Annotated in this window: 47 protein-coding genes and 1 riboswitch (1 of these 48 running past the window's edge); of the genes, 31 read left to right on the top strand and 16 right to left on the bottom strand. The window is 69.8% G+C overall.

From position 1 onward, the window contains the following. The 6 genes from IPV10_RS05825 to IPV10_RS05800 form a co-directional block, all read left to right on the top strand. A protein-coding gene (locus tag IPV10_RS05825) for a branched-chain amino acid transaminase (RefSeq protein WP_207481406.1) crosses the window boundary here: on the top strand, positions 1-632 show its 3' portion. 340 nt of this gene lie to the left of the window's left edge; 632 of the gene's 972 nt are visible here — the last part of the coding sequence; the start codon falls outside the window, past its left edge; it ends in the stop codon at positions 630-632. Continuing rightward, positions 632-1537: an acetamidase/formamidase family protein gene (locus IPV10_RS05820; RefSeq protein WP_207481404.1), complete on the top strand. Its 906-nt coding sequence runs from the start codon at positions 632-634 to the stop codon at positions 1535-1537. The genes IPV10_RS05825 and IPV10_RS05820 overlap by 1 nt, the downstream gene beginning before the upstream one ends. Position 1538: 1 nt before the next feature. Next, positions 1539-2963, top strand: a complete 1425-nt coding sequence (locus IPV10_RS05815; RefSeq protein WP_207481401.1) for a dihydroorotase family protein — start codon at positions 1539-1541, stop codon at positions 2961-2963. 12 nt (positions 2964-2975) lie between these two features. Beyond that, entirely contained in the window at positions 2976-4469 is a 1494-nt protein-coding gene (locus IPV10_RS05810) for an MFS transporter (protein ID WP_207481392.1), read from the top strand. 40 nt (positions 4470-4509) lie between these two features. Next, entirely contained in the window at positions 4510-5313 is an 804-nt protein-coding gene (locus tag IPV10_RS05805) for a class II glutamine amidotransferase (RefSeq protein ID WP_207481390.1), read from the top strand. A 139-nt stretch (positions 5314-5452) separates the two neighbouring features. Beyond that, the gene (locus IPV10_RS05800) at positions 5453-7192 is read left to right on the top strand and encodes a thiamine pyrophosphate-binding protein (protein WP_207481388.1); all 1740 of its coding nucleotides are present in this window, start codon (positions 5453-5455) and stop codon (positions 7190-7192) included. A 105-nt stretch (positions 7193-7297) separates the two neighbouring features. On the opposite strand, the gene IPV10_RS05795 is transcribed toward IPV10_RS05800, so the two are convergent. After that, a complete protein-coding gene (locus tag IPV10_RS05795; RefSeq protein WP_207481386.1) occupies positions 7298-7687 on the bottom strand; it encodes a VOC family protein in 390 nt (129 codons plus the stop codon). Positions 7688-7862: 175 nt separating this feature from the next. Then, entirely contained in the window at positions 7863-9728 is a 1866-nt protein-coding gene (locus IPV10_RS05790) for an FAD-dependent monooxygenase (RefSeq protein WP_207481384.1), read from the bottom strand. 208 nt (positions 9729-9936) lie between these two features. Between IPV10_RS05790 and IPV10_RS05785 the strand changes: the two genes are divergently transcribed. Beyond that, positions 9937-10641, top strand: a complete 705-nt coding sequence (locus tag IPV10_RS05785; RefSeq protein WP_207481382.1) for an IclR family transcriptional regulator — start codon at positions 9937-9939, stop codon at positions 10639-10641. 75 nt (positions 10642-10716) lie between these two features. Here IPV10_RS05785 and IPV10_RS05780 read toward each other — a convergent pair whose 3' ends face one another. Further along, positions 10717-12096, bottom strand: coding sequence for an MFS transporter (locus IPV10_RS05780; RefSeq protein WP_207481380.1), 1380 nt, complete (start codon positions 12094-12096; stop codon positions 10717-10719). Positions 12097-12239: 143 nt separating this feature from the next. Here IPV10_RS05780 and IPV10_RS05775 point away from each other — a divergent pair, with 143 nt between their 5' ends. The 8 genes from IPV10_RS05775 to IPV10_RS05740 are packed head-to-tail and all read left to right on the top strand — an operon-like array spanning position 12240 to position 20744. Next, a complete protein-coding gene (locus IPV10_RS05775; RefSeq protein WP_207481378.1) occupies positions 12240-13718 on the top strand; it encodes a fumarylacetoacetate hydrolase family protein in 1479 nt (492 codons plus the stop codon). Continuing rightward, entirely contained in the window at positions 13670-14398 is a 729-nt protein-coding gene (locus tag IPV10_RS05770; RefSeq protein WP_207481376.1) for a GntR family transcriptional regulator, read from the top strand. Before IPV10_RS05775 ends, IPV10_RS05770 begins: the two co-directional genes overlap by 49 nt. Continuing rightward, the gene (gene hpaE, locus IPV10_RS05765) at positions 14398-15936 is read left to right on the top strand and encodes a 5-carboxymethyl-2-hydroxymuconate semialdehyde dehydrogenase (protein ID WP_207481374.1); all 1539 of its coding nucleotides are present in this window, start codon (positions 14398-14400) and stop codon (positions 15934-15936) included. The genes IPV10_RS05770 and hpaE overlap by 1 nt, the downstream gene beginning before the upstream one ends. A gap of 27 nt (positions 15937-15963) precedes the next feature. After that, positions 15964-17130, top strand: coding sequence for a 3,4-dihydroxyphenylacetate 2,3-dioxygenase (hpaD, locus tag IPV10_RS05760; RefSeq protein ID WP_207481372.1), 1167 nt, complete (start codon positions 15964-15966; stop codon positions 17128-17130). Continuing rightward, entirely contained in the window at positions 17127-17915 is a 789-nt protein-coding gene (locus tag IPV10_RS05755) for a 2-keto-4-pentenoate hydratase (protein WP_207481370.1), read from the top strand. Before hpaD ends, IPV10_RS05755 begins: the two co-directional genes overlap by 4 nt. Next, positions 17900-18703 (top strand): HpcH/HpaI aldolase/citrate lyase family protein, encoded by an 804-nt coding sequence (locus IPV10_RS05750; protein ID WP_207481360.1) that lies wholly within the window; start codon positions 17900-17902, stop codon positions 18701-18703. Before IPV10_RS05755 ends, IPV10_RS05750 begins: the two co-directional genes overlap by 16 nt. A gap of 51 nt (positions 18704-18754) precedes the next feature. Then, complete coding sequence (locus tag IPV10_RS05745; protein WP_207481358.1) at positions 18755-19999, top strand: MFS transporter; 1245 nt, start codon at positions 18755-18757, stop codon at positions 19997-19999. A 22-nt stretch (positions 20000-20021) separates the two neighbouring features. Then, positions 20022-20744, top strand: coding sequence for a DUF6882 domain-containing protein (locus IPV10_RS05740; protein ID WP_207481355.1), 723 nt, complete (start codon positions 20022-20024; stop codon positions 20742-20744). Positions 20745-20775: 31 nt separating this feature from the next. Here the strand turns inward: IPV10_RS05740 and IPV10_RS05735 are convergent, their stop codons facing one another. Further along, positions 20776-21252, bottom strand: coding sequence for a DUF4188 domain-containing protein (locus IPV10_RS05735; protein ID WP_207481353.1), 477 nt, complete (start codon positions 21250-21252; stop codon positions 20776-20778). A 65-nt stretch (positions 21253-21317) separates the two neighbouring features. Between IPV10_RS05735 and IPV10_RS05730 the strand changes: the two genes are divergently transcribed. Continuing rightward, complete coding sequence (locus IPV10_RS05730) at positions 21318-21881, top strand: TetR/AcrR family transcriptional regulator (RefSeq protein ID WP_242684691.1); 564 nt, start codon at positions 21318-21320, stop codon at positions 21879-21881. A gap of 35 nt (positions 21882-21916) precedes the next feature. Then, a complete protein-coding gene (locus IPV10_RS05725; RefSeq protein WP_207481351.1) occupies positions 21917-22474 on the top strand; it encodes a hypothetical protein in 558 nt (185 codons plus the stop codon). A 95-nt stretch (positions 22475-22569) separates the two neighbouring features. Here IPV10_RS05725 and IPV10_RS05720 read toward each other — a convergent pair whose 3' ends face one another. Together IPV10_RS05720 and glyA are read right to left on the bottom strand one after the other, a co-directional pair. Then, the gene (locus tag IPV10_RS05720) at positions 22570-23448 is read right to left on the bottom strand and encodes a bifunctional methylenetetrahydrofolate dehydrogenase/methenyltetrahydrofolate cyclohydrolase (RefSeq protein ID WP_207481349.1); all 879 of its coding nucleotides are present in this window, start codon (positions 23446-23448) and stop codon (positions 22570-22572) included. Positions 23449-23602: 154 nt separating this feature from the next. Then, a complete protein-coding gene (gene glyA, locus IPV10_RS05715; RefSeq protein WP_207481347.1) occupies positions 23603-24877 on the bottom strand; it encodes a serine hydroxymethyltransferase in 1275 nt (424 codons plus the stop codon). A gap of 39 nt (positions 24878-24916) precedes the next feature. Next, positions 24917-25001, bottom strand: a riboswitch (ZMP/ZTP riboswitch). Between the two features lie 52 nt (positions 25002-25053). Here glyA and IPV10_RS05710 point away from each other — a divergent pair. From IPV10_RS05710 to IPV10_RS05685, 6 genes are all read left to right on the top strand, one after another. Beyond that, entirely contained in the window at positions 25054-26589 is a 1536-nt protein-coding gene (locus IPV10_RS05710) for a family 20 glycosylhydrolase (protein ID WP_207481345.1), read from the top strand. Beyond that, complete coding sequence (locus tag IPV10_RS05705; RefSeq protein ID WP_207481343.1) at positions 26586-27749, top strand: N-acetylglucosamine-6-phosphate deacetylase; 1164 nt, start codon at positions 26586-26588, stop codon at positions 27747-27749. Before IPV10_RS05710 ends, IPV10_RS05705 begins: the two co-directional genes overlap by 4 nt. A gap of 418 nt (positions 27750-28167) precedes the next feature. After that, the gene (locus tag IPV10_RS05700) at positions 28168-29892 is read left to right on the top strand and encodes a sigma-70 family RNA polymerase sigma factor (RefSeq protein ID WP_207481341.1); all 1725 of its coding nucleotides are present in this window, start codon (positions 28168-28170) and stop codon (positions 29890-29892) included. Positions 29893-29960: 68 nt separating this feature from the next. Further along, the gene (locus tag IPV10_RS05695) at positions 29961-30332 is read left to right on the top strand and encodes a YrdB family protein (protein WP_207481339.1); all 372 of its coding nucleotides are present in this window, start codon (positions 29961-29963) and stop codon (positions 30330-30332) included. Then, positions 30329-31690 (top strand): FAD-binding oxidoreductase, encoded by a 1362-nt coding sequence (locus tag IPV10_RS05690; RefSeq protein WP_207481337.1) that lies wholly within the window; start codon positions 30329-30331, stop codon positions 31688-31690. Before IPV10_RS05695 ends, IPV10_RS05690 begins: the two co-directional genes overlap by 4 nt. Then, the gene (locus IPV10_RS05685; RefSeq protein ID WP_207481335.1) at positions 31683-32099 is read left to right on the top strand and encodes an NUDIX domain-containing protein; all 417 of its coding nucleotides are present in this window, start codon (positions 31683-31685) and stop codon (positions 32097-32099) included. Before IPV10_RS05690 ends, IPV10_RS05685 begins: the two co-directional genes overlap by 8 nt. Positions 32100-32136: 37 nt before the next feature. Here IPV10_RS05685 and nagB read toward each other — a convergent pair whose 3' ends face one another. Genes nagB through IPV10_RS05670 form a run of 3 tightly spaced genes read right to left on the bottom strand, consistent with a single transcriptional unit; the run spans position 32137 to position 35096 of the window. Further along, positions 32137-32916 (bottom strand): glucosamine-6-phosphate deaminase, encoded by a 780-nt coding sequence (gene nagB / locus IPV10_RS05680; protein ID WP_207481333.1) that lies wholly within the window; start codon positions 32914-32916, stop codon positions 32137-32139. Continuing rightward, positions 32909-33868, bottom strand: a complete 960-nt coding sequence (locus tag IPV10_RS05675; RefSeq protein WP_242684690.1) for an ROK family protein — start codon at positions 33866-33868, stop codon at positions 32909-32911. Before IPV10_RS05675 ends, nagB begins: the two co-directional genes overlap by 8 nt. A gap of 40 nt (positions 33869-33908) precedes the next feature. Continuing rightward, a complete protein-coding gene (locus IPV10_RS05670; protein ID WP_207481331.1) occupies positions 33909-35096 on the bottom strand; it encodes an ROK family protein in 1188 nt (395 codons plus the stop codon). 174 nt (positions 35097-35270) lie between these two features. Here IPV10_RS05670 and IPV10_RS05665 point away from each other — a divergent pair, with 174 nt between their 5' ends. Continuing rightward, a complete protein-coding gene (locus tag IPV10_RS05665) occupies positions 35271-36788 on the top strand; it encodes a L,D-transpeptidase family protein (RefSeq protein ID WP_307861072.1) in 1518 nt (505 codons plus the stop codon). A gap of 69 nt (positions 36789-36857) precedes the next feature. Here IPV10_RS05665 and IPV10_RS05660 read toward each other — a convergent pair whose 3' ends face one another. Next, entirely contained in the window at positions 36858-39077 is a 2220-nt protein-coding gene (locus tag IPV10_RS05660) for an NADP-dependent isocitrate dehydrogenase (protein ID WP_207481327.1), read from the bottom strand. 129 nt (positions 39078-39206) lie between these two features. Here IPV10_RS05660 and IPV10_RS05655 point away from each other — a divergent pair, with 129 nt between their 5' ends. The 5 genes from IPV10_RS05655 (at position 39207) to yicI (ending at position 45383) form a co-directional block, all read left to right on the top strand. Next, the gene (locus IPV10_RS05655; RefSeq protein ID WP_207481325.1) at positions 39207-39665 is read left to right on the top strand and encodes a GNAT family N-acetyltransferase; all 459 of its coding nucleotides are present in this window, start codon (positions 39207-39209) and stop codon (positions 39663-39665) included. A 271-nt stretch (positions 39666-39936) separates the two neighbouring features. Continuing rightward, positions 39937-41241, top strand: a complete 1305-nt coding sequence (locus IPV10_RS05650) for an ABC transporter substrate-binding protein (protein WP_207481323.1) — start codon at positions 39937-39939, stop codon at positions 41239-41241. A gap of 58 nt (positions 41242-41299) precedes the next feature. Further along, positions 41300-42262: a carbohydrate ABC transporter permease gene (locus tag IPV10_RS05645; protein WP_207481321.1), complete on the top strand. Its 963-nt coding sequence runs from the start codon at positions 41300-41302 to the stop codon at positions 42260-42262. Next, positions 42262-43149, top strand: coding sequence for a carbohydrate ABC transporter permease (locus tag IPV10_RS05640; RefSeq protein WP_207481319.1), 888 nt, complete (start codon positions 42262-42264; stop codon positions 43147-43149). The genes IPV10_RS05645 and IPV10_RS05640 overlap by 1 nt, the downstream gene beginning before the upstream one ends. Next, the gene (yicI, locus tag IPV10_RS05635) at positions 43149-45383 is read left to right on the top strand and encodes an alpha-xylosidase (protein WP_207481317.1); all 2235 of its coding nucleotides are present in this window, start codon (positions 43149-43151) and stop codon (positions 45381-45383) included. The genes IPV10_RS05640 and yicI overlap by 1 nt, the downstream gene beginning before the upstream one ends. Positions 45384-45437: 54 nt before the next feature. Here the strand turns inward: yicI and IPV10_RS05630 are convergent, their stop codons facing one another. Together IPV10_RS05630 and IPV10_RS05625 are read right to left on the bottom strand one after the other, a co-directional pair. Next, on the bottom strand, positions 45438-46241 hold the full coding sequence (locus tag IPV10_RS05630; protein ID WP_207481309.1) for a hypothetical protein: 804 nt from the start codon (positions 46239-46241) through the stop codon (positions 45438-45440). A gap of 89 nt (positions 46242-46330) precedes the next feature. After that, the gene (locus IPV10_RS05625; protein WP_207481307.1) at positions 46331-47518 is read right to left on the bottom strand and encodes an ROK family transcriptional regulator; all 1188 of its coding nucleotides are present in this window, start codon (positions 47516-47518) and stop codon (positions 46331-46333) included. Positions 47519-47637: 119 nt separating this feature from the next. On the opposite strand from IPV10_RS05625, the gene xylA reads away from it, so the two are divergent. Beyond that, positions 47638-48825: a xylose isomerase gene (gene xylA / locus IPV10_RS05620; RefSeq protein ID WP_207481305.1), complete on the top strand. Its 1188-nt coding sequence runs from the start codon at positions 47638-47640 to the stop codon at positions 48823-48825. Positions 48826-48832: 7 nt separating this feature from the next. After that, positions 48833-50125 (top strand): xylulokinase, encoded by a 1293-nt coding sequence (gene xylB / locus IPV10_RS05615; RefSeq protein WP_207481303.1) that lies wholly within the window; start codon positions 48833-48835, stop codon positions 50123-50125. Positions 50126-50177: 52 nt separating this feature from the next. Here xylB and IPV10_RS05610 read toward each other — a convergent pair whose 3' ends face one another. From IPV10_RS05610 to IPV10_RS05595, 4 genes are all read right to left on the bottom strand, one after another. Further along, complete coding sequence (locus IPV10_RS05610; RefSeq protein WP_207481301.1) at positions 50178-51992, bottom strand: ABC transporter ATP-binding protein; 1815 nt, start codon at positions 51990-51992, stop codon at positions 50178-50180. Continuing rightward, positions 51989-53944: an ABC transporter ATP-binding protein gene (locus tag IPV10_RS05605; RefSeq protein WP_242684689.1), complete on the bottom strand. Its 1956-nt coding sequence runs from the start codon at positions 53942-53944 to the stop codon at positions 51989-51991. The genes IPV10_RS05610 and IPV10_RS05605 overlap by 4 nt, the downstream gene beginning before the upstream one ends. Positions 53945-54277: 333 nt before the next feature. Continuing rightward, the gene (locus tag IPV10_RS05600) at positions 54278-54775 is read right to left on the bottom strand and encodes a methylated-DNA--[protein]-cysteine S-methyltransferase (protein WP_207481299.1); all 498 of its coding nucleotides are present in this window, start codon (positions 54773-54775) and stop codon (positions 54278-54280) included. After that, positions 54772-56259 carry a DNA-3-methyladenine glycosylase 2 family protein gene (locus IPV10_RS05595; protein WP_207481297.1) on the bottom strand — a complete coding sequence of 496 codons (1488 nt, stop codon included), beginning with the start codon at positions 56257-56259 and terminating at the stop codon, positions 54772-54774. The genes IPV10_RS05600 and IPV10_RS05595 overlap by 4 nt, the downstream gene beginning before the upstream one ends. Positions 56260-56813: the final 554 nt, after the last annotated feature.

Below are 56813 nucleotides of genomic sequence, written 5' to 3'. Positions count from 1 at the left end.
AGGTGTTCGTCGACTCCCCAGACGGCAAGCCGGACGACACGGGGCCCGCCACCGTCTACATGGCGGCGATCCCGATGGGAAACTACTTCGGCGCCACTGGGCTCGACGTGCAGATCAGCAGCTGGGCCCGCCTTTCGGACCGCGCGATGCCGCCGCGGATCAAGTCGATCGCGAACTACCAGAACGGGCGGCTGGCGCTCCTCGAGGCGCGGCGCAACGGGTACGGCGCAGCGCTCCTCCTCACCGAGAGCGGGCACGTCGCCGAGGGTGCCGGCTACAACGTCTTCATGGTGCGCCAGGGGCGTCTGTGCACGCCACCGTCGACCGAGAGCATTCTCGAGGGCATCACCCGTGACAGCGTGCTGCAGCTCGCAGCGACCGAACTCGGGCTCGACGTCGACCTCCGGCCCATCGATCGCACCGAGCTCTATTCGGCCGACGAGATCTTCGTCTGCGGCAGCGCGGCCGAGGTGAACCATGTCACCTCTGTGGATCGGACGCCGATCGGCGACGGCAGCGCCGCCGGTCCGATCACCTCGCAGCTCCAGGACCTGTACCAGCAGGCCGTCCGCGGCCGAATCGAGAAGTACCGCGACTGGGTGATCCCCGTGTACGGCGCCGCGACGCGCTGATGGACGTCGAGTCTCCTGCGCACGTCGGGTTCCTCCACGCTCGCGCCGAGTTCGATCCGGACGCGCCGTCCGTGCTGCAGGTCGAGCAGGGCGAGCTGTTCCGCGTCGAGGCGCGGAGCCTGCTCACCGGTGGCGCGTTCGAACGCACCGAGGACTACTCCGCACTCAGCATCCCGGTCACCGGACCCATCGATATCTCCGGTGTCGTTCCCGGAGACCTCGTGCGGATCGATGTGCACGAGATCCACCTCGCCGATCGTGGCGCAATGGTGACGATGCCCGGACGCGGCGGATTCGGGTCGCCGCTGCGGATGGACGGCCACATCGTGCCAGTGCGAGACGGATTCGCCCATTTCGACGATGAAGTGCTGATCCCCATCCGGCCGATGATCGGCAAGATCGGCTTCGCCCCCGCGGACGCCAGCCCGAGCTCCTCGACCGTGGGGCGGTACGGCGGCAACATGGACTGTCGCGACATCATCGCCGGGTCATCGCTGTTCATCACGGCCCAGCTCGAAGGAGGACGCCTGTACGTCGGCGACCTGCATGCTGTCCAAGGCGACGGGGAGTGCTCACTCACCGCGGTCGAGATGGAAGGGGCTGTGGAGCTCTCCTGTCGCGTCGTCCGCCCTGCCCCCGTGCGCGGCCCAGTGGTTTTCGCGGAGGATCGCATGATCGTGCTCGGCGACGGCGCCGATCTCGACGAGGCGGCGACCGTCGCACTCGACGAGACGATGGCGATCCTGCAGGCAGACCGCGGTTGGACGCGCGAGCGAACGGCGATGTTCCTGTCCGCCGCCGCCGATGTCTCCGTCGCCCAGCTGGTCAACGCCCGGCGCAGCGTCAAGGTCACCCTCCCCTCCCGCTATCTGCGCACCACACCCTTCGAACGGAAAGAGGATTGAGATGTACGACCTCCTCATCACCGGCGGACTCGTCGTCACGCCGGCCGGCGCCGAACGCCTCGACATCGCGATCGCAGACGGACGCATCGCAGCTCTGGCCCTCGCCGGCACCACCCCTCCCGACTCGGCCGCGCGCGTCATCGACGTGGCCGGCAAGCTCGTGGTTCCTGGCGGCGTGGACCCGCACGTCCACACGAACTCGGTGCTGCCCACCGCCGCGGACAGCGGCATCATGTGCTTCGGCGCCGACCGCGTCAGCGAGGGCGCCATCCATGGCGGTACGACCACGCTCGTCGACTTCGCGCACTGGCAGCCGGGCGACGACCTCGAGGATTCATTCCGCCGTAAGGCTGCCGAATGGAACGGCCAGACATACACGGACTTCGCTCTGCACGGCACCTTCAAGGAGCCGGAGATCCCGTTCGGCGTGCTCGAGCAGATCCCGGATGCCGTGCGCAACGGGCACGGCAGCTGGAAGGTGTGGATGACCAACACCACGCCGACCCGGCCGTATCAGAAGACGGACCTCGGGAACATGTGGGGCATCATGGAGCAGACGGCCGCCGCAGGTGCCATGCTCGCCGTGCACGCCGAGGACGACGACATCGTCATGTACTCCTACCGGCGCCTGAAGCACCAGGGCACCATCGGCATCGAGCACATGCATCATGCGCACAATGTGCTCTCCGAGCGGCTGTCGTTCCAGCGCGCGATCACGCTGGCCAGGCACGTCGGCGCCGCGATCTACCTGATGCACGTGAGTGCGAACGACGGCATCGACGCGATCCGCCAGGCGCGCGGGGAAGGCGCTCCGATCTACGGGGAGATCCTCCCCCACTACGCGTACTTCTCAGCCGAGAACTACCGCGAGCCGCACGGCGCGATCTACCACACCTACCCGTCGCTCAAAGACGCCGACGACCGCGACCGGATGTGGCCGGCACTGATCGACGGCACGCTCAGCACGCTCGCCACCGACGGCGTGTGCACCGATTTCGACGTGAAGACCCGCGGCAACACGATCTACGACGCAACCGGCGGTCACGCCGGCGTGGAGATGCGGATGGCTGTCGCCTACACGGAGGGCGTCGTCGACCGGGGTCTCGACCTCACGCGCTTCGTCGACCTCACCTCGGCCAACGCCGCGAAGATCCTCGGTCTGTACCCCCGCAAGGGCGCGATCGCCGTCGGCAGCGATGCGGATCTCGCCGTGCTCGACACGAACGTCGACCGCCGGGTCACGGCCGCTGACCTGCATGAGGCGGACTACACGCCGTGGGAGGGCTATCGCACCAGGGCATGGAACACCATGACCCTGCTACGCGGGCGCGTGATGGTCGATGACCGCAACCTCCTCCTCGGACCGATCGGCGAGCTTCAGCAGCAGCGGGTTTCCTCCGACGTGCTCAATCGCCCGGCCTGCTGAGCACTGCGCCCGATGAACGAGGGGGCGTCGTCCGGATCCGTGCGGATCCTCGTCGCCTGCCTGATGGCGTCGATGCTCGTCGTCTCGTTCAACCAGACTGTGCTGAACACGGCGCTTCCGACGGTGATCGCGGAGCTCGGCGGGCTGGATCGCATCGGCTGGATCGTGGCCGCCTTCGTGCTCACGGCGACGCTGAGCATGCCACTGGCCGGCGCCCTCGCCGACGTGATCGACCGGAAGGCGCTCCTCCTCGGTGCGAGCACCGTGTTCGGGATCGGCACGCTCCTCGGTGCGCTTTCCTGGAACCTCGACGTCCTGATCATCGCCCGGCTGGTGCAGGGTATCGGCGGCGGCGCGGTGATGGTGCTCACGCAGACGATCATGGCCGCGACCGTGCCGCCAAGGGAGCGCGCGAAGTACGCGGGCGCGTTCGGATCCGTCTGGGCTGTGGCCACGACGAGCGGCGTTCTGATCGGCGGCTGGCTCACCGACGGCCCCGGCTGGCGATGGGTGTTCTGGGGCACTCTGCCGCTGCTGCTCGGCGCGATGGCGCTGTGCGGCCGTCACATCACGCGCACTCCGCGCAGTGAGTCCCCGATCAGCCCCGACATCGCCGGCATGCTGCTGCTGTGCATCGCCACCACCGCATTGGTGACCGCGACCTCCGGCACGCTGAGCCCCGAATGGTCCTGGTTCATCGCCGCGACGGGCATCGCGGCGGCCCTCGCCCTCTTCTTCGCCGAGCGCCGCGCAGACCAGCCCGTGCTTCCCGGCATCCTCTTCCGAAGTCGGACGTTCATGCTGGCGACGCTGGCCGGGACGCTCTCCAGCGGGGTGTCATCGTTCGTCGTGCTCGCCTACCTGCCCTCGTTCGCGCAGATGGTGCTGGGCCTCTCTGCGTTCCACGCGGGCCTGCTCCTGCTGCCGATGATCGCCACCACCGTGCTCGCGTCGACGCTCACGGGCTTCGCCGTTTCCCGCACCGGCCGGTACATCCTCATCCCTGCGGTCGGCGCAGGTGCCGTCGGTGTCGGGCTGGTGCTGCTGGGCACCCTCGACCGGCATGCGGATGCACTGCATCTGTCGCTGTACGCGGCGCTGCTGGGTGCCGGGGTCGGCACCAATGTGCTGCTGCTGACGCTTCTCGCGCAGAATGCGATCCCCGTGCGTCACATCGGCGTCGCCACGGCCGCCAACAACTTCTTCCGCCAGGCGGGTGCGACGATGGGCATCTCGCTGGTCGGGGTCGCCTTCGCCGCTCGGCTGCACCACTCGATGATGTCGGCGCTGCGCTCCCATGCGGTCGAGGCACCCACGGGGCTCAGCGTCGCCGCGATCTCCCCGGAGCGCCTCGCGACGCTCGAGCCGTCACTCCGTCTGGCGATCGCCGAGGCCTACGCGGACTCGCTCCCGCCGCTCTTCCTCCTCCTCGCGCCGTTCGCCTTCGCCGCGATGGTGATGATCCTCGCCCTCGACCGGCGGCCCCTCGCGGAGTCGCACCGTTGAGCGGGCGCGCCGATCCGGAATGAGGTACAAACGAAGAACCATGTGCCGCCTGTTCGCGTTCGTCTCTCCCGCCTCCTCCACGGTGCGGCGCGAACTGGGCGACCCCGGGATGGAGAGCCTGGTCTCCCTCGCGCGCCTGCACGGCGACGGATGGGGCTGGGCTGGCGTCGAGCACGCCGGCGACTCCCCCGTCGTGCACAAGTCCGCACGATCGGCCGTGACCGACCCGGGCTTCGAGGCCGCGATGACGACCCCAGCCCACTCGGCCATGGTGCACCTGCGCTGGGCGACGTCCGGGATCCCGATCGCAGACCACAACGCGCATCCGTTCCAGCGCGGCGATCTGGCCTTCGAGCACAACGGCGCGCTGAAGCCGATCGCGCAGCTTCGGGCCCTGCTGTCACCCGAGGCCCTCGCCGGCATGGAGGGCGAGACCGACAGCGAGATGTACTTCACCCTGATCCGCGAGCAACTCGCCCTCGGGCTGCCGCTGCACGAAGCCACGGTGCAGGTCGTCCGGCGGCTGCGCGAGGTCTTCCCGCTCGCGAGCCTGAACGCCATCCTGCTCGATCGCGAGCAGATGATCGTCGTCCGGGCGAGCGCGCACAGCATCCTCTCCGATCGCAGTCTCGACGAGATCGCGCTGCACGCCCATCTTCCCGACGAGCACAATGAGGACTATTTCGCTCTGCGCTGGAAGCGGCAGCCGGACGGCACGATCGTGATCGGCTCGACCGGCGTCGCCGAGTTCGACTGGGAGCCGCTGCCGCCCGAATCGGTGACTGCCATCCGCCTCGGCGATCGCACCGGCTCGACCATCGCGCTGCACCCCGAGCACGGCTAGAATCGACCTGTCCGGTCCACGTGAGGCCGGTGCCTGAAAAAGAGGCACGAAGCACCCGCGGCGTTCTGTTGCACAGACGCGAGGGCGAGACACATACGGAATCAGCATTCACTCCGTCCCTGTCTCGAAAGGCTTTCGCATGCCCACCGTCTCCGCCCACGTCGCCCTCGCCCTGGCCCAGCACATCGATGCCGTCTTCGGCGTGATGGGCAATGGCAACGCCTACTTCCTCGACGCGATCGAGAAGCAGACGGATGCTGTCTTCACCGCTGTCCGCCACGAGCAGGGCGCGGTGGTCGCCGCCGACGCGCACTTCCGCGCGTCCGGACGCATCGCCGCCGGAACGTCGACCTACGGCGCCGGCTTCACCAACACGATCACGGCGCTCGCGGAGGCCGTGCAGGCGCACGTGCCGCTCGTGCTCGTGGTGGGCGACGAGCCCACGTCGGGCCCCCGCCCGTGGGACGTCGACCAGATCGCGCTCGCCTCGGCCGTCGGCGCGCGCACGTACACGGTGGGACGGACGGATGCCGCGGCCACGACCGTCATCGCGATCGAGCACGCCCTCACCTACCGGGTACCCGTGGTCCTCGCGATCCCGTACGACGTCGCCGCGCTCGAGGCCGGCGACGTGCCTTCCGCCCCGGAGCCGAGGATCCCCGCTCCCCTCGCACCGAAAGGCGAGTTCGCCGACGGGATGCTCGACGAGATCGCGCAGGCGCTGCGCACCGCCGATCGCCCGTTCCTGCTCGCCGGCCGCGGCGCCTGGCTCGCCGGCGCCGGTGCCGCGCTCGGCGAGCTGGCCGATCTGACCGGGGCGCTGACCGCATCCTCCGCACTCGGCCGCGGCGTCTTCCCCGACTCTCACCACGACTTGGGCGTCACCGGCGGATTCGGGGCCGATGGCGCGATGGACCTCATCCACACCGCCGACGTCGCCGTCGTCTTCGGCGCCTCCCTCAACCAGTTCACGATGCGGTTCGGCGAGCTGTTCGCACCGGGAACCCGCGTCTTCCAGATCGACACCGCGCCTACGGCCACGCACCCGCACGTCGGCGGTTTCGTGCGCGCCGACGCCCGGATCGCGGCCGAGACGCTCGTCTCGCGTGTGTCCGGGTCCTCTGCTTCCGAGCACAGCTTCGGATCCGGGACCGGACACGCCGCGGCGGAGACGGATGCCGTCGGCCTGTCGGACGCGGCATCCGAAGCTGTGCCCGCACCGAGATGGCGCGAGACCGTCGACGTCGCCGCCGCGCGCGCGTACGCCGCGGGCGACGACCTCGCCCCCGACGGCCGCCTCGACCCCCGCTCGGCGGCGCGGCGCATCGCCGAGCTGCTGCCGGAGGACCGCGTCGTCGTCTCAGACGGCGGGCACTTCATCGGCTGGGCGAACATGTACTGGCCGGTCGCCGCTCCGGATCGAATGATGATGGTCGGCACCGCGTTCCAGTCCATCGGCCAGGGCTGGCCGAGCGTCGTCGGCGCCGCCCTCGCACGCCGCGAGTCGACGGTCGTGCTCACCTCGGGTGACGGCGGCGGGCTCATGGCGATCGCCGACCTCGAGTCGGCGGTCCGCGCCGCCGGCGGCCGCGGCGTCGCGGTGATCTGGAACGATGCGGCCTATGGCGCCGAGGTGAACCTCTACGGGCTGAAGGGCCTGGCCGAGGGGCCGATGCGCATCCCCGAGGTCGACTTCGCCGCGTTCGGCGCCGCGGTGGGCGCGGAGGGCGTCGTCGTGCGAACGCTCGCCGACCTCGACCGCCTCGCGGCATGGGCGCAGGAGGATGCCGCGACGCGCCGCTTCCTGCTGCTCGACCTGCGCATCTCCGGAGACGTCATCGCCCCGTACCAGCAGGAGATCATCCGCGTGAACTCCTGACGCAGCCCATCGGGTGACCTCTGCCGCAGTCCGAGACGCGGCGAACAGCCCGAGATCCGGATCGGGGACGTCCTATCATCCGGATCTCGGGCGCCTGCCCTGAGTTCAGGAGGCGGCGTTCTGCGCGCTGTAGTCAGGCAGCTCCTGCAGCGTCCACGTGTTCCCGTCGGGGTCGTCGAACCATACGAAGCGGCCCCAGCCGAGGTCCTCGACACCCTTCGCCGGCACGCCGAGTCCCTCCAGATGCGCCTTCGCCTCGTCGGCGTCCGGAACCACCACCTGGATCGTCTTCTGCTGTCCCGGCTCGAGCGGGATATCCAGACCCGTGCCGAACGCGATCGAGCAGGCCGACCCCGGGGGCGTCATCTGAACGAAGCGAAGGCCGTCGACGGGCCGCTGGTCGTGGTCGGCGTTGAAGCCGATCTTCTCGTAGAAGTCCTTCGCCCGGTCCACATCGCTGACCGGCACGAAGATGAGCTCGATCTTCCAAGTCATCGCACACACCCTCCGTGGCGAGGCACGGTACCCCGTCCGCGACCCACCGTATGCGTAGCCACCGACACCGCACCAGTGGTTCCCCCCGAGCCTTCGAATCGCTCAAATGACCCTTTCCAGGTCCGGAAAGGGGTCATTTGAGCGATTCGAACAGCGGGAGACGGGGGGCAGACGGTCAGGATGCCGGGAGGAAGGCTCCCTCGAGGAAGCCGGCGAGCTCATCGACGCCATCCAGCGGCAGGATCGCGGCGACGTACTGGTCGGGGCGCACCACGATCACGACGCCGTCGCGGGACAGCTCGCGCGCCTCGAAGATGTCGACGTCCGTCCACTTCGACGGCCCGGCCGCGTACATCTTCTCCCAGTCGGTGAGCGCGAGCGGCCCGTTCTTCGGCTGGAACAGCTCGGGCGCCGTGGTGACCTCGAGCGCCTCGTACGGCTGCTGGTAGACGGCCTTCACGTCGAAGACGGCGTCGGCGTCGGCATCCGCCGGGGTGAACCGGGCGAACACCGAGGAGGCCTGCGCGGCCCACGTCTCGAGACCGGATCCGTCGCGGTCGCCGAACGCGTAGACGCGCCAGCGTCCGTCGGCCCTGGCGTGATGCCCGAGGTGGATCGCGTTGCCGTCGCCGACCCTGACGACCTCGGCCGACTTGAACCGCTTCCCGAGCGGGAAGCCCGCGGCGAGCGCCTGATGAGCGTCGGACCCCGTGATCATCGACGAGGTGTACTGCGTCATGAAGCCGGACGGGAACTCGGCTGTGGCGAGGTAGTAGGTGGCCAGCTCGTTGGGGTCGGTGATCTCGCCCGGCTTGCGGGCCATCAGCGACGACCATTCGCGGTCGAAGTCGATCAGCTGCTGGGCGACCGGACGTCGCTCGGCCCCGTAGGTGGCCAGCAGCGTTTCGGGAGAGCGCCCGGTGAGCACGGCGCCGAGCTTCCAGCCGAGGTTGAAGCCGTCCTGCATCGACACGTTCATGCCCTGGCCAGCCTTGGCGCTGTGCGTGTGGCAGGCGTCGCCGGTGAGGAACACGTGCGGCGTGCGGCCCGATCCGTCGATGACGTCGTCGAAGCCGTCGGTGACGCGGTGCCCCACCTCGTAGACGCTGTGCCAGGCGACCTGCTTCACGTCGATCGTGTAGGGATGCAGGATCGCGTTCGCCTTGCGGATGATCTCCTCGATCGGAGTCTCCCGCACGCGGTGGTGGTCGTCCTCCGGGACCTCGCCGAGATCGATGTACATCCGGCTGAGGTAGCCGCCCTCGCGGGGGATGTGCAGGATGTTGCCCGCTTCGGAGTTGATGGCGCACTTGGTGCGCCAGTCGGGGAAGTCGGTGTTGACGAGAACGTCCATGACGCCCCAGGCGTGTGCGGCCTTCTCGCCGACGTGCGTGCGTCCGATGGCGCCGCGCACGCCGCTGCGCGCGCCGTCGCAGCCGACCACGAACTTCGCGCGGACGGTGCGCTCCTCGCCCGCCCGCTCCCCCGCGACGTAGCGGATCTGCACCTCGACCGGGTACTCGCCCTCTTCGTGCACCGTGAGTCCGACGAACTCGACGCCGTAGTCGGGCACGATGCGGGCGGGGCCGTCTGCCGCGGCCTCCGCGAAGTAGTCGAGGACGCGCGCCTGGTTCACGATCAGGTGCGGGAACTCGCAGATGTCGTAGGCGTAGTCGGCGGTGCGCGAGGTGCGGATGATCCGGCTCGGGTCCTCCGGATCGGGACCCCAGAAGTTCATCCAGCCGATGTTGTAGGCCTCGGCGACGATCCGCTCGGCGAATCCGAACGCCTGGAAGGTCTCGACGCTGCGCGGCTGGATGCCGTCGGCCTGGCCGAGCACGAGCCGCCCCTCGCGCTTCTCGATGATGCGCGTGGTGACGCTCGGGAACTGCGACATCTGCGCGGAGAGGAGCATGCCGGCAGGGCCCGAGCCGACGATGAGGACGTCGATCTCGTCGGGGAGGTCGGCGTCGCGCTCGGCGACCGCGGCGGGAAGCACACGCGGGTCACCGGAGACGTAACCGTGGTGGTGGAACTGCATCGTCGTCGATCCTTCCGGACTGCTCTGTCGGGTCTTGCTTTGCGAATCGTTGTGTTCTATATTCGAACACAACGTTCTACTATTGAACACAGCTTACGTGGGACCTCGCGCCCCCACAACCCACACAGCCCGCGAGACTTCACGAATGTCATGAAATCGCGCGGAAAACGTGACATTCGTGAAGTCTCGCGAACCGTAAGGAGCTCGCATGGCCGAGAGCACGACCCCGGCATCGCAGACGCTGAGCCGCGGCATCCGCATCCTCGAGGTCCTCGCGGATGCTCTCGGACCGCTCACGATCGACGAGATCGCCACCCGGCTCGACGTGCACCGCTCGATCGCGTACCGCCTGCTCCGCACGCTCGAGGACCACCGCCTCGTCGCGCGCGATGCCTCCGGCGCCGTGAGCCTCGGCGCGCGCATGGCCGCCCTGGCCGCAGGCGTCGCGCACGACCTGCAGGCCGAGGCCCTCCCCGAGCTCACCGCGATCGCCAACGAGCTGGGCATGACCTGCTTCCTCGCCGTGCTCGACGCGGAGGACTGCATCACGCTCGCGAGCATCGAGCCACGCCACGCCGTCGCGAGCGTGGCGCAGCGGCCGGGCGCCCGGCATCCGGTGACCGTCGGCGCGCCGGGCAAGGCGATCCTGACGCAGCTGGCGGCCAGGGAATGGCCGTCGGATGCCGCGCCTGCGCTGCGCGACCAGGTCGATGCCGCGCGTCGGCTCGGCTATGCGACGAGCCACGACGAGGTGATCCCCACGGTGCAGTCGGTGGCGGTGCCGCTCGTGGTGCGCGGGCAGCGCCCTGCCGCGATCGCCGTCGTCCATGTCGCGACGGATCTCGACGACGCCGAGATCGCCGCACGGCTCGTGCGCTCGGCATCCGTCATCCGCGAGTCCCTTGAGGGCTGAGCGGGGATGGATTCGGCCGCTCCGCATACGTCTGGAGCGACCGGATCCATCCCCGCAAGTCTGCGCGCGAGGGCGTCAGGCCTTCGCGAGCCCGTAGATCGGGCTGACCGACTGCTCCGCCTCGTGATCGGGGCCGAGCGGGATGCCGGAGCGGTCGCGCAGCAGCAGCGTCGCGACGAGTCCGAGCGTGGTCATGCCGGCGAGGTACCAGGTCACAGCCTCGGTGGATCCGGTCGCCTGCACGATCGCGGTCGCGATGGCCGGGGCGAAGGCGCCGCCGGCGATCGCGCCGATCGCGTACGAGATCGACACGCCGGAGAAGCGGATGCTCGCGGGGAACAGCTCCGAGTACAGCGCGGCCTGCGGCCCGTACGTGAATCCGAGGCCGATCGTGAGGATCGCGAGGCCGGCGAACAGCAGACCGATCTCACCCGTGTTCACAAGCGGGAACAGCGCGAACACGCCGGCCAGCTGGAGAATCCAGCCGATGATGTACGTCGTGCGGCGTCCGATCCGGTCCGAGATCCAGCCGGCGAAGAGGGTCGAGATCAGCCAGGTCACCGCTGAGCCGGCGACCGCCCAGAGCACGGCACCGCGGTCGAGTCCGATCGGGCCCTCCGGGTTCGTGGCGTAGCCCTGGATGTACCCGCCGGTGGTCATGTATCCGACAGCGTTGTTGCCGGCGAAGACGAGGGCGGCGATGACGACGAGCAGCGTGTGCTTGGCGAACAGCTGCACGATCGGCATCCGCGCCTTCTCCTTGCGCTCGGCGAGCTCGGCGAACACCGGGCTCTCCTCGACCTTGCGCCGCACGTAGTAGCCGACCAGGATCAGCACGACGCTGAGCAGGAACGGGATGCGCCATCCCCACGCGAGGAACTGGTCACCCGGTGCGATGACCGTCATCAGCGCCATCACGCCGGAGGCGAGCAGCAGACCGAGCGGCACGCCGATCTGCGGAGAGGCGCCGAAGACGCCGCGCCGCGACTTGGGCGCGTGCTCGACCGCCATCAGGACGGCCCCGCCCCACTCGCCGCCGGCAGAGATGCCCTGCAGGATGCGCAGCAGCACCAGCAGGATCGGCGCCGTGATGCCGATCGCCTGGTAGGTGGGCAGCACGCCGATCAGCGCGGTCGCGGCACCCATCAGGATCAGCGTCCACATCAGCACCGCCTTGCGGCCGAGCTTGTCGCCGTAGTGCCCGGCGAGGAAGGCGCCGAGCGGGCGGAACAGGAAGCTGACGCCGACGGTCGCGAAGGCGATCAGCGCGCTGTTCTTGCCGAGCGGCTCGAAGAAGAGCTGCCCGAACACCAGTCCGACGGCCGTGGCGTAGATGAAGAAGTCGTACCACTCGACGGTGGTCCCGACGACTGTGGCGAAGACGACGCGGCGGCGATCGGCCGCTGAGGCGATGGTTCCGGTGGGGGTGAACCCATCCTGTGACTGCCCGCTCATGGGGTGTCTCCTTAGGTTGTGACGGCGTTGTCACGGCGTGCATCCCCTGGCTTCCGCCGATGCTTGCCGATCGATGTCACGATGATATATGATTTCGAATACGACGCACAAGGCTTCGACGAAGAGCGCGAGGAGGCGCATCCGTGACGGCATCCATCCCCCGCCCCGGCAAGATCATCGCGATCCACCTGAGTTACGCCTCACGCGCTGACCAGCGCGGCCGGCGACCGGCGGCCCCCTCCTACTTCTTCAAGCCGGCGAGCTCAGTGGGCGTCACCGGCGGCACCGTCGAGAGGCCGGCCGGAACCGAGCTGCTCGCCTTCGAGGGCGAGATCGCGCTGATCATCGGGACCGAGGCCCGTCACGTCTCCCTGGCGGACGCGTGGGATCACGTCGGCTGGGTCACCGCGTCGAACGACCTCGGGCTCTACGACCTCCGCGCGAACGACAAGGGATCGAACGTCCGCTCCAAGGGCGGCGACGGCTACACCCCGCTCGGCCCCGATCTCATCGACGCCCGCGCGGTCGACCCGTCAGCCCTCCGCGTACGCGCCTGGGTGAACGGCGAGGTCCGGCAGGACGACACCACCGCCGGGCTCATCTTCCCGCTCGCGCAGCTGGTCGCCGACCTGTCGCAGCACTTCACCCTGGAGCCCGGCGACGTGATCCTCACCGGCACTCCGGCGGGTTCGTCGGTGATCGTGCCGGGCGACGTGGTCGAGATCGAGGTGGATGCTCCGGATGCTCCCGGCGCCCCGACCTCCGGCCGGCTGGTCACGACCGTCACGCAGGGCGATGTCCCCTTCGACGAGGCGCTCGGGTCGCTTCCTGCGGTCGACGACCTGCAGCGGACTGAGGCGTGGGGCTCACGCGAAGAGGCCGGCCTGCCGCCCGAGGAGGCGCCGGCGACGGCAGGAGGCATGTCCCCCGAGCTCCGCGCCAAGCTCCTCGAGGCCCCCACGGCCGGGCTTTCGGCGCAGCTGCGCAAGCGCGGTCATCACTCCTGCTTCATCGACGGCGTCGCCGCGAACATCGCCGGCACCAAGATCGTCGGAACGGCGAAGACGCTGCGCTTCGTGCCGTTCCGGGAGGATCTCTTCAAGAGCCACGGCGGCGGCTACAACGCGCAGAAGCGCGCGTTCGACGCGGTGAACGAGGGCGAGATCATCGTGATCGAGGCCCGCGGCGACGACAGCACCGGCACGCTCGGCGACATCCTCGCCCTCCGTGCGAAGGCGCGCGGTGCCGCAGGCGTCGTCACCGACGGCGGCGTCAGGGACTTCGATGCGGTCGCCGAGATCGGCCTGCCGGTGTTCTCGCGCGGCGCGCACCCGTCGGTGCTCGGCCGCAAGCACGTCCCCTGGGACGTCGACGTCACGATCGCCTGCGGCGGCGCGACGGTGCAGCCGGGCGACATCATCGTGGGCGACGGCGACGGCGTGATCGTCATCCCGCCCGCCCTCGCGGCCGAGGTCGCCGACGACGCCATCGCGCAGGAGGTCGAGGACGCCTGGATCGCCGAACAGGTCGCTGCCGGCCACCCCGTCGACGGCCTGTTCCCGATGAACGCCGAATGGCGCGCGAAATACGCGGACGCCATGAGCGGAGGGGCCGGGAAGTGACCACCCTCGCGAGCGCCAGCAAGTCGGAGCAGGCCTACGCCTGGATCCGCTCGCGGATCGCGGGCCACGCCTTCGGCCCCGGCTACCGCCTCGTGCTCGGCTCGATCGCCGATGAGCTCGGAATGAGCGTCGTGCCCGTGCGCGAGGCGATCCGCCGGCTCGAGGCGGAGGGACTGGTCACGTTCGAGCGCAACGTGGGCGCCAGAGTCACCCTCGTCGACGAGAGCGAATACGCGCACACCATGCAGACGCTCGGCCTCGTCGAAGGCGCGGCGACGGCACTGTCCGCGCCCTTCCTCGACGCGAAGGCGCTGGACGCCGCCGCGAAGGTCAACGAGCGGATGCACGCGATGCTCGACCACCTCGATGCGCACGCGTTCACCGAGCTGAACCGCCAGTTCCATTCGCTGCTGTTCGAGCCGTGTCCCAACCCGCATCTGCTCGACCTCGTGCATCGCGGCTGGTCGCGCCTCTCCGGCATCCGCGATTCCACGTTCGCCTACGTGCCAGGCAGAGCCCAGCACTCCGTCGACGAGCACGCCCAGATCCTCGAGCTGATCCGAGAGGGTGCAGACCCCCTCGAGATCGAGCTCGCCGCCCGCAACCACCGCTGGCGCACGAGGGACGCATTCCTCGCGGCGCTGCACACCCGCAACCACCACAATCCTGGAGAAGCCTGATGACCGATTCCCGCATCCCCGCCGATCTGCCCGACCACATCCAGCACTACATCGACGGCGCCTTCGTCGATTCGACCGACGGCGACACGTTCGACGTGCTCGACCCGGTGACGAACAAGACCTACACGACGGCGGCGGCAGGCAAGAAGGCCGACATCGATCTCGCGGTGGCCGCGGCCAAGCGCGCCTTCGACGAGGGCCCCTGGCCGCGGATGCTGCCGCGCGAGCGGAGTCGAGTGCTGCACCGGATCGCCGACATCGTCGAGTCGCGCGACGCGCGTCTCGCCGAGCTCGAGTCGTTCGACTCCGGTCTGCCGATCACCCAGGCCCTCGGCCAGGCCCGCCGTGCCGCCGAGAACTTCCGCTTCTTCGCCGACCTGATCGTCGCGCAGGCCGACGACGCCTACAAGGTGCCCGGCAAGCAGATGAACTACGTCAACCGCAAGCCGATCGGCGTCGCCGGCCTCATCACGCCGTGGAACACGCCGTTCATGCTCGAGTCCTGGAAGCTCGGCCCCGCCCTCGCGACCGGCAACACGGTGGTGCTGAAGCCGGCCGAGTTCACCCCGCTCTCGGCATCCCTCTGGGCCGGGATCTTCGAGGAGGCGGGCCTGCCAGCAGGCGTCTTCAACCTCGTCAACGGCCTCGGCGAGGATGCCGGTGACGCCCTGGTGAAGCACCCGGATGTGCCGCTGATCTCGTTCACCGGCGAGAGCCGCACCGGCCAGATCATCTTCGGCAACGCCGCCCCGTTCCTCAAGGGGCTGTCGATGGAACTCGGCGGCAAGTCGCCGGCCGTCGTCTTCGCCGACGCCGACCTCGAGGCCGCGGTCGACGCCACCATCTTCGGCGTCTTCTCCCTCAACGGCGAGCGCTGCACCGCCGGAAGCCGCATCATGGTCGAGCGCGCGATCTACGAGGAGTTCGTCGAGCGGTACGCCGCCCAGGCGAAGCGCGTCAAGGTCGGCTACCCGCACGACCCGTCGACCGAGGTCGGCGCGCTCGTGCACCCCGAGCACTACGACAAGGTGATGAGCTACGTCGAGATCGGCAAGTCCGAGGGCCGTCTCGTCGCCGGCGGCGGGCGTCCGGAGGGCTTCGAGGAGGGCAACTTCGTCGCACCGACCGTGTTCGCCGACGTCTCCCCCGACGCCCGGATCTTCCAGGAGGAGATCTTCGGCCCCGTGGTCGCGATCACCCCGTTCGACTCGGATGAAGAGGCGCTCGCGCTCGCGAACAACACGAAGTACGGCCTCGCCGCGTACATCTGGACCAACGACCTGACGCGCGCGCACAACTTCGCGCAGTCCGTCGAGGCAGGGATGGTGTGGCTGAACTCGAACAACGTGCGCGACCTCCGGACCCCGTTCGGCGGCGTGAAGGCCTCGGGCCTCGGCCACGAGGGCGGCTACCGCTCGATCGACTTCTACACCGACCAGCAGAGCGTGCACATCACGCTGGGCGGCGCACACAACCCGACCTTCGGCAAGCAGGATCCGCACGGGGCCACCGACCTGGACGACCCGGACCCCCGCTGACCCGCCACCGCTAGCAAGGACGCTGACATGACGAACCGCCAAGAAATGACGCAGACCTCCTCCGGCTTCTACGTGAGCCAGGAGGCGCCCATCCACCCCGACAACCCCACCCCGACCCCGACGAGCACGCCGCCGGACGTGCTGCGCTGCGCCTACATGGAACTGGTCGTCACCGACCTCGCGGCCTCCCGGGTGTTCTACGTCGACATCCTCGGCCTGTACGTGACAGAGGAGGACGACGAGGCGATCTACCTCCGCTCCACCGAGGAGTTCATCCACCACAACCTGGTGCTGCGCAAGGGCCCCGTCGCCGCCGTCGCGGCGTTCTCCTACCGCGTGCGGGAGCCTGCGGACCTCGACCGCGCGGTCGAGTTCTACACCGAGCTCGGCTGCGAGGTCCGCCGCAACGAGAACGGCTTCGTCAAGGGCATCGGCGACTCGGTGCGCGTGGTCGACCCGCTCGGCTTCCCGTACGAGTTCTTCCACCAGACCGACCACGTCGAGCGGATGTCGTGGCGCTACGACCTGCACATCCCCGGCGAGCTCGTGCGACTCGACCACTTCAACCAGGTCACCCCCGACGTGCCGCGCGCCGTGAAGTTCATGCAGGACCTCGGCTTCCGCGTCACGGAGGACATCCAGGACGACGAGGGCACAGTGTACGCCGCGTGGATGCGCCGCAAGCCCACCGTGCACGACACCGCCATGACCGGCGGCGACGGCCCGCGCATGCACCACGTGTGCTTCGCGACGCACGAGAAGCACAACATCCTCGCGATCTGCGACAAGCTCGGCGCGCTCCGCCGCTCGGACGCGATCGAGCGCGGCCCCGGCCGGCACGGTGTGAGCAACGCGTTCTACCTGTACCTGCGCGACCCCGACGGCCACCGCGTCGAGGTCTACACGCAGGACTACTACACCGGCGACCCGGACAACCCCGTCATCACCTGGGACGTGCACGACAACCAGCGCCGCGACTGGTGGGGCAACCCCGTCGTCCCGTCCTGGTACACCGATGCGAGCCTCGTGCTCGACCTCGACGGCAACCCGCAGCCGGTCGTCGCCCGCACCGACACCTCGGAGATGGCGGTGACCATCGGCGCCGACGGCTTCTCGTACACCCGCCCCGACGAGGGCGAGGAGTCCATGCCCGAGTGGAAGCAGGGCGAGTACAAGCTGGGTCACCAGCTGTGACTCTCCCCGCGGAGACCATCGCGCAGATCGCCGCGGAGCTGGCCGAGGCCGACCGCACGCACGGCGTGATCCCGCGGATCACCGCGCGGTTCCCGGAGGCGACGGTCGAGGACTCCTACGCGATCCAGGGCGTCTGGCGGGATTCGCAGATCGATGCCGGCCGCAAGCTCGTCGGACGCAAGATCGGCCTCACGTCGAAGGCGATGCAGCAGGCGACGGGGATCACCGAGCCCGACTTCGGCGTCATGTTCGACGACACCGTGTACGAGTCGGGCGCCGAGATCCCGGTCGACCACTTCTCGAACGTGCGCATCGAGGTCGAGCTCGCGTTCGTGCTCAAGCATCCGCTCGAGGGCCCGGACTGCACGCTCGACGACGCCCTCGCGGCGATCGACTACGCGGTGCCCGCGCTCGAGGTGCTGAACTCGCACATCGAGCTCGAGGGCCGCACGATCGTCGACACGATCAGCGACAACGCCGCCTACGGCGCGATGGTGCTCGGCGCCGTGCGCAAGCGCCCCGACGAGATCGACCTGCGCTGGGTGCCCGGGCTGCTGTTCAAGAACGGCGAGATCGAGGAGACCGGCGTCGCCGCCGGAGTGCTGAACCACCCCGCGACCGGAGTGGCGTGGCTGGCGAACAAGTTCCACCAGCACGGCGCGCGTCTGGAGGCGGGAGAGATCATCCTGGCAGGATCGTTCACGCGCCCGATGTGGGTGTCGCGCGGCGACGAGGTGCTGTGCGACTACGGACCGATGGGAACGATCGAATGCCGCTTCGTCTAGCCGCCTCCTTCCGCGAGCAGCTCGCCGGAGCCGAGCGCCCGCTCATCGGGATGTGGGCCTGCTCCGGCAGCCCGCTGATCACCGAGGTGGCCGCAGGGTCGGGCCTCGATTGGCTCCTGCTCGACATGGAGCATTCGGCGAACACGCTGGAGTCCGTGCTCCTGCAGCTGCAGGTCGCCGCGGCCTATCCGATCACGCCGGTGGTTCGCGTGCCGTGGGGCGATCCCGTCGCCATCAAGCAGGTGCTCGATCTCGGCGCCCAGAACCTCATCGTGCCGATGGTCTCCACCGCCGACGAGGCGCGGAGTGCGGTCTCGGCGACCCGATACCCGCCGGAGGGCATCCGGGGCGTGGGCAGCGCGCTGGCCCGCAGCGCACGCTGGAACCGGGTCGACGGCTACCTCGCCGATTCGGCCCAGCACACATCGCTGACCGTGCAGATCGAGACGGCGGCCGGGGTTGATGCTGCGGCCGAGATCGCCGCCGTCGACGGCGTCGACGCGATCTTCGTCGGTCCGTCCGACCTGTCGGCCTCCATGGGGCTGCTCGGCCAGCAGACGCATCCGGACGTGGTGTCCGCGGTCGAGCGCGTGTTCGTCGCGGTCAAGGGCGCGGGCAAGCCCGTGGGCGTGAACGCGTTCGACCCCGTCGCCGCCGACGCGTACATCGCGGCGGGCGCCGACTTCGTCGCGGTGGGTGCCGACGTGGCGCTGCTGGCGCGGGCATCCGAGGCGCTGGCCGCCCGCTTCATCCCGGCCACCGACGAGACGGCGCGCGCGAGCTACTGACGCTCCCTGCTCATGGCAGGATGATCGGATGCTGAGACTCGACGGCCCCCGATGATGCGCGGCCTCGCCGCGATGCAGGACCGCGGGTTCCGGTGGTTCTTCCTCGCCCGCGCGATCACCATGATCACCGGCTCGATGTCCTCGATCGCGCTCGCGTTCGCGGTGCTCGGGATCGACAACGCCCCGGAGTCTCTCGCGATCGTGCTCACGGTCTTCACGCTCGCGAACGTGGTCTTCCTCATCTTCGGCGGAGTCGTCGCCGACCGCCTGCCGCGGGCGCTCGTGATCCAGTCGTGCTACGTGATCGACATCCTCTCGATCGGCACAATGGCGGCTCTGCTGTTCACGGGCGCTGCGACGGTGCCGCTTCTGGCGCTCCTGGCGGCGGTGAACGGCGCCTCCTCCGCCTTCGTGATGCCCGCCATGCAGGGCATCATCCCGCAGCTGACGACGCCGGCGCACCTGCAGCAGGCGAACGCGATGCTCTCCTTCGTGCGCTCCGCGACGACGATCGGCGGCCCGATCGTGGCCGGAATCCTCGTCGCGACGGCGGGCCCCGCCTGGGTGATGGTCGTCCAGGCCGCCGGATGGGCGATCGCGATCGTGCTGCTCGCGATGGTGCGGCTGCCCGCACCCGCTCCCTCCGGCTCGAGCTTCTTCCGCGACCTGCGCACCGGCTGGCACGAGTTCTGGTCACGCACGTGGATGTGGAGCATCTGCCTCGCGTTCATGCTCCTCAACGCGATCCACATCGGCGCCTGGGGTGTCGCCGGACCTTACATCGCCAAGAACGACCCACGGCTGGGCATCACGGGCTGGGGCTGGGTGCTGAGCGCCGAGGGCGCGGGCATCCTCGTGATGACGCTGATCCTGATGTGGCTGCCGCTGCGCCGTCCCCTTCGATGGGGGATGCTCGCGGTCAGCGCGCTCGCGATCCCGCTGGCCATGCTCGGCCTGTACCCGCATGCGCTGTTCGTCGCGATCGCGGCGTTCGTCGCAGGCGCGGGCGTGGAGATCTTCAACACGGGGTGGAACGTCACCGAGATGGAGCAGATCCCCGGCGACAAGCTGTCCCGCGTCGCGAGCTACGACATGCTCGCGAGCTTCGTGGCGATGCCGATCGGCACGCTCGCGTTCGGCTGGCTGATCGGCCAGGTCGACCCGACCTCGCTGCTGGTCGGCTCGGCGGTCGTGTACGCGGTCGTGGCACTCGGCACCATGCTGATCCCGAGCGTGTGGCGGATGGGCAGGGTCGACGGCGCGCTCGAGCATGCGCCGGCGTTGGCGGATTCATAGCAATCGGGGCGAGACTGTGTGCATGACCTTCGCCGCGCTCCAGCCGCTCGCCGACCGTGCCGCCCTGTTCACCGCGCTCCGCCAGGACACCCTGACCGCGGCCGCCGACGCACTCGGCGAGCATCGCTGGGATGCCGACATGGCCGCCGGCACCCTGACGTTCACGGCCGACGCCGATCCGACCCGCACGCTGGTCGCCAAGGCGCACCTGATCGCGACGATCGCTCCGGGGCCGCGCTCCCTGCTGTGGGCGTGGGCGCATCCGCAGGGCGACGCCGAGGGTGTGGCCGCACCACTCAAGGCCTATGGCGACCAGCACGGGATCGCCGAGCTCTCCACCGCCGAGGTCCCGTTCCCCGCTGAGGCCGCTGGTGACGACGAATGGATCACCCGCGCCGCACACACGATCGGCGGGGTCGCCGTCGAACTGACAGGGCGCTCGCCCTACTATTCCGCACCGGTCGGCGGCGGCACACGCGCGGTGTTCCTGCTCGACGCACCGCTTCCGCCGCTCACGGTCGCCGCGGCCGTGGTCGCACTCCCCCGCGCGCTGCAGACCCTCGCGCTTGCGGACGCCAGGACCGCGGTGTGGGACCTGGCCCGTCTCGCCGGCTGGACGCTGACATGGGCGGATGAGGCGTTCTCCGGCGCCACCGTGTCCGACAGCACCGGGACTGCGACGTTCCGCTTCGACGAGCATGCGCGCATCACCGGCGTGGAGAGCTCGCTGAGCACTCAGGGCTGACAGAGCGGATGCCGCGGCATCCGCTCTGTGATCACCGCCCGAGTCGCTGTCGGGCCGTCTTCTTGCCCGGGCCGATCGGTGCGTGAACGGTCGCCGCGGCGAGGCCGAATGCCGGCATGTCGACGTACACCGCCTCGAGGTCGGCGACCGGCACCTGGTAGGTCTCGTGCCAGACGCCGACGCTTCCCGACCCCTGCAGCGTGCGCATGAAGTCGCGCCACGGCTGCAGGTGCGGGGCGTCACGATCCGCGGCGAAGCGCTGCAGATGCTCCGGGCTCTCCCAGTACGAGAGCAGCAGCGTCGTCCGGCCGAACCAGCTGTGCGCGCCGAGCATCCCGGCCTCCGGATGCGTGGCGAGGTGCTTCAGCATCGGCGGCATCCTGCCCGCCGTCCGCAGCACCCGGCCGAGCTGCCACCAGCGGTTCGCCCGCATCCCGATCAGGAACACCGTGACGTCGGTGCGCTCTGGCGCCGCGGTGAACCTGCCGGGGAAGACCTGCTGAGTCATGGCATCTCCTTCTTCATCCGTTTTGTAACAGTGTTATACAACAACGTTACGATACGATCTGTTCCATGGCAAGACCTGCGATCTACGACGACGCCCTGCGCGACAGGCTCCTCGACATCACCGCCGAGATGGTCGACCAGAACGGCCCCGGACGCATCGGCCTCCGCGACATCGCCCAGCAGGCGGGAACGTCGACTTCTGCGATCTACGCGCTGTTCGGCGGCAAGGCCGAGCTGCTGGTCGCCGTGATCGAGCACGGCTTCGCCTCGTTCGGCGCTTCCCAGTCCGAGACCGAATCCGAGGGGCTTCGCGCACTCGGGGTCGCGTATCGGACCTGGGCGAAGGCGAACCCGGCCCTGTACCGGCTGATGTTCGGCGGAGCGATCACCGACACCGGCGACTGCGTGCCGGATGCCGAGGTGACGAGCTCCGCGATCGCCCCGCTGGTGCGCGCTCTGGCCGCCCGAGCGCCCGCGGAGGACGTGATGGCCGCCGCGATGACGGTGTGGGCACAGGTGCACGGCGCAATCTCGCTGGAACTCGCCGCGGTGGCCCCGGAGGCTGTCGACTGGGATGCCGTGTACGAGGCGGTGCTCGACGCCGTCCAGCGCGCCTTCCCGCCGCGATAGGCGCTCCCCGCCCGAAGGTGTGGGATTCTGGTCGCATGAAGAACGGAATCGTCCGGTTCGCGGCCCTCTACGTGTTCGATGTCGCGGTGCTGCTGCTCATCGGCCTGCTGTTCCCGAACGTCTCGGTCGGGCTGCATGCGCTCTGGGCGGCAGTCATCCTGACCCTCGCGGCCCTCGTCGTGAAACCGACGCTCGGCGCCGCATTCCGCAAGGCCGCCGCCAGGTCTTCGGCGGATCGCGGGAGGAAGGGCGAGAAGGTCCTGCAGTACGCGCTCGTCTACCTCGTCGAGCTCATCGTCTGGGTGCTCACCGTGTGGCTGAGCGGAGTCACAGCCCGCGGCTTCTGGGGCTTCGCCCTGCCGCCGCTGATCCTGCTGTTCGGCTGGATGATCTACGACCAGCTCGACGACCGGATGCGCGGGAAGGCGGCGCAGGTGTACGACACCGTGCACGCGAAGGTCTCGGCCCGCGGCACGAAGCCGACCGCGTCTGCCGCCCGCACCCCGGACGCCCCCGCCACCGCTCAGGCGCGCGAGGAGCTGCGCGACGGGCTCACGCCCGAGCAGCGCCGGATGCTGGACGAGCTCGGCTGAGCATCACCCCGGTTCCGGTCGCGAAAAGGCACGGTATTCGCGCCCGAGACCGTGCTTTTCTGCGACCGGAGCGAGGCAGATGCCGCGCCGCAGGCTCAGACCAGCCGCTCGGCCGCCTCGACCACGTTCGTCATCAGCAGCGCGACCGTCATCGGGCCGACCCCGCCGGGGTTCGGTGAGATCCAGCCGGCGACCTCGGCGACGTCCGGATGCACGTCCCCGAAGACGAGGCTCTTGCCGGTCTCGGCATCCGTCTCGCGGGTCACGCCCACGTCGAGCACCGCAGCGCCCGGCTTGACGTCCTCAGCGCGGATCAGGTGCTTGACGCCGGCGCCGGCGACGATCACATCGGCCTGACGGAGGTACGGCGACATGTCGGGCGTGCCGGTGTGGACCTGCGTGACCGTGGCGTTGATGTCGCGGCGGGTCAGCAGCAGGCCCATCGGGCGCCCGATCGTGACACCGCGGCCGACGACGACGACGTGCTTGCCCTTCAGGTCGTAGTCGTTGCGCAGCAGCAGCTCGATCACGCCGCGAGGCGTGCACGGCAGCGGCGTCGTGATCGGGTTGTTCACGTTCAGCACGAGCCGGCCGAGGTTGGTCGGGTGCAGACCGTCGGCATCCTTCGCCGGGTCGATCCGCTCGAGGATCGCGTCGGTGTCGAGGTGCTTCGGCAGCGGCAGCTGCACGATGTACCCGTGGCAGCCGGGGTCGGCGTTGAGCTCGTCGATCAGCGCCTCGACGTCCTCCTGCGTGGCGTCGGCCGGGAGTTCGCGCTGGATCGAGTTCATCCCGATCGCCTCCGACTGCCGGTGCTTCATGCCCACATAGAGCTGCGATGCCGGGTCGGCCCCGACGAGCACGGTGGCGATGCCGGGGACGATGCCCTTCTCCTTCAGCGCGGCGACGCGCTCGGTCAGCTCCGTCCTGATGGATGCTGCAGCGGCCTTGCCGTCGAGGATCTTCGCGGTCATGTCAGGTTCCTTTCGGGAGCGGGAGGGGCGGATGCCGTCGGTGTGGGATCCCGATCCGGCAGCGAGACCGCGATTCGCGCGTGAGTTCCCCGTGCCGGACGGGGATCTCACGCGCGAATCCGGAACTCACAGCCAGGGACGGCCGGCCGGCTGCTTACTGCTGCAGGTCCGGGTACAGCGGGAAGCCTGCGGCGAGCGCGTCCACGCGAGCCCGGAGGCCCTCGACGTCGGCGCCGGGCAGCAGCGCGAGCGCGATGATGTCGGCGACCTCGGTGAACTCGGCGTCGCCGAACCCGCGTGTGGCGAGCGCCGGTGTGCCGATGCGCAGACCCGAGGTGACCATCGGCGGACGCGGGTCGTTCGGCACAGCGTTGCGGTTCACCGTGATGTGGATGTCGTGCAGGAGGTCCTCCGCCTGCTTGCCGTCGATCGCGGCGTCGCGCAGGTCGACGAGCACGAGGTGCACGTCGGTGCCGCCGGAGCGCACGCCGATGCCGGCATCCTTCACGTCCTGGTGCGAGAGGCGCTCGGCGAGGATCGCCGCACCGCGCAGCACGCGCTCCTGGCGCTCCTTGAACTCCGGGGTCGCCGCGAGCTTGAACGCCGTGGCCTTCGCCGCGATGACGTGCATGAGCGGGCCGCCCTGCTGGCCGGGGAAGACGGCGGAGTTGATCTTCTTCGCGATGTCGGCGTCATTGGTCAGGATGAAGCCCGAGCGCGGGCCGCCGATCGTCTTGTGCACGGTCGAGGAGACGACGTGCGCGTGGGGCACGGGGTTCGGGTGCAGACCCGCGGCCACGAGGCCGGCGAAGTGCGCCATGTCGACCCAGAGGAGCGCGCCGACCTCGTCCGCGATCGCGCGGAAGGCGGCGAAGTCGAGCGTGCGCGGGTAGGCCGACCAGCCGGCGATGATGACCTTCGGCTTGTGCTCGATGGCGAGGCGACGGACCTCCTCCATGTCGATGGTCGAGGTCTCGGGGTTCACGCCGTAGGCGACGATGTCGTAGAGACGGCCGGAGAAGTTGATCTTCATGCCGTGGGTGAGGTGGCCGCCCTGGTCGAGCGAGAGGCCGAGCAGCGTGTCGCCCGGGCGGGCGATCGCGTGCAGCACGGCGGCGTTGGCCGACGCTCCCGAGTGGGGCTGGACGTTGGCGAACTCGGAGCCGAAGAGGTCCTTCGCGCGCTGGATGGCGAGCTCCTCGGCGACGTCGACCTCTTCGCAGCCGCCGTAGTAGCGACGGCCGGGGTAGCCCTCGGCGTACTTGTTCGTGAGCACCGAGCCCTGCGACTGCAGGATGGAGACGGGTACGAAGTTCTCGGACGCGATCATCTCGAGGAACGTCTGCTGACGCTTGAGCTCGCGGTCGAGCACCTCGGCGATCTCGGGGTCGACCTCGGCGAGCGGGGCGTTGAAGTAACGGTCGGTCATGTGACGTGCTCCTCTGACAACGGATTCGAAAGGGGTGCTTCCATCGGCCCAGGCGCGCGGTCGAATTCCGTGGTCAGTCGCTCCCCGGTGGTAGTCCACCCAGACGCCAGTCGCGACGGTTACGAGCATAGCGGATTTCGGTGTGCCCATGACGCGGCTCAGGGTAGGTTTTGTTCATGGTCTTTACTCATTCGCTGCCGCTCGTGCCGGTGCCCGTCTCCGCCACGGCGGGCGAGGGACGGATGCCGGTCACCGCGGCCACTCGGGTGCACGGCGCCGCCGCTGTCGCGACCCTGCTCGCTGACGCGGTCGAGCGTCGGAGCAGCATCCGCATCGCCACCGCCGCACAGCGCACCGCCGAGGGCGAACCCGCCTCCGGGGATCTCGTCCTGCGCATCGATCCCGACATGGCCGCCGCCGAGGGCTACACGCTCACCGTGGGAGACACGGCCGAGGTCGTCGGCGCCGACGAGGCCGGCCTCTTCTACGGCGTGCAGACGCTGCTGCAGCTCCTGCGCGAAGACGAAGACGGCACCTGGGCGATCCTCCGAGCCGACATCGCCGACGCCCCGCGCTTCGCCCGCCGCGGCGTCATGCTCGACGTCGCCCGGCACTTCTTCGGGGTCGCGGACGTCAAGGCGTTCATCGACGGCGTCAGCGCCCTGAAGCTCAACCACCTGCATCTGCACCTCTCCGACGATCAGGGGTGGCGCATCCACATCGACTCCTGGCCGCTGCTCACGGAGCGCTCCTCCGGCACTTCGGCAGGCGGCGACCCCGGCGGCTTCTACACGAAGGACGACTACCGCGAGATCGTCGCATACGCGGCATCCCGCCACATGATCGTGATCCCCGAGATCGACCTCCCGGGTCACACACATGCGATCGGCGTCGCATACCCCGACCTCGTCGAGGCGCCCGTTCTCAACGACAGTCTCATCGCCGAATCCGAGCGCCTCGGCCAGCCGCTGCCGGTCGCGGGCGAGAACTACCTGGGCTGGGGCGTCGGGCACTCCAGCGTCCGCATCCACGACGAGCGCACCTACCGGTTCGTGCGCGACGTGGTGCGCGAGCTCGCAGAGCTGACTCCGGGTCCCTACATCCACATCGGCGGCGACGAATCGCTCGGCACCCCGAAGGCCGACTTCGACCTTTTCGCCGCACGGGCGACCGCGATCGTCGTCGAGGCGGGAAAGGTCCCGATCGCCTGGCACGAGATGGGCTCGGCCGAGGACATCGCCGAGGGCACGGTCGGCCAGTACTGGGGCAGCACGACCCCGGCGGGTGCGCACGCCGAGGAGGCCGCTCGGTTCACGGCGCGAGGCGGTGCGCTGATCATGTCGCCGTCGAACGTCGCGTACCTCGACATGAAGTACGCCGAGGACTCCCCCCTCGGCCTCACCTGGGCGGCGTTCATCGACGTGCGCGCCGCGTACGACTGGGAGCCCACCGGCATCCTCGAGGTTCCGGATGCCGCGATCCTCGGCATCGAGGCGCCGCTGTGGAGCGAGACGGCTCGCACCTTCGACGACGTCGAGCAGCTGGTCTTCCCGCGAGCGGCCGCCCTCGCGGAGGTGGCCTGGTCACCGCAGCAGTCTCCGGCTCGCACCTGGGAGTCGTTCCGCGAGCGTCTCGGCGCACTCGCGCCGCTGTGGAAGGCTGAGGGGATCAGCTTCCACCCGGCCCCCGAGATCCCCTGGAGCGATCGATGAGCGTCCATTCCACAGCGACGGGTTCCGTCGTCATCCATTCGGCGCGTCTCGTCGACGAGGGCCGGACGACGGAGGACGCCTGGGTCCGGTTCGAGAACGGCCGGGTCGTGTCCACCGGCACCGGCTCGGAGTGGGACGCCGCCGACGAGGTCGTGGATGCTGCCGCCGTGGCCGGCGAGGGGGCGGTGCTGGCCCCTGGCTTCGTCGATATCCACTGCCACGGCGGAGCGGGGCTGGCCTTCGACGACGGCGTCGACGCGATCCGCACCGCGAGAGCCCTGCATCGCGCGCACGGGACGACGCGCGCAGTGGTGTCTCTGGTCACCGCCTCGCTCGACGATCTCGCCCGGAGCGTGGCACTGATCGCGGATCTGAGCGAGACGGATGCCGACATCCTCGGCTCCCACCTCGAGGGCCCCTTCCTCGACCCCGGTCACCACGGTGCGCACGAGCCCTCACTGCTGCGCGAGCCGGTCGCGGCCGACGTCCAGCGGCTCCTCGACGCGGGCCGCGGCACCGTCCGGCAGGTGACGATCGCCCCTGAGCTGCCGGGCGGACTCGACGCGATCGGGCGCATCGTCGCCGCGGGTGCAGCGGCGGCGGTCGGGCACACCGATGCGGATGCCGCGATGGCGGCCGCCGCTTTCGAGGCAGGGGCGTCGATCCTCACACATGCCTTCAACGGGATGAACGGCATCCACCATCGCGCGCCTGGTCCGGTGCTCGCCGCCGCGGCCGACCACCGCGTCGTGCTCGAGGCGATCGCCGACAACGTGCACCTGGACCCGCAGGTGATCAAGCTGCTGTTCGACTCCGCCCCCGGCCGCGTGGCACTGGTCACCGATGCCATGGCCGCTGCCGGCAGTGCGGACGGCCACTACGATCTCGGGGCGGTGAGCGTGACCGTCGAGAACGGTGTCGCGCGTGCGGACGACACGGGCTCGATCGCAGGCTCCACGCTCACGCAGGATGTGGCGCTGCGCAGGGCGGTCTCCGCGGGCGCGACGCTTCCTGAAGCCGTGCGCGCTCTGACGCGGACGCCGGCGAGGGCGATCGGCCTCGGCGCCGAGATCGGAGGCCTGAGCCGCGGTCTCAGCGGTGACGCGGTGCTGCTGGATGCGCAGCTGCAGGTCGTTCGCGTCTGGGTTGGAGCCCGGTAGGGCAGGCCACGGCGGAGGGGAAGGCCGCCGATCCCCAGATCGGCGGCCTCATCCCTGTCAGAGCGGTGGCCGGGAGCTCCTCCCCCGAGGCTCTCGATCCACCGACCGGCGCTCTTGCCCCGTGCGCCGGCGCTTCCGACTCCGCCCCCCGGTGGAATCGTCGGCTTTCTCTAAGTGATGAGACGGGGCAGTGCGCCGATCATTACGCGACTCGGCCGAGAATCCTCGAGAATCTTCGGGTATCGTCACGGAACAGGCTCGGGATCTGGGATTCTGCCGATTTTGAGGATTCCCACGGATTTCCTCTCAGGGGTGGCCTGCCCTGGGATATTCGGGAGAGAATGAAGAAAGCGCGTGATGAAGACCCCTGTCACGCGTCTCTTCATGTGGAGGCACACCTGCGCTCCGCAACAGATGGATGACTGTGGACCACGAGAACACCCTTCCCGGCGAGATGATCGCCGATGCCGACCTTGTGCTGCGCACACGCTCGGGCGACGCTGACGCGTTCGCTGAGCTCTGGCGAAGGCACTATCCGTCCGGCATGTCCGTCGCACGCTCCATCACCTCCTCGATCGACCCTGACGACCTCGTCCAGGAGTCGTACACCCGCATCTACCAGGCGATCATCAAGGGCGGCGGCCCCAACGGCTCGTTCCGCGCGTACCTCTTCACCAGCATCCGCAACACCGCGGCGGCCTGGGGCCGCGCGCGTCGCGAGTCGACCATCGACGCGCTGGACACCGTGGCCGACCCGCACACCACGGAGCAGGCCGCGAACGAGGCGCTCGACCGCAGCCTCACCGCCCAGGCGTTCCGCAGTCTTCCCTCCCGCTGGCAGGAAGTGCTCTGGTACACCGAGATCGAGCAGATGAAGCCGCAGGAGGTGGCACCGCTGCTCGGCATGAAGCCCGGCGCGGTGTCGCAGCTCGCATTCCGCGCCCGCGAGGGGCTGCGCGAGGCGTGGATCCAGGCGCACCTGCGCAGCGCCGCTCCCGGGTCGGACTGCCAGTGGACGGTCGAGCATCTCGGCGCGTACTCGCGCGGCAACCTGAGCACCCGCGACCACACGCGTCTCGAGCGACACCTCGACGAGTGCGCGCGCTGCATGATCGTCGCCGCCGAGGCCAAGGACGTCTCCGGCAGGCTCGTCCTCGTGCTGCTGCCGCTCGTCCTCGGGGTCAGCGGATCCGCCGGCTACCTCGCCGCGCTGCAGGGCGGCGGCACTCCGATCGTCGCGCTCGCGGCGATGCCCTCGGGAGTGATCGAAGGCGGCGTGAGCGTCACCGGCACCGCTGCCGCCGGCGCCACCGCCTACGGCTCGGCTGCGAGCGGTGGCGCAGGAGGCGGGAGCTCCGGAGGGATGCTGAGCGGCATCGGAGCGCTCGTCGGAGCGGGCTCCGCAGCGCTGGTCGTCGCCGGAGTCGTCACGGCCGTCACGATCATCCCCGGCCTCGCGGGTGCCAGCTCGCCCGCCTCGCTGCCGAACGCCGGACAGCAGGATTCCGGCGCCATCTCATCGGACATCGCACCGGATCCGTCGATGGGCGCCGACGAACCGGTCGTCATCGAGCAGGTCGAGCCCGAGCCCGACCCTGAGCCCGTCCCGCCGATCGCAGATGCCGTGGCTCCGACGCCGGCGCCCGCTCCTGAGTCCGCACCCGCCGTCGCCCCGCCGACCGAGACCATCGCGCCGGAGGAGCCGGTCGATCCCGTCGACCCGGTGGATCCCGTGGATCCCGTCGACCCCGTGGATCCCGTCGACCCCGTCGATCCCGGGGGCGAGGATCCCGGCGGTGAGGGCCCAGAGGCATCCGTGCCCGAGGGCGCGCCCGCTCTCGACATCGTCTCCGCGACGGTGTCGAACGGCCAGCCGCCGACGGTGCTCTATTCGATCGCCTTCGCGGGAGCACCGGACGCGACCGTCCGCGCGCTCGTGGACGGCATCTCCCAGGATGTCGCGCTCGACACGACAGGCGCGGCCTCGTTCGAGATCGAGCCCACCCTGCAGCAGGTGTGCGAGGGCGCGGAGCTGACCTACTCGTACGCCTCGGGTGACCTTCTGGGCGAGGTCGTCACCATCGAACTGGAATCCCTGGCGAACATCCCGCAGCTCGAGGGGCGCTGCAACAACCCGTTCTAGATCGCTCAGCGCCGGGATCCGATCCGACGCGGCCGATCGCCTTCGCAGGCGCCGAATAGACTGGGATCATGTCCCAGGATCCCGCCTCCGTCCCCGGTGTCGAACGCCCGAACATCAACGCGCTGGACGTCGTCCGCGCCGTCGTCCTGGTGATAGCGATCGGCACTCTCGCGCTCTGGGGTTTCGCCACCTGGCCGCTCCCGTGGAACATCGTCCTGGGCCTTGGCGCGCCGATCGTGGTGCTGCTGGTGTGGGCGCTGTTCCTCTCGCCGAAGCCCGTGCTGCGGCTGCATCCCTTCCTCCGCGCGGTCGTCGAGCTGCTCATCTACGTCGGCGTCACCACCGCCTGGTGGCTGATGGATCAGCCGCTGATCGGCCTCGCGTTCGCACTGGTCGCGGTGGGCGCCGGAGTGGTCAGCGGTCGACGCACCCTGTCATGAGCGCGCTCGACCGGCTGGTCCGCGCCCTCGGAGAGCTCGTCGACACCACTCCCGCCTCGCTCGCTGACGCACGTGCCGACCGCTCGGGTCATGCCGCGCCCGGTACTCCGCTCGCGGTCGTGCACGCCGAGACTGTGGAGCAGGTTCAGCAGGTCATGCGCATCGCCACGGCGACCAGGACACCGGTCGTCGTGCGAGGCGCCGGCACCGGACTCGCGGGCGCGGCGAACGGGGGCGAGGGCGAGATCGTCCTCTCCACCCGGCGGATGACGGCGGTGCGGGAGATCCGTGCCGATGATCTCCTCGCCGTGGTCGAGCCCGGCATCCTGAACGCCGAGCTCAACGCCCTACTCACGGAGCACGGGCTGTGGTGGGCGCCGGATCCCGCGAGCCGTGACATCTCCACCGTCGGCGGGAACATCGCGACGGGTGCGGGCGGTCTGCTCTGCGCCAAGTACGGCGTCGTCCGCGATGCCGTGCTCGGGGTCGACCTGGTGCTTGCCGACGGACGGCTCCTGCACCTCGGCCACCGCAGTGTGAAGGGCGTCACCGGCCTCGATCTCACCTCGCTGGTGATCGGGTCGGAGGGCACGCTGGGCGTCGTCGTCGGAGCCACCCTGAAGCTGCGGCGGCTCGTCGAGGGCTCGATCTGCACCATCGCCGCGACGTTCCCGGATGTCCGCGCGGCGGCCGCGGCATCCGCTGCCGTCACCGCTGCGGGCATCCAGCCCGCGATCATGGAGCTGATGGATGCCGCGAGCCTCTCAGCCGTCGCCTCGCTGCTCGCGCTTCCCTCCCCCGACGCCGGGAGCGCGCAGCTGACGATCCAGACCGACGGGCCGGCGGCAGCCGTCGAAGCCGACGCGATCGCGGCGATCCTGCGCGCCCACGGCGGGGCGACCCAGGTGTCGCACGATCGTGAGGAGGGCGAGCGGCTGCTCGCCGTCCGCCGGTCGATGCACCCGGCGATGGCGGCACTCGGCACCACTCTCATCGAAGACGTGTCGGTGCCGCGGAGCGCGATGCCGGCGATGTTCGACGAGATCGCGCGCATCGAGCGCGAGTACGGGCTGGCGATCCCGACCGTCGCGCACGCGGGCGACGGCAACCTGCATCCGAATTTCATCTTCGAAGGCGCCGAGCCGCCGGAGCACGTCTGGGCCGCGGCCGACGAGCTGTTCCGCGCGGCGATCGCGCTCGGCGGCACGCTCACCGGAGAGCACGGCATCGGCACGCTGAAGAGCCGGTGGCTGGCGGCGGAGCTGGGCGACGATCAGTGGGAGCTGCAGCGCCAGATCACCCGCGTGTTCGATCCGCTCGGCATCCTCAACCCCGGGAAGGTGTTCGCGCATGCCTGACATCCACGTGAGCGCGGCCGTGATCGTCGACGACGCGGGCCGCGTGCTCGTCGTCCGCAAGCAGGGCACCACCCGATTCATGCAGCCGGGCGGCAAGCCCGAGGCTGGCGAGTCCCCTGCGCAGACGCTCGTCCGCGAGCTCCACGAGGAGCTCGGCGTCCTGCTCGACGAGGGCGACCTCGAGCCGCTCGGCAGCTTCATCTCGGAGGCCGCGAACGAGCCGGGTCACCGCGTCGTCGCCGAGGCGTTCGCGACCGCGCTCGACCCCGCGGCGGTGGTCGTGCAGGCCGAGCTCGCCGAGCTGCGCTGGATCACCCCGGCGGATGCCGAGACGCTCCCGCTCGCGCCTCTGAGCACCGAGCATCTGCTGCCCATCGCGTGGCCGCACCTCCGGGCCACCGATCGGTGAGCGGGCCCGGCGCGAGGAGACGCTCCCGGCGGACCCCTCAGATCCCCTGCCACTCCGGCTTGTTCGCGAACGTGTAGCGGTAGTAGTCGGCGAGCCTGAGCTTCGACGCCGCGGCCGCGTCCACGACGACCGTCGCGTGCGGGTGCAGCTGGATCGCGGATCCGGGGAGGAACGCGGAGAGCGGCCCCTCGACGGCATCCGCCACCGCCTGCGCCTTGCCCTCGCCGAACGCGAGCAGCACGAGGTGGCGCGCGCGCAGGATCGTTCCGAGCCCCTGCGTGATGCAGTGCCGCGGCACGTCGTCGACGGAATCGAAGAAGCGGGCGTTGTCCGCGCGGGTCTGCTCGGTGAGCGTCTTCACCCTGGTGCGCGAGGCGAACGACGATCCGGGCTCGTTGAAGCCGATGTGGCCGTCCGTGCCGATGCCGAGGAGCTGCAGGTCGACGCCGCCCGCGGCGTCGATCGCGGCTTCGTAGTCGCCCCCGGCGTGCTGGATGGTCGCCTCCGCCCCGTTCGGCACATGGATGCGCCGCGGGTCGAGCCCGAGCGGCTCGACGACCTCGCGCGTGATCACCGAGCGGTAGCTCTCCGGGTGGGCCGGGTCGAGTCCGACGTACTCGTCGAGCGCGAAGCCGCGCACCTGAGACACATCACGGCCGGCGAGTCGCGAGCGCAGCGCGAGGTACACCGGCAGCGGCGTCGAACCGGTCGCGAGGCCGAGCACGGCGTCCGGACGCCCCTCGATGAGCTCGACGATCTCCGCCGCGACCAGCTCTCCGGCCGCTTCCGAGTTCTCGACGATGACGACTTCAGCCATGGGGCACGATCTCCTTGGTGGGTGTTGATGCGCCCACGAGGGCCGCTCCGAAAGCCCCTGCAGGCGAACCGGCCGGTAGCAGCTCGATTCTCTCATCCAGGCGCAGGGACCGCATGAACGCCGAGGTCCCGGCGCCGTCGCGCAGCGCTGCGCGGATGCCGTCCTCCAGGCGGTCTCCGAGAGAGGTGAGGCCTCCGCCGATGATCACCCGGTCGACATCCGTCGTGAGCACGAGCACCCGGACAGCGGCGGCAGCACCCTGGTGGAGGCCGTTTCGCAGGGCGATCGCCTCGGGATCGCCGGCATCCGCGGCGTCGAGGATGTCGAGCACCGGAAGCGCTCCCGGCCTGCCCCATGCCTTCGCGAGCGCGCCGCCTCCGCAGAGGGTCTCGATGCAGCCGCGCTGCCCGCACCCGCAGAGACGGCCACCCGGGGCCACGGAGAGATGGCCGACCTCGCCCGCGAATCCTCTGGTGCCGCGCCAGATCCGGCCGTCCACGACGATGCCGGCGGCGACGCCGGTGCCGAGGTTCAGGTACGCCATCGACTCCTCGGCGCCGCGGAGTGCGGCGGCGCCGAGCGCCGCCGCCTTCACGTCGTTCTCGACGACGAACGGCACGCCGAGCAGCGCGCTCGCCCGGTCGGCGAGATCCAGCGACTCCACGCCCAGGTTGACGGCGTGCAGCACGGTGCCGGCGTCGACGAGACCGGGGATGCCGACGCCTGCCGAGGCGACGTCCTCGAGCGCGAAGCCGGTCTCCTCGGCGAGCGCCGCGACCGCCTCGGCGATGCTCTCGATCACGGCATCCGCGCCCCAACCTGTCGGGCGGCGCAGGAGTCCGAGGATCTCTCCGCCTGCCGATACGGCGACGGCCTCGATCTTGGTTCCGCCGACGTCCAGGCCCACCCGTATCGGCCGACCGGCTCGGTCGGCCGCGGTCGCGCTCGCCATCAGCGCGCGCTCTCGGTCGTCTGCAGACGGATGCCGCGGCTCACGAGACGCCCAGCTGGCCGGAGAGCACCATCACGGCGGCTCCTCGGAGCACGATGTCGTCCTGGTGCGTCAGCCGGATCAGGGCGTCCTCGAAGACGCCCTCCAGCGTCCGCGCGTGCAGCGTCTCCACTGCGGCGTCGATCAGGGTGCCGTCGAGCAGTTCGGCGGGTCCGGAGAGGACGACCTCGGAGAGGTCGAGTGCCGCGACGATGGGCGCGATCGCGATCGCCATGCGCGTGCCGGCGTCGCGGAGGATGTCGTCACGGGCTTCCGGGTCGGCGGCGATCGCCGCACTGAGCCTGGTGACGCTGAGCCAGGCCTCCAGGCAGCCGTCCTTGCCGCACGCGCAGCGCGGACCGCCGTCGGTGCCGACGACGACGTGGCCGATCTCGCCGGCGGCGAAGCGGCTTCCCATCAGCGGCTGGCTTCCGGTGATGAGTCCGGCGCCCACTCCCCTGCCGATCTTGATGAGCATGAAGTCGGCCTTCGCCTCGCCGAAGGTGTACTCCGCGAGCACCGCGGCATTGGCGTCGTTGCGGACGAGCACCGGCAGATCGAGATCGGTGCCGAGCTTCGCCTCGAGCGGCAGGTTCGTCCAGCCGAGGTTGGGCGAGCTCAGCACGACGCCGTCGGGGCGGACGACACCGGGGGTGCCGATGCCGACGCCGAGCAGCGGCTGCGTGGCCGCCGCCGCCAGCATGCGAGCGAGCTCAAGGGTGGCCGCGTAGGTCGCGTCCCCGTCCGCCTTCTCGGGGCGCGCCACCTCCCCCCGATGGAGTACATCACCGTCCAGGCTGAGCACGGCGCCGACGAAGGCGCTGGGCCCCGACAGGTCGATGCCGATGATCTGGTGTCCGACCCGGTCGATGTCGATCAGGATGGGCGGCTTCCCCGGCCCGATCGTCTCGCGGATGCCGATCTCGAGCACGATCCTGTCGGCGATGAACTCGGCGACGAGGTCGGAGATCGTGACCCTGGTCAGCCCGGTCTCGCGCGACAGGTCCGCACGGCTCATCGCGCCGGAGTGGTACAGGGTCTGCAGGACCAGCGCCCGGTTGTGGCCGCGCGCATGCTCAGGGAGGACCTTCGAGCGCGAACGCAGATGGCGCCCGGGGCCGAAGGCATGCGTGTTCGCAGCGACGTAGCCCGACGAGGCTGCGGGGCGCGATCCATCCGAAACGGACATGTTTGTTAGTAGACCTTACGAACGTGGATGACGCAAGTCGCGACCCGCGTGCTTCGGGGACGGTTATCGAAACGTTACCGCACGCTCACCTGCGATATTCCGTTGCCTCCCCGTTACCTGCCATCCCGTACCATTGGCACCAAGGACACGTGTGATTGCCGGGGGGTGAAGTTCGTGACCGATCTGATTTCCGCGCACGACGCAGCGACCGAGAAACTGCCGGTGGCATCCGCTTCCGGCGATGATCTGGCCACCGTCGCGCTGACGCCCGCCCACGGCGACGCGCCGGCCGATGCCGCGCCCCCGCTCGACGGCCACCAGCCGCTCGCGTGGGCTCCCGCCGAGCCCGCGCACCGGAAGAAGCGCCTCGGACTCTGGATCGGGCTCGGTGTCGGAGCCGTCGTGATCGGCGCGGGCGCCGCATCGATGATCCTGATCGCCCCAGGGACGACCGTCGCCGGGATCCCCGTCGGCTGGATGACGCCCGGCGCCGCCGCAGAGGCCATCGGCAACCACCTCGCCGAGACCGAGATCACTCTCACCGGGGCAGGCGGCGACGTCGTCCTCACCGGCGCCGACCTGGGCGCGACGATCGACGCGCGGGCCCTCGCCGACGAGGCGTTCGCGACCCGCCCGCTCTGGAACCTCGACATGTGGATGGGCGAGCCGCTGGCCGCGGACATCGCCCTCGACCCCGCGAAGGCAGACAGCGCGCTGCGCGACGCCGTGCCTGGGAGCTTCGACGATCCCGTCGACGCGGGCGTGGTGTTCGACGCGGCCTCGGCCACCTACGTCACGACGCCCTCCGAGCCCGGCACCGGCATCGACGTCGGCGACCTCACCGCGGCGATCATCGAGACGGTCGCCGACGGCGGCAAGAGCCTCGAGTACTCGGGTGCGCCTGCTGAGGCCGCGCCTGCCGTGACCGACGAGGACGCGACGGCCACAGCGGCCTCCATGAACACTCTTCTCGGCACGATCGGCTTCTACGTCGGCGCGGAGCGCACCGTTCCGGTCGCCCCCGCCACCGTCGCGACATGGCTCAAGGTCATGGACGACGAGGGCGCGCTGCGCATCGAGGTCGACCGCGCAGCGATCCAGGCGACCGTCGACGGTCTTCCGGCCCTCGTCAACCGGGCCCCGGTCAACGCCGCCACGATCGTCGACTCCGACGGCAGGGTCCTGCAGGAGCAGACGGCAGGCGTGAACGGACGCGAGCTCGTCGACACCTCGGACGTCGCCGCCGCTTTCGCCACCCAGCTCGAAGGGGGAGACGGCGTCTTCGCCCTCGAGGTGACGGAGGTCCCGTTCCAGTCGGTGAACCTCTTCCGCCGCATCGAGGTCGATCTCGGCTCGCAGACCGCCACGCTGTTCGAGAACGAGTCCGTCGTGAACTCCTGGCGGATCTCCTCCGGCAAGGCGGCGACACCGACCGATCAGGGCCACTTCCGGGTGTACGCGCATCTCCGCGAGCAGGACATGAAGAGCCGCGAGCCCGACGGCTCGATCACCGAGACGCCGAACGTGCCGTGGGTGACCTACTTCAACGGCGACGAGGGCTTCCACGGCACCTACTGGCACAACGACTTCGGCAACCCGCGCAGCCACGGCTGCGTGAACATGCCGATCGACGTCGCCAGGTTCGTCTACGAGTGGGCGCCGGTCGGCCTCGAGGTGTGGGTGCACGGCTGATCCTCAGCCCCCTGAAACGCGAAAGGACCGGATGCCGCGAGGCATCCGGTCCCTTTCTCGTCCGGCGGATCAGCGCAGCGCGTCGACGATGCCGTTCAGCGTGGCGGAGGGGCGCATGACCGCCTCGACCAGAGCGTCGTCCGGGCGGTAGTAGCCGCCGATCTCGACGGCTTTGCCCTGCACCGCGTTGAGCTCGGAGACGATCGTCTCCTCGTTCTCGGCGAGCGCCGCGGCGATCGGCGCGAAGGCGGCGGCAAGCTCGGCATCCTTCGACTGTGCCGCCAGCTCCTGGGCCCAGTAGAGGCCGAGGTAGAAATGGCTGCCGCGGTTGTCGATCGTGCCGAGTGCGCGCCCCGGCGAGCGGTCCTCCTCGAGGAAGGTGCCGGTCGCGGCGTCCAGCGTGTCGGCGAGGACACGCGCCTTCTCGTTGCCGGTGCGGTCGGCGAAGTGCTCGAGGGACGCTGCGAGGGCGAAGAACTCGCCCAGCGAGTCCCAGCGCAGGTAGTTGTCCTCGACGAGCTGCTGCACGTGCTTCGGCGCGGAGCCGCCCGCGCCGGTCTCGAACAGCCCGCCGCCGGCGAGCAGCGGGACGATGCTCAGCATCTTCGCCGACGTGCCGACCTCGAGGATCGGGAACAGGTCGGTGAGGTAGTCGCGCAGCACGTTGCCGGTCACCGAGATGGTGTCGAGGCCGTGCCGCATGCGCGCGAGCGTGTAGCGGGTGGCCTCCTCCGGGGCGAGGATCGTGATCGTGAGGCCCTTGGTGTCGAGCGTCGCGAGGCCCTGGTGCACCTTGGCGATGATCTGCGCGTCGTGCGAGCGGTTCGCGTCGAGCCAGAACACGGCAGGCGAGCCGGACGCACGGGCGCGCGTGACAGCCAGCTTCACCCAGTCCATGACGGGGATGTGCTTGGTCTGCGTCGCGCGCCAGATGTCGCCGGCGCCGACCTGGTGCTCGATCAGCACCGTGCCCTCGCCGTCGAGCACCTGGACGGTGCCTGCGGAGGCGATCTCGAACGTCTTGTCGTGGCTGCCGTACTCCTCGGCAGCCTGGGCCATCAGGCCGACGTTCGGGACGGTGCCGATGGTCGCCGGGTCCAGCGGACCGTTCGCGATCACATCGTCGATCACGGCCTGGTAGACGCCCGCGTAGGAGGAATCGGGGATCACGGCGAGCGTGTCCGCCTCCTCGCCCTGCTTGCCCCACAGCCTGCCGCCGTTGCGCACCAGTGCCGGCATCGAGGCGTCGACGATCACGTCACTGGGGACGTGCAGGTTCGTGGTGCCCTTGTCGGAGTTCACGTACGACAGACGCGGCCCCTCGGCGATCGCCCTGTCGAAGGCCGCGGCGATCTCGTCGCCGCCGGCGACCTCGCCGAGCCCCGCGAGGATCGAGCCGAGGCCGTCGTTCGCGCTGAGGCCCGCATCGGCGAGCTGCTCTCCGTACTGCGCGAACACATCCTTGAAGAACGCCTTCACGACGTGACCGAAGATGATCGGGTCGCTGACCTTCATCATCGTGGCCTTGAGGTGCACGGAGTACAGGACGTCGTCGGCCTTCGCGGTCGCCAGCGTCTCGTCGAGGAAGGCGTCGAGTGCGGACGCCGAGAGGAAGGTGGCGTCGATGATCTCGCGCGGGAGGACCTTCAGGCCCTCCTTGAGGACCGTGACGGTGCCGTCTGCGGCGGTGTGACGGAAGGTCAGCACGTCGTCATGGGCGGCGACCCAGGAGCGCTCGTTGGTCTTGAAGTCGTCGTGGCCGAGGGTCGCGACGCGGGTCTTCGATCCCGCCTCGAACGGCTTGTTGCGGTGCGGGTGCTTCTTGGCGTACTTCTTCACCGCCAGCGGGGCGCGGCGGTCGCTGTTGCCCTCGCGCAGCACGGGGTTCACGGCGGAGCCCTTGATGCGGTCGTAGCGCGCGCGGACGTCCTTCTCCTCGAGGGAGGCCGGCTCGTCCGGGAAGTCGGGGATGTCGTACCCCTGCTGCTGGAGCTCGGCGATCGCGCCCTTCAGCTGCGGGATGGATGCCGAGATGTTCGGCAGCTTGATGATGTTCGCCTCCGGCAGCGTGGCCAGTCCGCCGAGCTCGGCGAGCGCGTCGCCCACCTGCTGCTCGGGTGCCAGCTTCTGCGGGAACGCCGCGAGGATGCGGCCGGCGAGCGAGATGTCGCGGGTCTCCACCTCGATGCCCGCCTGGCCGGTGTAGGCCTGGATGATCGGGAGGAGGGAAGCCGTGGCGAGCGCCGGAGCCTCGTCCGTGTGGGTGTAGATGATGGCGTCGTCGGTCACCGGGAGGTTCTCCGTTCACGAGGGCAGATTTGTCTCGATACCAAGATACCTGAGTCGGCCGAGCGGACTCCCCAGGCGATTCCCCACCGAATCCGTGTGCTCTCGCCGGGGAGGGGCTAGCCTGGGATCATGTCCGAACTGCGCATGGTCGAACTCTCCGCCGCGACGATCGTCGCCGTGAACAACCTGTCGCTCAAGCCAGGGCAGGAGCAGTTCCTCGCGCCGGTGTCGTACGGAATCGCCGCCACCGTCATCAATCCGGCGACGTCATGGCAGCGCGTCATCCTCGATCGCAACGAGGTCGTCGGCTTCGTCAGCGCGAACTTCGACCCCGAGGCACCCGAGGAGCACTTCCGCTCCGTGCTGTGGCGGATCAACGTCGATGCCGACGACCAGGGCCGCGGCGTCGGCCGGTTCGCGGTCGAGAACCTCATCGAGGAAGCGCGCGAACGCGGCGTCGATCACGTGAACGTGATCTACGAGGCCGGTGAGGGCGGACCGGAGGCGTTCTTCCTCCGGGTCGGATTCACCCCTGTCGGAGAGACCGCCTACGGCGAGATGATCGCGGAGATCCGCGTAGCCCCCTGAGACCGGCGGCGGGGCCTCGAATCCCCTCCCCCATCGAGACTCCGTCGCCTTCGACCACGGGCCCCGAGCGTGTTCAGCACACGCTCGGGGCTTTTTGTTGCGGGTGACCACAAAAGCTTGCGCCAAGACCGCGCTGCCCCTATCATCGATCTCAGTTCGCTAATCGAAGCGCTTCGACTATCTGGAATCCGACCAGACCGGGACGCAGAGAGGCGTCACCAGACCCACCGAGGTGTCCGGCCCACGGGCCGCCGAGAAAGGAGTGCCGACGATGGCACGCACGATCCGCACGACGAAGATCCTGGCCGCAGCCGCGGCCCTGACCGCGACCGGCCTCGCACTGAGCGGCTGCGCCGGCGGCGGCTCGGACGCAGAGGACGGCAAGACCCTCAAGCTCTGGCACTACGAGGGCGCCGACAGCGCGATGGGCAAGGCCTGGGCCGAGGCGATCAAGGTCTTCGAAGAGGAGACCGGCGCCGCGGTCGAGTTCGAGGAGAAGTCGTTCGAGCAGATCCAGAAGACGGCGAGCCAGGTGCTCGACACGGATGCCGCACCCGACCTCATGGAGTTCAACAAGGGCAACGCGACGGCCGGCTTCCTCGCGTCGACCGGTCTGATCAGCGACATCTCCGACGCGGTCGACGAGTACGGCTGGGCCGACAAGCTCGCCCCCTCCCTGCAGACCACGGCGAAGTACACCGACGACGGCGTGATGGGCGGCGACACGTGGTTCGGCGTGCCGAACTACGGCGAGTTCGTCGGCGTCTACTACAACGAGGACGCCTTCGCCGCCGCGGGGCTCGAGATCCCCACGACCTACGACGAGTTCGTCGACGTCCTCGACGCCTTCGTCGCGAAGGGCGTCACGCCGCTCGCCGAAGCGGGCGCCGAGTACCCGCTCGGGCAGCTCTGGTACCAGCTGGCGCTCCTCGAGGGCGACCGCGGGTTCGTCGACGACTACCAGCTCTACGAGAACCCTGTCGACTGGCAGGGACCGGAGGTCACCTCGGCGACCGAGACCCTGAAGGACTACATCGACAAGGGGTACATCGCCTCCGACGTCTCCTCCGTCAAGGCGGAGGATGCCGGCGTCTCGTTCATCAACGGCACCTCGCCGATCTTCGTCTCCGGCTCATGGTGGTTCGGGCGCTTCGTGGCGGAGGCGACCGGTTTCGACTGGACGCTGACCGCGTTCCCCGGCGCCGACCTGTCGCTCGGCTCCTCGGGCAACATCTGGGTCGTCCCCGAGAACGCCGCCAACAAGGAGCTCGCCTACGAGTTCATCGACATCACGATGCGCCCCGAGATCCAGGCGATCATCGGCAACAACGGCGGCCTCCCGGTCGCTGCCGACTCGGCCGACATCACCGACGAGAAGAGCGCCGAGCTGATCGAGACGTTCAACGGCATCCTCGACCAGGACGGCCTCTCCTTCTACCCGGACTGGCCCGCCCCCGGCTTCTACGACGTGATCGTGCAGGAGCTGCAGGGCCTGATCACCGGTACGCAGGATGCCGAGACCACCAACGCCCGTCTCGGCGAGGCGTACGACGAGGGAACCGCGGACTTCCGCTGATCCGCCGGGGGACGGCATCCTGCGGATGCCGTCCCCACCCCCTTCCCTGGAGTTGAACATGTCTCGTGAAACGCGCTCGGCACGCACCGCACTGCCGCCCGATCAGCCGTCGATCCCGCAGCGCGGCGGCGGTACGGCCGCCTACTGGCTGTACCTCCTCCCCGGCTTCGTGCTGCTGCTGGTGATCGTCATCGTCCCCCTCGTCTGGAACGCGTACCTCACGTTCACGAAGTGGAAGGGCGTGCGCACCCCCGAGTTCATCGGACTCGAGAACTGGCAGAAGCTGTTCTCCGACGAGGACTTCTGGACCTCGTTCGCCAACTCCGTCTGGATGATCATCGCCATGGTCGTCATCCCGACGATCGTCGGGCTCATCGTCGCCGCACTTCTGTTCGACGTCGTCGGCCGCAAGTTCGGCGGCAGGGTCGGCAGCTTCCTGCGCGCCACCTACTACCTTCCGCAGATCCTCCCCATCGCCGTCGCCGGCATCGTGATCGGCTGGATCGTGCGACCCGGCGGCGACGGCGCCCTCAACCAGATACTCGGCGCGTTCGGCATCCCCGCCTACGACTGGCTCGGCCAGATGCCGTCCGCGCTCATCGTGCTGATGCTCGTGATGGTCTGGGTGCAGATCGGCTACCCGGTCGTGGTGTTCATGGCCGCCCTGCAGCGCGTCGACCCCGAGCTCTACGAAGCCGCGGAGCTCGACGGCGCGAACTGGTTCCAGCGGTTCTCCGCCATCACGATGAGCATCATCCGCCCGGAGATCTTCGTCGTGACCCTGACCTGCACGATCGCGGCCCTCAAGGTGTTCGGCCCGGTCTACATCATCACCCGCGGCGGGCCGGCCGGAGCCACCCTCGTCCCCGCGTACTACGCCTACCAGGAGTTCTTCACCAAGCGGAACGTCGGATACGGCGCCACGATCGCAACGGTCCTCACGATCGTGGTCGTCATCGTGTCGATCGTGTTCATCCGCGTGCAGAACTCGATCGAGCGCAAGGAAAGGGCGGGGCTGTGATGAACGCCACCACTGCCATCGTCACCGGCAAGCCGGCGAAGAGCCGGCCCCGCGGCGGCATGACGAAGAAGCGCGGCATCGACTGGCTGATGCTGGCCCTCGTGGTCATCGGCGCCCTGCTGATCGTCGCGCCGTTCTACCTCGTGCTGGTGAACTCGTTCAAGTCGCCGGTCGACTACGCCACGTCCGGCCCGCTCGCACTGCCCGAGACGCTCGACTTCACCGGCATCGTGAAGTTCTGGGAGCGGGTGAACTTCCCGCAGAAGGTCTGGAACTCGATCCTCATCTCCGGGCTGGTCGCGGTGCTGGCGGTGCTCATCTCCATGCTCAACGCCTTCGCGATCGGCATCGGCCGGGTCCGCGGGCGGTCCTGGATCGTGCTGCTGTTCCTGCTCGCGAACCTGCTGCCGCAGGAGGCGCTGCTCTACCCGCTGTACTACATGTTCAAATCGGTGGGCCTGTACGACAACGTGTGGTCGGTGATCATCGTCTTCACCGTGATCCAGGCGGCCTTCGGCACCTACCTCCTCTCCTCGGTGTACGGGACCTTCCCCAAAGAGGTCCTCGAGGCCGCATCCCTCGACGGCGCGACCCGCTGGCAGATCCTCTGGCGCGTCGTGTTCCCGATCAGCCGGCCGACCCTGTCGGTGCTGCTGATCTTCTTCTTCATCTGGACGTGGAACGAGTTCCTCATCCCGCTGACGTTCCTCGCCTCGAATGCGAACCAGACCGTGCCGGTCGCGATCGCCGTGCTCCAGGGCGATCGCCTGATGGATGTCACGACCACGAGCGCCTCGGCGCTTCTGGGCATCATCCCGACGCTCATCTTCTTCCTCATCTTCCAGCGCACGCTCACCCGCGGCATCACAGCAGGAGCAGTCAAGTAATGAAGTTCACCGACGGTTTCTGGCAGCTCCGACCGGGGGTCACCGCGCTGTACGCGCAGGAGGCCTACGACATCGACGCCACCGACGACACGCCCGACGGGCCCGGCATCGTCATCACCGCGCCGACTGCGGTCATCGCCCGTCGGGGCGACGTCCTCAATCGCGCGACACTGACGACCACGCTCTCCTCCCCTGCGGAGGGCGTCATCCGGGTGCGCATCGCGCACCACTCCGGGGGGCGAGCGCACACGGGCTTCGCCCTCCCCGGGGCGGGCGGGGCCGCGGCGTCCGTGACGGTGTCGGATGCCGGCGGCATCCTGGATGCCGGTTCGCTGATCGCGCGGATCGCCCCCGGCGCACCGTGGGACCTGTCCTTCGAGGTCGGCGGACGGCGCGTGACCGGCAGCGGCGGCAAGTCGCAGGGATACCTGCGCCTGGCTCCGGGCGCCGCCGTCGACGTCGGCGTCGTGGGCAACACGCAGTACGACGCCGGCGTGCCCGCGGCATCCGCGTTCGTGCATGAGCAGCTCGACCTCGGGGTAGGCGAGCTCATCTACGGGCTCGGCGAGCGATTCGGTCCGCTGGTCAAGAACGGCCAGTCGGTGGAGATCTGGAACGCCGACGGCGGGACCTCCAGCGAGCAGGCGTACAAGAACGTCCCGTTCCACCTCTCGAACCGCGGCTACGGCGTGCTCGTGAACGACCCGGGGCACGTGTCGTACGAGATCGGCTCAGAGGCGGTCGAGCGGGTGCAGTTCTCGGTCGCCGGCGAGGTGCTCGAATACTTCGTGATCGCCGGCCCCACCCCGAAGGAGGTGCTCGGCCGGTACACCGCGCTGACCGGCCGCCCGCCGGTGGTGCCCGCGTGGTCGTACGGCCTGTGGCTGTCGACGAGCTTCACGACCGACTACGACGAGCAGACCGTCACGTCCTTCATCGACGAGATGGCGGCCAGGGAGCTGCCCGTGTCGGTGTTCCACTTCGACTGCTTCTGGATGCGCGAGTTCAACTGGTGCGACTTCGAGTGGGACCCCCGCGTGTTCCCCGACCCCGACGGAATGCTCGCCAGGCTCCACGACAGGGACCTCCGCGTCTGCGTCTGGATCAACCCGTACATCGGGCAGCGCTCGGCGCTCTTCCGGGAGGCAGCCGATCAGGGGTTCCTGGTGACGCGGGCCGACGGCTCGGTGTGGCAGTGGGACCTGTGGCAGGCAGGCATGGGCCTCGTGGACTTCACGAATCCCGATGCCACCGCCTGGTACCAGGCGAAGCTGCGCGCACTCGTCGACCAGGGCGTCGACTGCTTCAAGACGGACTTCGGCGAGCGCATCCCCACCGACGTCGTCTGGGCCGACGGCAGCGACCCTGAGCGCATGCACAACCTGTACACGGACCTCTACAACCGCGCTGTGCACGACGTGCTGGTGGATGCCCGCGGCGAGGGCGAGGCCGTGCTGTTCGCGCGCTCGGCGACCGCGGGCGGGCAGAGCATGCCCGTGCACTGGGGCGGCGACTCCACTTCGACGTTCGCCTCGATGGCGGAGACTCTCCGCGGCGGGCTGTCGCTCGCGCTGAGCGGCTTCGCGTTCTGGAGCCACGACATCGGCGGCTTCGAGGGCACGCCGGATGCCGGCGTGTTCAAACGCTGGACGGCGTTCGGGATGCTCGGCTCGCACTCCCGCTTCCACGGCTCCGGTTCCTACCGGGTGCCGTGGGCGTTCGACGAGGAGGCCGTCGAGGTCACCCGTCGCTTCACGCACCTGAAGATGCAGCTGATGCCGTACCTGTATCAGCACGGGCTGGATGCCGTGCAGACGGGTGTCCCGCTGATGCGTCCGATGGCGCTGGAGTTCCCCGACGACACGGCCACCGGCCACCTGGACCGTCAGTACATGCTCGGCTCCGACCTGCTCGTCGCCCCGGTGTTCAGCGAGGACGGCATGGTCGACCTCTACCTGCCCGCCGGAGAGTGGACGTCGCTCCTCACCGGCGAGACCGTCACCGGAGGCGCCTGGCGCCGCGAGACGCACGGGTTCGACTCGCTGCCGCTGTACGTGCGCCCCGGCGCCGTGCTGCCCTGGGGCGCCCGCACCGACCGGCCCGACTACGACTACCACGACGGTCTGCGCCTCCGGGTGTTCGCCGGCGGCTCCGGCACCGCCTCCGTCAGGGTCACCGCTCCCGACGGCACGGCGAGGAGCTACACCGCGAACCTCGAGGAGGTCACGGGCTGAGGCCCGGCCTGGACGAGGCACGGTCCGGCGCGCAGCGCCGCCATGCGCCGCCGGTCAGTCGGGCTTGCCCGGGCGGCTGCGGTTCGTCCAGGCGGCCAGGGCGGATACCGCGGCTCCGGCGGCCTTGTCGAGCGCTTCGGCCGAGCGGCTGAACACGTCCTGCGCGGCATCCTGCCAGCCTGGTGCGGGCGGGGTCTCCCCCGCCTGCACCCTGGCATCGTGCTCGGCGACGTCGAACGCGCGCTCCAGGTCGGCGACGGCATCCCGGTAGGCCGCGAAATCAGCCGGGGTGATCCTCCCGGACGCGGTGCGCCGGCACTCGGTCGCGTGGCCGGCCGCGCGCAGATACGCGGCCGTCGTCGGCCGCCTGACGTCGGTCATGGCGGGGTATGCGATCTGCCGCGCCGTGTCGGTCTCGTACTGCATCCACCTTGCGGTCACCGCGTCGTGCGCCGCGTGCAGCCGCTCGATCGGACGCGCACCCGAGGCCGTCGAGATCTCGGCTCGCGCGGCCGTGAGCCGCGCCTGGCGTGCGCGCACCTCGGCCGCTGCGGACTTGGCGGCGTTCTCTCGCTCCCGCAGCATGCGCTTCGCGCTGGCGACCTGCTCGGGCGTCGCGGTGCGCGCCGCTCGCTGCGCCGTGACGTGGGCGAGATCGGCGCGGGCGACCTTGACCGCCAGGCGCCGTTCGATCGCGGCCTGCCTCGCGGTCTTCAGATCGGTCCGGGCTGCGTCGTACGCGAGCCGCCGCCCGGTCGCACGGCCTCTCCGCCGGGCGCCCATCACGCCGACGGCGCCGGCTCCGGCCGCCGCCGGCGCGATCCACCACCACTCGGCGATCAGCAGCAACGGGTCCATGACTCGATGGTACCCACGCCCCGGTCGCGAGTCGCCGTCGGGGCTCGAGTTCAGGGCTCGAGTTCAGGGCTCGAGTTCAGGGCTCGAGTTCAGGCGAGCGGGTCGGCGAGGAGTGGCGCGAAGGCGATCTCGGCGGCGCCGATGAGCAGCCGATCGTCTCCCAGGGCCGCCGGCAGGATGGTCACGTCCTCCGCCGGGTCGGACATCGCCTGCGCACGCACGGTCTCGATCAGCGCGTCCGCGTCGTGGGTGAGGATCATGCTGAGGAATCCGCCGAGCACCACGGCCGACGGGTTGAGGACGTTGACCGCGCTGGCCAGCGTGGGGATCAGGATGCGGCGCTGTCGCGTCACCTCCTCGATCACGTCGACGCGCGTCGCAGAGGCGAGTGCGTCGGCGAGCACCACGTCGTCCGCACCGCTCAGCCCGAGCACCCCCAGCAGGCGGGCGCGCGACACCTCGTCTTCGAGCACGCCGCTGTCGGTGCGCCGGTCGGTCGGGTCCAGGATTGCGGGCCGGTTCTGCCCCCATTCCCCCGCATAGCCGCCGGCTCCGCCGACCAGCCTGCCGCCGATGATGAGCCCGCCGCCGATGCCGCTGGCGCCGCCGTTGAGGTAGACGACGTCGTCATGACCGACCGCGGCGCCGAACAGATGCTCGGCCATCGCGCCGAGGCTCGCGTCGTTGCCGACCGCGACCGGAAGGCCTGTCGACTCCTGCACCAGGGCGCCGATCGAGGCGTCTCGCCAGTCGAGGTGCGGCGCGTACCGCACCACCGCGTCGGTCGCCCGGACGAGGCCGGGCACCGCGATGCCGATGCCGACCACCCGGAGCTCTGCCAGCTCGCGCACCCGCCATCCCGCGAGGATGCGTGCGACAGCGGCCGTCGCCTCCTCCGGGGTGGTCAGCCGATCGGCCTCTTCCCGCACGCGGGCGCGGACCTGCCCGTTCAGCCCGACCGCCGCCATCTCGATCGCGTCGACCTCGGGGTTGACGGCGATCGCCACGACGTCGTGGCTCGCCGCGACTACGGGTGACGGGCGGCCGACCCGACGGGTCTGATCGGGTTCGCGCTCCACGACGAGACCGGCGTCGGCGAGCGTGGTGACGAGGTCGGCCACGGTCGAGCGGTTGAGGCCGGTCGCCGCGGTGAGCCGCGCCCGCGACTGCGGTCCGCCCTCGTGCACCAGCCGGAGCACCTCGCCGAGGTTGCGCCGGCGCACGCCCTCCACGCTTCTCGCGCCGTCGATCACGGATGCTCCCCTCTCCGGGTGCATGTTCGACCCGCTGGTTCAGCCTAGCCGCGGCGGTCGCACACGATGGGGCTGGACAGGGGCTCGAGCATGTCATAAGTTGTTGTTGCCAACTTATCCGATCTTCCCCGCTGGAGCACCCCATGACAACCCCCACCCGCGACGACAAGTTCTCCTTCGGCCTCTGGACGGTCGGCTACAACGGCGCCGATCCCTTCGGCGGCCCCACGCGTCCCTCGCTCGACGTCGTGCACGCCGTCGAGAAGCTCGCGGAGCTCGGCGCGTACGGACTGACCTTCCACGACGACGACCTGTTCGCCTTCGGGGCGACCGACGCCGAGCGGCAGACCCAGATCGACCGGCTGAAGGGCGCGCTCGCCGACACCGGCCTGATCGTGCCGATGGTCACCACGAACCTGTTCAGCGCCCCGATCTTCAAGGACGGCGGCTTCACGTCGAACGATCGCGACGTCCGCCGCTACGCGCTGCGCAAGGTCTTCCGTCAGCTCGACCTCGGCGCCGAGCTGGGCGCGAAGACGTTCGTGATGTGGGGCGGCCGCGAGGGCGCCGAATACGACTCCGCCAAGGACATCCGCGCAGCGCTCGAGCGCTACCGCGAGGCCGTGAACCTGCTCGGCGACTACGTGACGGACAAGGGGTACGACATCCGGTTCGCGATCGAGCCGAAGCCGAACGAGCCCCGCGGCGACATCCTCCTCCCGACGCTCGGTCACGCGATCGCCTTCATCGACTCGCTCGAGCGGCCTGAGCTCGTCGGCGTCAACCCGGAGGTCGGTCACGAGCAGATGGCGGGCCTCAACTTCACCGCGGGAATCGCGCAGGCGCTGTTCCACGGCAAGCTCTTCCACATCGACCTGAACGGCCAGCGGGGCATCAAGTACGACCAGGACCTGGTGTTCGGGCACGGCGACCTGCACAACGCCTTCTCGCTGGTCGATCTGCTCGAGAACGGCGGCCCCGGTGGAGTGCCCGCCTACGACGGCCCCCGGCACTTCGACTACAAGCCGAGCCGCACGGAGGACGAGAACGGCGTGTGGGACTCGGCCGCGGCCAACATGCGCACCTACCTGCTGCTCAAGGAGCGTGCCGCCGCGTTCCGAGCAGACCCCGAGGTGCAGGAGGCGCTCGCCGCCGCGCGGGTCGACGAGCTGTCGACCCCCACGCTGAACGAGGGCGAGTCCTATGACGACTTCCTCGCCGACCGCTCCTCCTACGAGGACTTCGACGCGAACTCGTACTTCGGCGGCAAGGGCTTCGGCTTCGTCCGGCTGCAGCAGCTCGCCACCGAGCACCTGCTCGGCGCTCGCTGACACCGCGATGGCGCTGGTTCTCGGGGTCGACTCGTCGACCCAGTCCTGCAAGGCCGTGATCGTGGACGCGGCGACCGGAGCGGTCGTCCGCTCCGGTCGCGCCGCGCACCCTGACGGAACGGCGGTCGACCCCGAGGCATGGTGGCGGGCCCTGCGGGCTGCGGTCGCGGACGCCGGCGGCCTCGACGACATCGCGGCGTGGTCGATCGGCGGCCAGCAGCACGGCATGGTGGCTCTCGACGCCTCGGGGAACGTCATCCGCGACGCCCTGCTGTGGAACGACACCCGTTCGGCCGCCGCAGCCGCCGACCTGATCGCCGAGTTCGGCGCGGCGGACCTGGCGGCACGGACCGGTCTCGTGCCGGTCGCGTCGTTCACGATCACGAAGCTGCGCTGGCTGCGCGATCACGAGCCGGAGAACGCGGCCCGCGTGGCCGCCGTCGCGCTGCCGCACGACTGGCTGACGTGGCGTCTTCGCGGTTTCGGTCCGGAGAACCCTGTGCTCGACGAGCTGGTCACGGACCGCTCGGACGCCTCGGGAACCGGCTACTGGAACCCGGCGACCGGCGAGTACGACCGCGAGCTGCTGATCGCCGCGCTCGGCCACGACGTGGCGCTGCCGCGCGTGCTCGCGCACGACGAATCGGTGACGGATGCCGACGGCCGCCGCGTCGGCGCCGGCGCAGGCGACAACGCCGCAGCCGCCCTGGGGCTCGGAGCACGCCCTGGTGACGTCGTGGTGTCGATCGGCACCTCCGGCACTGTCTTCGCGATCAGCGCCGAGGCGGTGCGCGATGAGAGCGGAGCGGTCGCCGGGTTCGCGGACGCGACCGGGAACTTCCTGCCGCTCGTCGCCACGCTGAACGCGGCCAGGGTGCTCGACGCGACGGCGACCCTTCTCGGTGTGAGCCTCGACGGGTTCAGCGACCTCGCGCTGGAGGCCGCACCCGGCGCCGGCGGGCTCTCGCTGCTGCCCTACTTCGAGGGCGAGCGCACCCCGAACCTGCCGGATGCCACGGCGACGCTGTCCGGGATGACCCTCGCCTCGACGACCAGGGCGAACCTGGCCCGGGCGGCGGTGGAGGGCATGCTCCGAGGGCTCGGCGCCGGGCTCGACGCCCTGCGCGCCCTCGGCATCCCCCTCGAGCGCGCCCTGCTCATCGGCGGCGGCGCGCAGTCCGAGGCTGTCCGGCGCATCGCGCCAGACGTGCTCGGGCTGCCGGTCGAGGTGCCGGAGATCGCGGAGTACGTGGCCCTGGGCGCCGCCCGCCAGGCCGCACGGGCGGCCGCTCGGGCCTGATCAGACGTACGCGAGGCCCGCACGGCGAACCGTGCGGGCCTCGCGTGCATCCTCAGACCAGGGTCTCCTGCCAGGCAGCGTGCAGCTGGGCGAACTTGCCGGTGCCGCCGATCAGCGCCTGGGGCGAGTCGTCCTCGATGATCCGGCCGTGCTCCATCACCAGCACGCGATCGGCGATCGCGACCGTCGACAGGCGGTGCGCGATGATGATCGCGGTGCGGTCCTTGAGCAGCGTCTGCAGAGCATCCTGGATCAGCCGCTCCGACGGGATGTCCAGCGAGGCGGTCGCCTCGTCGAGGATCAGCACCGCGGGGTCTGCGAGGAACGCGCGAGCGAACGAGATCAGCTGACGCTGCCCCGCCGACACCCGGCCGCCGCGCTTGTTGACATCGGTGCCGTACCCGTCGGGCAACGACGAGATGAATCCGTCGGCACCGACGGCGCGCGCCGCCGCCCTGATCTCGTCCAGGGTCGCGTCGGGCTTGCCGAGCGCGATGTTGTCGGCCACGGTGCCGCTGAACAGGTACGCCTCCTGCGTGACCATCACGATCGCGCGGCGGAGGTCCTTCGGGTGCAGGTTGCGCAGATCCACGCCGTCGAGCGTCACCCGGCCGACCGTGGGGTCGTAGAACCGCGAGATCAGCTTCGCCAGCGTCGACTTGCCGGCCCCGGTGGTGCCGACCAGCGCGATCGTCTGCCCGGCGGGGATGTCGAGCGAGAAGTCCGGAAGGATCGTCTTCTCGCCGTTGTACCCGAACGTGACGCCGTCGAAGCGGATGGCACCGCGCGACTCCCACAGGTCGACCGGCGTCGCGGGGTCCGGCACCGTCGGCTGCTCCTCGAGCACGCCCGACACCTTCTCCAGCGCCGCGGTGGCCGACTGGTAGGAGTTCAGGAACATCGCGATCTCCTGCATCGGCGCGAAGAAGTTCCGCACGTACAGCACGGCCGACAGCAGCACGCCGACGCTCAGCACGCCGTCGGAGACGCGGATGCCGCCCCACAGCACGACCAGGCCGAGCGTGAGGGCTGCGACTCCCATCAGACCGGGCTCGAAGGTGCCGAACAGCATCATCGAGCGACGGTTGATGTCGCGGTAGTCGCCGGCGACCTTCTGGAAGGTCGCGTCGTTGCGGGGCTCCTTGCGGAACGCCTTGACGGCGCGGATGCCGGTCATGGTCTCCACGAACTGCACGATCACCTTCGCGCTGACCACGCGCGACTCGCGGTAGACCAGCTGGGAGCGGCTGTAGAACCAGCGCATCAGCAGGAACAGCGGGATGCCCGCGAGCGCCAGGATCACACCCGACTGCCAGTCCCAGATGATCAGGGCGATGAACGTGAAGGCGCCGAACAGCACGCCGGAGACCAGGTTGTTGAGACCCCCGTCGAGCAGCTCGCGGATCGAGTCCAGGTCGCTGGTCTGGCGAGAGATGATCCGGCCCGACGTGTACGACTCGTGGAATTCGAGGCTCAGCCGCTGCGTGTGCAGGAAGATGCGCTTGCGCAGATCCAGCAGCACCGCCTGGGTGATGCGGGCGGCGATCATCACGTACCAGGCGATGAGCACGGCGGCCGCAGCCCCCGAGAACAGGTAGACGAAGCCGATCACCAGCGTCGGCATCCAGTCGGCGTCCTTCAGGACCGCAGGCAGCGCGCGGTCGAGACCGATGCTGATCAGGATGGGGCCCGCGACCTGCAGCGCCGTCGAGATGACGAGCACGACGGCCGCGAGGACCACCTGCAGCTTCAGCGGGCGCACGAGCGAGCCGAGCAGTCGCAGCGAGCGCTGCCTGATCGCCCTGCTCTCCTCGCGGGTGTAGTTCGAGCGGTCCTCGTTGCGGGTTCCGGTGATCGCGGAGCTCATGCCTGCACCTCCTTCATCTGATCTGATTGGGTTGCCGAGCTGGTCGACCCTTCGGCAGGCTCAGGGACCCGGCTGTGCTCGGCCTCGGGGCTCCGGCCCTCGTCGTCCGGTTCATCCCTGATGATCGGGATCGCACCCGTCCGCGCGGCCTCCTCCGCCTCGAGGCTGGAGATCACGTGACGGTAGTGGCGGCTCGACTTCAGCAGCTCCGAGTGCGTGCCCACCGCGGTGATGCGACCGGCCTCGAGCAGCGCCACCCTGTCGGCGAGCGCGACGGTCGACGGACGGTGCGCGACGATCATCGCCGTGGTCTCGGCCAGGACGTGCCGCAGGGCCTCCTCGACGAGAGCCTCGGTGTCGACGTCGAGGGCCGACAGCGGGTCGTCCAGCACGAGCACCTTCGGGTTCGCGGCCACGGCGCGCGCCAGGGCGAGGCGCTGGCGCTGGCCGCCGGACAGGCTGAGACCCTCCTCGCCGATGATCGTCTCGACACCGTCCGGCAGCGAGTCGACGAACGCCGCCTGGGCGACGTCGAGCGCTTCCCGGAGCACACGCTCCCCCTCCTCGCTGTGCATGTCGAGGTCGGCGCGGCCGAGCAGGACGTTCTCGCGGACGGATGCCGAGAACAGCGTCGCGTCCTCGAACGCCATCGCGATGTGCTGACGCAGCTCCGCGAGCGGCAGGTCGCGCACGTCGACCCCGTCGAGCGTCACGCGCCCGCCGGTGACGTCGTACAGGCGAGCGGGAAGCGTCGTGAGCGTCGTCTTGCCGCTGCCGGTGAGGCCGACGAGCGCCATGGTCTCGCCTGGGCGCAGCACCAGGTCGATCCCGTCGAGCAGGTCGCGCTCCTGTGCGCCCGCGTCCTGATAGCGGAAGCGCGCACCCTCGAACGCGAGCTCGCCGCGCGGGCTCTCGATGTGCACCGGGTTCGCCGGATCCGTGATCGTGTTCGTCTCGGAGAAGATGTCGAACACGCGGTCGGTCGCCGTCCGCGCGTCGAGCATGAAGGAGAACAGGAAGCCGATCGACTCGATCGGCCAGCGCAGCACCGTCGCCATCGCGAAGAACGCGAACAGCTCGGGCAGCTCGATCGCGCCCTGCGAGATCAGCCAGATGCCGGACATCAGGCTGAGCCCGAACGCGATCTGCGGCATGAGGTCGAGCCAGAACCAGATCGACGCGATCGCGCCGGCCTTGCTCATCTCGGTCTCACGCAGCGTCTCGGCCTGGCGGCTGAACCGGCTGAGCGCGTGCTTGCCCCGGCCGAAGGCCTTCAGCACGCGGATGCCGTGCACGCTCTCCTCGACACTGGTCGCGAGGTCGCCGGCCTGGTCCTGGCTGCGCCTGGTCAGTGCGCCGTACCGCTTCTCGAACAGGTACCCGCGGATCCACAGCGGGATCGCGGTGACCAGGAAGATCACGCCGAGCAGCCAGTGCCAGCGGAACAGCAGCACCGAGCCGATGACGATCGTCAGGACGTTGACGACGAGCAGCACCAGGCCGAATGCGAGCCAGCGGCGGATGAGGCCGATGTCCTGCATCATGCGGCTGAGCAGCTGACCGGACTGCCACCGGTCGTGGAATGCGACCGGGAGCGTCTGCAGGCGCGCGTAGAGCTGGGTGCGCATCTGGTACTCGACCTCGGTGGCCGGCTTCAACACGAACTGGCGACGGAGCCACACCATGAGCGCCTCACCGAGGGCGAGGCCGAACACGGCGGCGGCACCCCAGGCGATCGCGTCGATCGCGCCGGTCTGCACGGGGCCGCGGATGATCTGCTCGAGCACGATCGGGATCATCAGCGCGATGATGGCCGCAGCGAGGGCGCTGGCCGCACCGCCGGCGAGACGCCAGATCACCGGCCGGACGAACGGCTTCAGACGCCACAGGGCGGCAGGAGTGGAGAGGGAGGAGGACGGGGACGAGTTCTGCGATGAAGGCGAGGAAGACATGTCTCTCAGATGAGTTTCGTATGGAAAGCGGTTGCTGAGCGGGGCGGACGCAGCGAGGGACTCGGAGAGTCCTGCATCCGATGCAGATGAGGCGGTGGCGGGCTCTAGAAGAGCAGACGCGCCGGGGTCGAGCCGAGGGCTGCGATCTGCACACTGGCGATCGTGGTCATGGTGTCCTCCTCAGGGGCTCGGCGATGTCGTCCGGTCGGCGCGACAGCCCATCAGCCTATTCCTGTGAACGAGCTGGCCGCAAGAGGAATTCCCGATCCGTCTCCGCCGATCGGGGTTCCCGACGAAACGGGTGCCTTCACCCCGCCCGCTGCGTCCGATGATTCACCGGGCCAGCACCTCGCGCGCCAGCAGGCTCTCCTTGACACCGAGCCCCCAGGCGAAGCCGCCGAGGGTGCCGTCGGTGCGGAGCACGCGGTGGCACGGCACGAAGAGCGCCGGGGCGTTGCGGGCGCAGATGGATGCCGCGGCCCGCACCGCGCGCGGATTGCCGAGCCGCTCGGCGAAGGTCGTGTACGTGAGCGGGGTACCGGGCTCGATGCGGCGGAGCATCTGCCAGCCGGCCTGCTGCAGCGCGGTTCCGTTCTGCTTCACGGCGACTGCGTCGAGGGCGGCGAGGTCACCCGCATAGTAGGCGAGGGCCGCGGCCGCGGCATCCGTCTCGCCGTCGCTGACCGTCTGCGGTCTCTGCGACGGATCGAGGCGGGCGATGATCGCCTGCGGGTCTGCCGTCCATCCGGAGGCGAGCACCCGCTGGCGCTCATCGGCGAGGATCGTGAATGCGCCGTCTGCGGTGTCGATCGTCTGGATGATCGCGGTCATGATGACTCCTTGATGGTCTTCGTGCGCGTCGGCCGGACGGGGGCGGCGCGCCAGAGGTGTGCACTGAGATAGCTGCGCCAGGGCGCGGCGCGCTCCGCCCAGGCGGTGAGGGTCTTCGGCTCCCCGGGGAGCCCTGAAGCTGTGGCGCCCGCGCGCAGCGCCACGTCGCCGGGGAGCAGGATGTCTGGGTCGCCGAGCACGCGCATGCGCACGTAGTCGGCGGTCCACGGTCCGATGCCGGGCATCGCGAGGAGCGCTGCCCGCTGCTCGACGCCATCATCGCCGACCGTGAGGGTCAGGGATTGGTCTGCGAGCGCCGCGGCCGCGCCGGTGATCGCGCGGATGCGAGCGGCCGGGCCGCGCAGCACGTCGGCGCCGTGCTCGGCGATCGCCGTCATCGTGGGGAAGAGCATCCCGCTCTCGGTCCGCTCCCCGAGCGCGTCCGCGAGCGCCGCCAGTGCGGTGCGCGCAGCGGCCACGGTGATCTGCTGTCCGATCATGGCGCGGATGAGCATCTCGTGCGGGTCTGCGGAGCCGGGAACGCGGATGCCGGGGGTCCCGGCCACGAGGGGCGCGAGCTCGGGGTGCGCGGTGAGCGCCTCGTCGACCGCGAGCGGGTCGGCATCCAGGTCGAAGATCCGCCGCACAGTGGCGACGAGCGGGGCGAGGTCGCCGAGGCGGGTGACGCTGGCGCGCAGGTGCAGCCGCTGCGCGGCATCCTGGCTCACCTCGAACCAGACCGGCCCTCCCGGCATGCGCAGGTGCCGCGCGAACGACGTCGCCGTCGCGACCTCGACACCGGGCAGCGCCCGCGCGGCCATCCAGGTGAAGATGCCGGAGGCGTCGAGCGGCCCTCGGTATGGGAGGACGAGGTCGATCGTGCCGGGAATCAGCTCGGCTGAAGCGGCGTCCTTCCGGCGTCTCGCGCGCAGCTCCCCCGGCGTCATGCCGAACACCTCGCGGATCATGTCGTTGCACTGGCGGATGCTGGCGAAGCCGGCAGAGAACGCCACGTCGGAGATCGGCATGTCGGTGCCGACGAGCAGCATCCGCGCGGTGTGCGCCCGGTGCGCCCTGGCAAGCGCGAGGGGGCCCGCCCCGAGTTCGGAGGTGAGCAGCCGGGTCAGATGCCGGCTCGAGTAGCCCAGCCGCGCGGCGAGGCCGGGAACTCCCTCGCGCTCCACGATGCCGGAGGCGATCAGCCGCATCGCCCGCGCCGCGGTGTCGCCGCGGAGGTTCCAGGCGGAGGACCCGGGGGCCGCCTCCGGGAGGCAGCGCTTGCAGGCGCGATACCCCGCCTCGTGCGCGGCCGCACTGGTCGGATAGAAGGTGACGTTCTCGGGCTTCGGGGTGCGCGCGGGGCAGCTGGGGCGGCAGTAGATGCCGGTCGAGCGCACGGCCGTGACGAACTGCCCGTCGAAGCGGGTGTCACGGGCGCTGATCGCGCGGTACCGCTCGTCGAAGTCGGTCACGGGGAGGCTCATGACTCCACTCTGCCACCGTTCCCGGACCCCGGCTGGCGGAAATCGGACATCACTGTGGGGCCGGTCCGGGGCGGTTGAGCGCGCGCAGCGAGACGAAGCGCGCGCCTCAGTCGCGCGACCCCGAACTGAAGTCGCGTTTCGTTTCAGTCGCTTCGTTCCCTCGATCAACGATCGAGGAAGGAACTGGTCGTTGAGCGAGCGAGGCGAGACGAAACGCCTCACCGCCTCGGGATTGCCGGGGTGCGTGTTGTCGTCGTCTCGGGGGCGCGCGTACGGCAACAACGCGCACCTCGGCGGCGTCCGCGGACCGCATATGGTCGCCCCCACGGCTCGAAGGCGACCATTCGGAGCCCCTTCTCGGGCAGCGTGCACACCTGCACGAGCACGGCACGAGATTCGTTCAGAAAGTTTCTCTGACCTGGCCGATTCCGGGGTCGCAATGTCAGTGGCCCCCACCAGAATGGAGGGTATGAACAGCACCGCGGCAGTCCTGGAGGGGGTCGTCTCCGACCTCGCCGGGATGCTTCGTGCGGATGCGGTCGGCACCCCGTCGG

Origin of the sequence: Microbacterium sp. SD291, from assembly GCF_017355365.1 — a bacterium.
Classification (GTDB): domain Bacteria; phylum Actinomycetota; class Actinomycetes; order Actinomycetales; family Microbacteriaceae; genus Microbacterium.
This window is presented reverse-complemented; position numbering and strand designations above follow the sequence as displayed.

What these genes read in the sequence shown, in the direction of transcription:
- IPV10_RS05820 (WP_207481404.1), top strand. Translation starts at nt 632, where the DNA reads ATGGACGTCGAGTCTCCTGCGCACGTCGGGTTCCTCCACGCTCGCGCC.
- IPV10_RS05815 (WP_207481401.1), top strand. Translation starts at nt 1,539, where the DNA reads ATGTACGACCTCCTCATCACCGGCGGACTCGTCGTCACGCCGGCCGGC.
- IPV10_RS05810 (WP_207481392.1), top strand. Translation starts at nt 2,976, where the DNA reads ATGAACGAGGGGGCGTCGTCCGGATCCGTGCGGATCCTCGTCGCCTGC.
- IPV10_RS05805 (WP_207481390.1), top strand. Translation starts at nt 4,510, where the DNA reads ATGTGCCGCCTGTTCGCGTTCGTCTCTCCCGCCTCCTCCACGGTGCGG.
- IPV10_RS05800 (WP_207481388.1), top strand. Translation starts at nt 5,453, where the DNA reads ATGCCCACCGTCTCCGCCCACGTCGCCCTCGCCCTGGCCCAGCACATC.
- IPV10_RS05795 (WP_207481386.1), bottom strand. Translation starts at nt 7,687, where the DNA reads ATGACTTGGAAGATCGAGCTCATCTTCGTGCCGGTCAGCGATGTGGAC.
- IPV10_RS05790 (WP_207481384.1), bottom strand. Translation starts at nt 9,728, where the DNA reads ATGCAGTTCCACCACCACGGTTACGTCTCCGGTGACCCGCGTGTGCTT.
- IPV10_RS05785 (WP_207481382.1), top strand. Translation starts at nt 9,937, where the DNA reads ATGGCCGAGAGCACGACCCCGGCATCGCAGACGCTGAGCCGCGGCATC.
- IPV10_RS05780 (WP_207481380.1), bottom strand. Translation starts at nt 12,096, where the DNA reads ATGAGCGGGCAGTCACAGGATGGGTTCACCCCCACCGGAACCATCGCC.
- IPV10_RS05770 (WP_207481376.1), top strand. Translation starts at nt 13,670, where the DNA reads ATGGCGCGCGAAATACGCGGACGCCATGAGCGGAGGGGCCGGGAAGTG.
- hpaE (WP_207481374.1), top strand. Translation starts at nt 14,398, where the DNA reads ATGACCGATTCCCGCATCCCCGCCGATCTGCCCGACCACATCCAGCAC.
- hpaD (WP_207481372.1), top strand. Translation starts at nt 15,964, where the DNA reads ATGACGAACCGCCAAGAAATGACGCAGACCTCCTCCGGCTTCTACGTG.
- IPV10_RS05750 (WP_207481360.1), top strand. Translation starts at nt 17,900, where the DNA reads ATGCCGCTTCGTCTAGCCGCCTCCTTCCGCGAGCAGCTCGCCGGAGCC.
- IPV10_RS05745 (WP_207481358.1), top strand. Translation starts at nt 18,755, where the DNA reads ATGATGCGCGGCCTCGCCGCGATGCAGGACCGCGGGTTCCGGTGGTTC.
- IPV10_RS05740 (WP_207481355.1), top strand. Translation starts at nt 20,022, where the DNA reads ATGACCTTCGCCGCGCTCCAGCCGCTCGCCGACCGTGCCGCCCTGTTC.
- IPV10_RS05735 (WP_207481353.1), bottom strand. Translation starts at nt 21,252, where the DNA reads ATGACTCAGCAGGTCTTCCCCGGCAGGTTCACCGCGGCGCCAGAGCGC.
- IPV10_RS05730 (WP_242684691.1), top strand. Translation starts at nt 21,318, where the DNA reads ATGGCAAGACCTGCGATCTACGACGACGCCCTGCGCGACAGGCTCCTC.
- IPV10_RS05725 (WP_207481351.1), top strand. Translation starts at nt 21,917, where the DNA reads ATGAAGAACGGAATCGTCCGGTTCGCGGCCCTCTACGTGTTCGATGTC.
- IPV10_RS05720 (WP_207481349.1), bottom strand. Translation starts at nt 23,448, where the DNA reads ATGACCGCGAAGATCCTCGACGGCAAGGCCGCTGCAGCATCCATCAGG.
- glyA (WP_207481347.1), bottom strand. Translation starts at nt 24,877, where the DNA reads ATGACCGACCGTTACTTCAACGCCCCGCTCGCCGAGGTCGACCCCGAG.
- IPV10_RS05710 (WP_207481345.1), top strand. Translation starts at nt 25,054, where the DNA reads ATGGTCTTTACTCATTCGCTGCCGCTCGTGCCGGTGCCCGTCTCCGCC.
- IPV10_RS05705 (WP_207481343.1), top strand. Translation starts at nt 26,586, where the DNA reads ATGAGCGTCCATTCCACAGCGACGGGTTCCGTCGTCATCCATTCGGCG.
- IPV10_RS05700 (WP_207481341.1), top strand. Translation starts at nt 28,168, where the DNA reads ATGACTGTGGACCACGAGAACACCCTTCCCGGCGAGATGATCGCCGAT.
- IPV10_RS05695 (WP_207481339.1), top strand. Translation starts at nt 29,961, where the DNA reads ATGTCCCAGGATCCCGCCTCCGTCCCCGGTGTCGAACGCCCGAACATC.
- IPV10_RS05690 (WP_207481337.1), top strand. Translation starts at nt 30,329, where the DNA reads ATGAGCGCGCTCGACCGGCTGGTCCGCGCCCTCGGAGAGCTCGTCGAC.
- IPV10_RS05685 (WP_207481335.1), top strand. Translation starts at nt 31,683, where the DNA reads ATGCCTGACATCCACGTGAGCGCGGCCGTGATCGTCGACGACGCGGGC.
- nagB (WP_207481333.1), bottom strand. Translation starts at nt 32,916, where the DNA reads ATGGCTGAAGTCGTCATCGTCGAGAACTCGGAAGCGGCCGGAGAGCTG.
- IPV10_RS05675 (WP_242684690.1), bottom strand. Translation starts at nt 33,868, where the DNA reads ATGGCGAGCGCGACCGCGGCCGACCGAGCCGGTCGGCCGATACGGGTG.
- IPV10_RS05670 (WP_207481331.1), bottom strand. Translation starts at nt 35,096, where the DNA reads ATGTCCGTTTCGGATGGATCGCGCCCCGCAGCCTCGTCGGGCTACGTC.
- IPV10_RS05655 (WP_207481325.1), top strand. Translation starts at nt 39,207, where the DNA reads ATGTCCGAACTGCGCATGGTCGAACTCTCCGCCGCGACGATCGTCGCC.
- IPV10_RS05650 (WP_207481323.1), top strand. Translation starts at nt 39,937, where the DNA reads ATGGCACGCACGATCCGCACGACGAAGATCCTGGCCGCAGCCGCGGCC.
- IPV10_RS05645 (WP_207481321.1), top strand. Translation starts at nt 41,300, where the DNA reads ATGTCTCGTGAAACGCGCTCGGCACGCACCGCACTGCCGCCCGATCAG.
- IPV10_RS05640 (WP_207481319.1), top strand. Translation starts at nt 42,262, where the DNA reads ATGAACGCCACCACTGCCATCGTCACCGGCAAGCCGGCGAAGAGCCGG.
- yicI (WP_207481317.1), top strand. Translation starts at nt 43,149, where the DNA reads ATGAAGTTCACCGACGGTTTCTGGCAGCTCCGACCGGGGGTCACCGCG.
- IPV10_RS05630 (WP_207481309.1), bottom strand. Translation starts at nt 46,241, where the DNA reads ATGGACCCGTTGCTGCTGATCGCCGAGTGGTGGTGGATCGCGCCGGCG.
- IPV10_RS05625 (WP_207481307.1), bottom strand. Translation starts at nt 47,518, where the DNA reads ATGCACCCGGAGAGGGGAGCATCCGTGATCGACGGCGCGAGAAGCGTG.
- xylA (WP_207481305.1), top strand. Translation starts at nt 47,638, where the DNA reads ATGACAACCCCCACCCGCGACGACAAGTTCTCCTTCGGCCTCTGGACG.
- xylB (WP_207481303.1), top strand. Translation starts at nt 48,833, where the DNA reads ATGGCGCTGGTTCTCGGGGTCGACTCGTCGACCCAGTCCTGCAAGGCC.
- IPV10_RS05610 (WP_207481301.1), bottom strand. Translation starts at nt 51,992, where the DNA reads ATGAGCTCCGCGATCACCGGAACCCGCAACGAGGACCGCTCGAACTAC.
- IPV10_RS05605 (WP_242684689.1), bottom strand. Translation starts at nt 53,944, where the DNA reads ATGTCTTCCTCGCCTTCATCGCAGAACTCGTCCCCGTCCTCCTCCCTC.
- IPV10_RS05600 (WP_207481299.1), bottom strand. Translation starts at nt 54,775, where the DNA reads ATGACCGCGATCATCCAGACGATCGACACCGCAGACGGCGCATTCACG.
- IPV10_RS05595 (WP_207481297.1), bottom strand. Translation starts at nt 56,259, where the DNA reads ATGAGCCTCCCCGTGACCGACTTCGACGAGCGGTACCGCGCGATCAGC.